Source organism: Microbacterium testaceum (assembly GCF_029761935.1).
GTDB classification, from domain to species: domain Bacteria; phylum Actinomycetota; class Actinomycetes; order Actinomycetales; family Microbacteriaceae; genus Microbacterium; species Microbacterium testaceum_A.
The window spans coordinates 3,058,376-3,116,046 of sequence record NZ_CP121699.1 but is presented as its reverse complement, the minus strand read 5'-3'; the positions used below and the strand labels follow the sequence as shown (position 1 = coordinate 3,116,046).

The window sequence follows — 57,671 nt, the reverse complement described above, 5'->3', positions numbered from 1 at the left end:
GCTTCTGCATGAGCAGCGGGGCCCACTGGTTGATGACGCGCGAATCCTCGCTGTACTCGATGCCGGCGAACAGCGGCTGCTGCTTGAGCACCTCGTAACGCTTGCGAAGGAAGGCGACGTCTTTCTCGCCGCGGACGAAGGTCATGTGCGGCGTGGCGTTGATGAACGTCGAGGGCTCGTCGAGCACGCCCTCGGCCACGAGCGAGGCCCACAGCTGACGGCTCTGCTGGAACTGCTCGTTGATCGTGACCGCCTTGGCGGGATCGATCGAGCCGTCCTTGCCCTCGGGCGTGTAGTTCAGCTCGCACAAGGCCGCGTGCCCCGTGCCCGCGTTGTTCCACGCGTTCGAGCTCTCTTGCGCGACGTCGCTCAGACGCTCGAGCACGGCGATCTTGAGATCGGGCTGGAGGTCTTTCAGCAGAGTTCCGAGAGTGGCGGACATGATGCCGCCACCGATGAGGAGAACGTCGACGTTTTCAGTCACCCGTCGATTCTAGGTGCGAGCCGAGAGGTGTCTCGACATCGAGAGAACCGTCGGTTCGATGTCGAGACACCTCGCACGCGGCATCCGGATGCCGTGTCTCAGGCGTTGGCGAGCCGCTTCTGCGCGACGATCTCGGCGATCTGCACGGCGTTGAGCGCGGCACCCTTGCGGAGATTGTCGTTGCTGATGAAGAGCGCGAGGCCCTTACCCTCGGGAGCAGACTGGTCGGCGCGGATGCGGCCGACGTAGCTGGGGTCGGTGCCCGCGGCCTGCAGAGGCGTCGGCACCTCTTCCAAGCGCACGCCGGGGGCGTCGGCGAGGAGCTCGCGCGCACGCTCGGGCGAGAGGTCGCGGGCGAACTCGGCGTTGATGCTCAGCGAGTGGCCCGTGAAGACGGGGACGCGCACGCACGTGCCGGCGACGCGAAGCTCGGGCAGCTCGAGGATCTTGCGGCTCTCGTTGCGCAGCTTCTTCTCTTCGTCGGTCTCGTTGAGGCCGTCGTCGACGAGATTGCCGGCGAACGGGATGACGTCGAAGGCGATGGGGGCCACGTACTTCTCGGGGGTCGGGAAGTCGAGGGCCGAACCATCGCGGACCAGACGCTCGACCTCTCCCTGGGCGAGGACGCCCTCGACCTGACCGAGCAGCTCCTGGGCGCCGGCGAGACCGGAGCCCGAGACGGCCTGGTACGTGCTGACGATCAGGCGCTCGAGGCCCGCCTCGGTGTCGAGGACTTTCAGCACCGGCATGGCGGCCATGGTCGTGCAGTTGGGGTTGGCGACGATGCCCTTGACGGCCTCGTCGATCGCGTGCGGGTTGACCTCGCTGACGACCAGGGGCACCTCGGGGTCCATGCGCCAGGCGCTGGAGTTGTCGATGACGAGCGCGCCCGCCTCGGCGAAGCGGGGGGCGTGGGCGCGCGAACCGGTGGCGCCGGCGGAGAAGAGCGCGACCTCGACCCCTGCCGGGTCGGCCGTGGCGACGTCTTCGACGACGACGGAGTGGCCACCGAAATCGATCGAGGTGCCGGCGGAGCGAGCGGTGGCGAACAGACGCAGCTCGCGAATGGGGAACGAACGCTCGGCGAGGATCTCGAGCATGACGGTGCCGACCTGGCCGGTGGCGCCGACGACTGCGAGGGAGATTCCGGAATCGGAGATGCGGGTCATGCGAGATACCTCTGGGATTCGGGTGATGGATGCCGCGACGGCGGTGTTCGGGTCAGGGTAGCGCGAGCGGTGGGATGGGTTCGTCGAGAGCGGTCCGAACTCCCGAGAATCCGTCGCGAATCCGCCGCACGATGGCGGAATCGCGTGGGTGTGGCGCGGCGTAGACGGCGAGATTCAGGAGTTTCGTGCGGCGCCGCCGGGCGCAAGCCCGGTCAGCGACCGGTGCCGGCGTGGACCGTGGCCTCGGCGTCGCCGTCGAGACCGTACGCGGTGTGCACGAGACGGGCGGCCTCGGCGAGGTCGACGCCGCGCACCACGACCGAGATGCGGATCTCGGACGTCGAGATCATCTCGATGTTGACGCCCGCCAGGCTCAGCGCTTCGAAGAGCGTCGCCGAGACGCCCGAGTGCGTGCGCATACCGGCGCCGACGACCGAGAGTTTCCCGATCTGGTCGTCGTGGACGAGGCTCTCGAAACCGACCTCGGCCTGTTCACCGGCGAGCGCCTTGAGCGCCGTGGTGGCGTCGGTCTTGGGCAGGGTGAACGAGATGTCGGTGCGGCTGGTGGCGGCCGCCGACACGTTCTGCACGATCATGTCGACGTTGGCACCGGACTTCGCGACGATCTTGAAGATGTCGGCGGCCTTGCCGGGCACGTCGGGCACGCCGATGACGGTGATCTTGGCCTGGCTGAGGTCGGTGGCGACGCCGGCGACGATGGGCTCTTCCATGGCTCCTCTTTCGGGGACGAGTGCGGAGGTCTTCGAAGCGTCGAGCACCCAGGTGCCCTCGTTCGAGCTGAACGTGGACCGCGCGTGGATCAGCACGCCGTGGCGCCGCGCGTACTCGACCGCGCGGATGTAGAGGACCTTCGCTCCGTTGGCGGCGAGCTCGAGCATCTCTTCGCTGCCGACGCGGTCGAGCTTGCGCGCGAGGGGGACGACGCGGGGGTCGGCGGTGAAGATGCCGTCGACGTCGCTGTAGATCTCGCAGACGTCGGCCTTGAGCGCCGCGGCGAGCGCGACGGCCGTGGTGTCGGATCCGCCGCGACCGAGCGTGGTGATGTCGCGGGTGTCGCGGTTGAAGCCCTGGAACCCGGCGACGATGACGATCGCCCCCTCGTCGAGCGCCTCGCGGAGTCGGACGGGCGTGACGTCGACGATGCGGGCGGCGCCGTGCGTGGCATCCGTGATCATCCCCGCCTGGCTGCCGGTGAACGAACGGGCCTCGAAGCCCATCGAGTGGATGGCCATGGCCAGCAGGGCCATCGAGATGCGCTCTCCGCTGGACAGCAACATGTCGAGCTCGCGCGGCGCGGGGATCGGGGCGACCTGGCCCGCGAGGTCGAGCAGCTCGTCGGTCGTGTCGCCCATGGCGCTGACCGCGACGACGACCTCGTGGCCGGCGCGACGCGTGTCGACGATGCGCTTGGCGACCCGCTTGATGCTCTCGGCGTCGGCGACGGACGAGCCGCCGTACTTCTGGACGATCAGAGCCATGAGGAGAACTCCCGGAGGGGTCGTGCGTCGGGGTGTCACGACGCCGGCGCTCGTGCCGCGCCCGAGGATCATCCTAGAGGCGGGTGCATACCGCCTCTGTCATGCGCCGACGCCCGGCGAAACCGCGGGGCCCGTCGATAGGATCGAGCGCTCCCACTCCCCCGTTCTCTGGAGGCTCGCGGTTGTCCCCCACCCCGCGGCGGCTGCTGTCGTCCCTGCGCCGTCTGGTGCACGTCGACGAGGCCTCGTCGCCCGACACGACGATGATCCCGGTCATCGACGAGGCGCTCTCGACGCGCATCCTCGACCTCGCCATCCGCATCGGCGAGACCATGCTCGTCGTCGGCGCTCCCGCCAACGAGGTGACCCTCACGATCGTGCGGGTGTGCGCGGCCTACGGGCTCGATCCGGTGCACGTCGACGTCACCTACAACTCGATCACGATCGCCCACAGCCGCCCCGGCGCGACCCACCCGATCACCCTGCTGCGGGTGGTGCGCGGTTCGGTGCCCGACCACGCGAAGCTGCAGCGTCTGCAGGCTCTGGTGCAGGAGATCACCGGCGGTCTCGGGCTCGACGACGCGGTCGTGCGCTGCCGCGCCATCCGCCGACTGCCCTTCCGCTACCGCCCCGCGATCGTGATCGCCTCGCAGGCGTCTCTCGCGGCCGGGGTCGCGATCATGTTCGGCGCGAACTGGCTTGCCCTGGTGCTGTCGTTCATCGCCGCGGCCCTCGCGGCGTCGACGCAGTACGTGATGGCGCGGGCACGCGTGCCGTACTTCTTCGCGCAGATCGCGGGCGGGTTCGTCCTGACCGTCTTCGCCGCCCTGTCCCCGTTGCTGCGCTACACGGGCCTCGACGCGGCCGCGGCGATCCGGCCGTCGGTGATCGTGGCATCCGGAATCGTCCTGATGCTCGCCGGACTCACCGTGGTGGGCGCGGCCCAGGATGCCATCGACGGCTTCGCCCTGACGGCGACCGGACGCATCCTCGAGCTCACGACGCAGACCCTCGGCGTCGTCCTCGGCATCCTCGCCGGGCTCGAGACGGTGCGCGTGATCGGCATGGGCATGTCTCCCCCGTCGAACGCCCTCCCCCTCGGCCCGGTCAGCGTGCAGTTCGTCGGCGCGGCCGTCATCGCGATCGCCGTCGCCGTGTACAACGGCGCCGGCGCGCGCATCGTCGTCGTCAGCGCCGCCCTCAGCCTCGTCGCGTGGGCGGGGTACGTCGCCGCCTCGGGCCTCGGCTTCGAAGTCGCCGCCGCCAGCGGCGTCGGCGCCTTTGTCGGAAGCTTCGCGGGCATCGTCGTCGCCTACCGGTTGCACGTACCCTCGGTCGCGATCACGACCGCCGCGATCCTGCCCCTCGTGCCCGGCGCGGCGGTGTTCCGCGGCCTGCTCGGGATCGTCGAGTCGGGCGACGACCCCACCGTGCTCATGACCGGGGTGACCACGCTCGCCGGGGCCGCGACCATCGGCATCGCCCTGGCGGTGGGCGCCTCGCTCGGCATCTACCTGGGCCAGCCGGTGCGCGCGACACTGTCGAGCGTCACACGCGTGCGGGCCCGAGCACGGCGGTAGTCACGGACGAGAGCCGGGATGCCACGGCCCCCGCATCGCGCGGGCACCGGGCCGTGGCATCCGGGGTTCTCAGGGACAGGAGCCGGGTTCGCTCCCCGTCTCGGTCTCGGCCGCGGGCAGGTCGACGTCGACGTCGATGCGGAACCTCTGGTCGGTGACGCCGACGTCGCGCACCCGGAGGAAGCGGGGCAGCGCCTCGGCAAGACACACGGGGGCGGGTTGCAGGGCGGCGAGATCGACGCCCGTCTTCGCACCCATCTCTGCGGCGGACATCGTTTCGCCACCCGCCGTGACCGAGGTGATCCCCATGCTGAACCTCCCCTTGTCGAAGTGCGGCGTCATCGCGAGGCTCGCCGATTGAGGAGTCGCGCCGCCCGGCACGGACATTCCGAAGACCATGTCACCGCCGGAGAAATCGATCCGCATCGCACCCTGCGCCTCGGGAGGGACCACGAGCGCTGTCGCCTGCGCGGCGGAGAGCGTCAACGCCCCGGAGAGGTGGTCGACCGTCCACGTGCCGTCGGCGTCCTCGAGTCCTTCGAGATTCATCATGAAGTCGGAGTTGGCCGGCCCGACGGCGAAGCTTCGGACCGTGACCCCGACACTGTCGAAGCGTCCGGCGAGTTCCTGAAGGAGCACGGAACCGGGGATGTCGACCTCGATGCGTTGACTCTCGGGAAGGGCGAACATGGTCCTCGCCTCGGCGACGATGGCCCGCTCCCGCTCGGAGCGAATGAGCCCCTCCGCCGTCGCGAAGGCGGTCGTCGCCAGGACGACGAGGACGACGGCGAGGACCGCCACACGAAGCCCCAAACCGGGACGAGCCTGTTCGGGAACCTCCGGCGTCCGCGCAGGAGGTAACACCTCGGTCCGCTCATCGAAAAGGGTCATGCGCCGCGTCCTATCCGAAGCGTCCGTTGACGTAGTCGTAGGTGCGCGGATCGATGGGCGAGTCGAACATCGCCGCGGTGTCGCCGTGCTCGACGATGTGACCGGGCTGCCCCTGGGATGCCAGGAAGAACGCGCACTGCTGCGAGACGCGCTGCGCCTGCTGCATGTTGTGCGTGACGATGACGATCGTCAGTTCCTTCTGCAGCTCGCCCATGGTCTCCTCGATCACGCGGGTCGAGGTGGGGTCGAGCGCCGAACAGGGCTCGTCCATGAGCAGGATCTTGGGGCGGATCGCGAGAGATCGAGCGATGCAGAGACGCTGCTGCTGCCCGCCGGACAGTCCCCCACCCGGTGCTCGCAGGCGGTCCTTGACCTCTTTCCACAGCCCCGCGCTCTGCAACGACGTCTCGACGAGGTGGTCCTTCTCGTCTCGCCCGGCGCGGCGACCCGTGAGCTTCAGACCCGCGATGACGTTGTCGTAGATGGACATCGCCGGGAAGGGGTTCGGCTTCTGGAAGACCATGCCGATGTGCTTGCGCGCGTCGATCAACCGATGACCGGGGTCGTAGATGTCGTCGCCGTCCAACAGCACCTCGCCGGCGAGGGCGGCCGAGGGCACCAGCTCGTGCATGCGGTTGAGGATGCGCAAGAAGGTCGACTTGCCGCAGCCCGAGGGACCGATGAGTGCGGTCACCTGCCCCGCGGGCATCGTGAGGGACACATCGAGGAGGACCTGATGATCGCCGAACCACGCCGAGATCGACCGCGCATCGAGCTCCGACAACGGGGGCCGCGCCGCCGCCTCGGCGACCAGGCGCTCCGCCTCGGCGAGGCGCTCCGGGGTCGCCGATGCGCCCCCGAGGAGCGAGACGGCGGAGGCTCGGACCGACGCGGACGACACGGTGTATCCCGCCGACGTGGTCGGAGCCGCGCCCACGGGGGCGGCAACGGGCGACATCGGCGGGGCGAACGAGGGGTACGCACCGGCGTCCGGCGAGATCACGTCGGTGACCTCGTCGGCGCCCGCGGCGACCGATCGACCGAACAGACGCGTCGTGCGTCGTGCGCGGCGGGCCTGCGAGGCGACCGAACCCTCGGGCGGGAGGACGACCGTGGTCGGCACCGCCCCCATAGTCGTCTGCGTGAGCAGGTCGAGCTCGTCCGCCGAGACCACGTCGGTCATGAACGGATCCGGCGTGTGGTGCTCGAGGCTCAGCACGTCTGTGCGGAAGGCGTCTTCGGCGCCCTCCGAGGCATCCGACGCGGAGGACGAGGGATCGTCTTCGGGACCGCGCTGGTCACGAGGCTCGGGATCGATGATGGGGCACATTCGGGTACTCCGGTCAGAGGAGGTTGGGAAGAAGACGGATGAGCTGGTCCGAGACGAAGACGCTCGCCAGCAGAAGGACGGGGGTGAAGACGACCCACGTCTTCTGCCAGCCCACACGCCGATACGCCCACACGGCGAGCAATTCGGCCACGACGAGGAACTGCAGCGCGAAGACCAGCGCCCACACCGTCGTCATGTCCGTCGCCATCGGCTTCGCCTGCGGCGCGAGAGCCATCGACGTGGTCTGACGAGCACCCGTGGGCTGCGCGTCGCCGGTGCTCCTGGCATCCACGTACGCGACTCCCGTCGGCAGGTAGGGCGCGCCGCGGGCGGCCATGAGGATGAGCCGGCTCTCGCCCCTCACGGGGGCGGGCGGGGTCGGATCCCCGGCGTATCGGACGCCGAGGACCTCGAACGTCTGCTCGCCCTGACCCGTACGGACCGTGAACGTCTCGCCCGGCTGCAGGGTCTGCAGGCGCGCGAAAGGCCCGCCGAACGCGGCGGTGCGCCCCATGATCACGCTGACGCCCGCCTGCCCGGGCAGCACCGTGTCGCGACGATGGCCGGGCCCCCGCGTGAGGACGCCGGACGTCGTGCCCTCGGAGACCACCTCGTCGATGCCGAGCTGAGGGATCGACAACAGCGCCACGGGCGCGCCGTCGACGAGCAGGTGATCCTCGAAGTCGCCCTCGCTCACGGGAGCGGTGCCCTCCGCCAGCTGAGCGCGATACGTGTCCCGCAACTGCTGCTGCGAGGCGAAGTGGCTTACGTGGCTGACCACGAGGAGGTTGATCAGGAAGACCAGGACGAGAACCGCGATCGAAGCCAGCGTCCCACGGACGAAGACCTGAACCGGAGACAACGGCGCGTACTCCGGTCGCCGACGCGGTGGACGGCGCGGCGGACGCGGGGGTGCCGGCTGAAACACGCGAGAGCCGCCCCCGTCCGTCGTGCGTCGTTCCTCGAAGAGGGTCATGACACGGCCGCCGCGGGGACCGGCGGAAGAGCCGCGCGGACGACCCGCACGATCGCGAGGGCCAGGGCGATCGCGACCGCGACGAGCACGATCAACCACGGGAACACCAGCACGAGCGCATCGCGCGTGACCGAGGTCGCGGCCGCTGCGTCCACGGTCTCGGGCGGGGTGAAGGTGACGTGGGCCGAGACGAGTGTCCACTGTCCCGCCCCGCTCAGGGTCGCCGCGACGACCCGCGTCTCCCCCGGCTGAAGAGCGGTGATGGGAACGCCGTCGCGGGCATCGAGACGGTTGGAGAAGACCGTGCCCTCCATCCAGAAATCGGCCGTGGCGTCGACCGGCTTCGTCGACGAGTTGCGCACCGTGAACCACATGTCCACGGTGCCGTCCGCGGGATTGACGGCCGGCATCCCGTTGCCGTTCAGACCACTGACGAAGAGCCCGCCGCCGACGCTCACCTCGTTCGCCGGGGTGGTCTGTCCGGCCGGCGTCGTCCCCGGATCCGAGGAAGTTCCTGCGCCCGTCGACCCGCCCACGCCAGTGGAGCCCCCCGTGCCGCGCGAGCCGCCCGTCGACGAGCCACCCGTCGACGATCCGCCGGACGACGTGCCCGTGCCGGGGCCGGAACCGGTCGTCGACGAGGAGGAGGGCGAAGGCGACGGCGTCGATCCGTCGGTGATGCTGACGGTCAGCGGCGTACCCGAATCGGTATCGGACGCGAAAGCGGGAACGGCGAGACCGACTGCCGCGACGGCCGCGAGCGCCAGAGAGACGACGAGTCGCCGCGACGCGCGTCGACGGGGCGTCACGGGGCGCCCACGCGCAGGTCTGCTGCGCGGTTCGCGTCGGACGCGGTGGCGTGCTCCATGTAATCGACCCACTGCTGCGCGAGCGCTTCGTCACGCCGGCGACGCCACCGCAGAAGCACGAAGACGATCGCGGCGAGCGCGAGAAGGAGCAGAAGCGTCCACGGCGGAGCGAACGTCACCGCATCGCGCGAGACCGGCGTGACCGAGAGCTGCTGCGTCATGTCCGGGGAATCGACGAACGGGCTCAGCACCGTTCGCGCGTCGAGATAGAACCACTGCCCGACACCGCCGATGGTCGTCTCGTAGGTCGAGGTGTTGCCGGGGAGCAGAACGGGGATGCTGCCACCCTGGAGGCCGGTGGCGGGAATGCCGAACCACGTGCTCACACCGTTCGTGAGGTTGGCCGCCAGCGCGACGTTGCCCGTGTTCGTGACGGTGTACCGCGCCTTCACCGCCCCGCCCACGGGATTCCACCAGTCGCCCTCGTGGGTCGCGTCGTAGCTGGTGATCGTGAGCTGCGGCTGAAGTTCCCCCGACACGCGCGCGAAGATCGACGTCGCCACGCGGCGGTCGATGTTGACCTGCTGCCCGTCTTCGACGACGGATGCCACGAGACCGCCGACGTGATCGCCGGGCGTCCCATCGGCGGGCACCGCGATGGTGAACGTGAGAAGACGCACTTCGTCGGGCGCGAGCGAGAACCGGACCCGGTCGCTGCCGTCATCGAAACGCAGCCAGGCGCCGACCGAGGTGGGGGCATCAGCGGAGGCGAGTAACGAAAAGCTGCCGTCTTCGCCGTTGAAGGCGTCGGTGGCGAAGACGGTGAAGTCCTGCCGCTGCGTGCCCGTGTTGCCGACGAGCACGCGATCGGTGATGCTCTGGCCGGGGTCGGCGGTGAAGGTGAACCGGGAGCGGCCGTCGGGGCGGCCATCCTCACCGGCGGGACGTGTCGCGACACCGACGGTGGCGGCGGACGTGGCATCGCCCTCGGCGGCCGTCGCGGGCGCCGAGGGGACGAGGAAGGCGATCGTCGCCGCAGCGACGAGAAGAGCGGCACCCAGAGCCGGGAAGCGGCGCCGCGAGGTCGTGGAGAGCACGGTATATCTCCGCAGATGGGGGCGACGTAGGCATGTCGCGGGGGTGAACGAGGCCTGATGGGGAACGAGCCGAGACATGTCACGGCGCGGGCGCCGACGCACCGTGCGGGGAGACCGGTGACGGCCTCCCCGCACGGCGTGCAGCGGGTCTCTCCGAGATCAGCTCACTTGGAGGTGAGCGTGAGTGTCAGCGTCGAGGTGTAGTCACCGGTCTGGGCGTCCTTGGGAGCCTTGAAGGTGAGGTCGGCGTCGAACAGCGCACCGGAGGTGAGCGTGGAGACCGCCGAGCTGGATGCGATCTTCGAGCCCGTGGTTCCGAGGGTCACGCCCGAGACGAGCGGCGTACCGGCGTAGGCCTTGGGAGCCAGCGTGAGAGCGGTAGCCGGGATCTCGTCACCCGCGGAGTTCTTGAAGGAGCTCCACGCGGCGTCGAGGTTCCAGCCCTTGAGGACGTTGCGGTCGTCGACCACGGTGACCTTGCCGAGGGAGGCCTGAGCGGTCTTGTCGCGCGCGACGCTGCCGAAGTCGACCTTCGTGGCCTCGGCGTTGAGCGACCACAGGTCGCTCGCGGTCACGGCGGCGGTCACGTCGACCGTGTCGGTGGTGGTGTCACCGGAGGCCGAGACCTTTGTGATCGTGTCCCACGCGAGGACCGCGAACGTCGCGTCACCGGGGGCGGTGAGCGCGATGGTGTGCTCACCGGCGGGCAGCGACGAGATGTCGACGGTCGCGTTGCCGTTGGCGTCGGTCGTGACCTGGCCGAGGTTGGTCGGGTCGGACCATGCCCAGGCGACGAGCGTCTTGTTCGCGTTGGCGGAACCGGCGGGAACCGTGACCGTCTTCGCACCCTTGGCGGGGTCGGCGATGTCGACCTTGTTCGTAGCCGAGCCCTCGGGCTTGGTCGGAGCGGTCGGAGCGGGAGCCGCCACCGTGCCCGAGAAGGCCTTCTCGTTCGAACCCGCGCTGTTGGTCGCGACGATCGTGACGCTGAACGCCCCCGCGGTCGTGGGCGTGCCCGAGACGACGCCGCTGGAGGCGTCGAGCGCGAGGCCGGCGGGCAGCGCGCCACCCGACTTGACCGACCAGGTGAGGGGTGCGGTGCCGTCGGCGGTGAGCGTCTGCGAGAACGCCGTACCCACCGTCGCGGCGTTGAGCGATGCCGTGGTGATGGAGGGGGCGGTGGCGGCCGCGACCGCCGTCGTGTTCTCGAACGTCCAGGTTCCACCCGCATTGACGTGGATCCACACGTAGTACGCGACGCCGCCCGCGATGCTGAGCCCGTTGTTGTTGAGGTTCGCGACACCGAGACTGAAGTCACCGCCGGTGGTCTTGAGACCGGCGAAGTCTCCCGCCGTGAGGTTTCCCAGCGTGACCTGGGGGCTCAGCAGCTCCTTCGTCGTGCCCTTGAATCCGGCGTCACCCCAAGCCTTCCAGCCCGAGACCGTGCGCTCAGAACCACGAGCGGCTGCGAAGAACTTCGCGCTCGTCGCCGAGGCGTCACCGGGGAACGTCTGCTTGATGTTGGCGGTAGTGGGAACGAGCAGAACGGGGTCCTCCCAGTTGAGGACGGTGCCCTCCGGGATGATCGATCCGTCGTCTCCGGAGATGGCGTAAGTCGCACCGGTCGAGCCGGTGGTGGTCGTGGTCTGGGCCGCGAAAGCGGTGCCCGCGCCACTCAGCGAGAGGGCAATCGCGGTGACGGCCGCGAGGCCCAGTTTGAACGAGTTCTTCATGATGGAAGTCCGGTCCTCAAGAGGTGTGCAGATCAGTACGGGAGGGTGGCGTACGCGTAGTGGATGACGTAGCTCGAGGGGGGCAGGAAGCCGAAGACCTGCTTGACGGCTCCGGGCTGGGTGGGGAGGTTCGTGCTGAAGCCCGCGAGGCTGGAGGCGACACCTGACGTTCCCGGCTTGACGAGATTGGTCAGAGCCGCGTCGTACTTAGCGTTGCCCTGGGTGATGCGGGCACGCTCGACGATGAGGTAGGTGTCACGACCGAAGGTGGCGTCGCTGTAGTAGGCGGCGTTGGGGACGAGCTTGCCGTCGGCCACGGTGAACGGGTCGGTCGAGCCCTGGGCACCGCCGAACGACACGTTGGCGGTGGTGTTCACACCCGTTGCCCCGTTGGACTGGGCGACCCAGTTGGCCACCGAGAACGGGATGATCTCTCCCGCCTGCAGGACGGTTCCATCGTTCTCGGCCGTGGAGGTGTTGCTGTACTGACCGCGTTCGGTTCCCGCCGACACGCCGGGCGCCGCACCCGTTTCGCTACCGGTGAGAGCCTTCAGGAAGAACTTGCGGGTACCCGACGAGTTCTGCGGAAGGATCGGCTTGATCGGGACGCCGTCGATCGAGGTGATGGTGCCGGCGTAGACGCCCTTGATCTGGTCGAGGGTGAGATGCGCCCAGGCCGAGGTGCCGCCCCTATAGGCGAAGCCGACCGCGTCGCGGCCGAAGGGGACGTAAGCGAGCTTGCCGTTGGCGGTGTCTTCGTTGCTGCCCCAGCCCGATGACGAACGAGCGATGTCGACCTGGCCCGTGATGTTCTTCTTCGGGATGGCGGCGTTGCCGGTGTAGGTGTTGCCGCTGATGGACGCCGAGAGGGCGTTTAGCCCCTGTCCCGAGCCCGACGGGCGACCGAAGAACTCTCCACCCGGCTTGGCCTGGATGGCGCTCGAACCGAACGCGTCGAACGAGCCGACGGTCTGGTTGTTGGCGGTCACGCGGACGCGTGCACCGGTGACGTCGGTACCGTTGGTGAGGGCGTTGACGACGTCCTGCAGGGTGTCCGAGCCGACCAGCGTGTAGCTGTTCGAGACCGGCTCGGCATTGGCCGGCGCCGCGATGGCCACGCCGGCCATCACGATACCCAGGGCCGCGGCGACCGCGGCGACCTTCTTGAACTTCATGTTCTTGTTTCTCCTTGAGTTGTTACTGCGTGGTGGTGCTACTAGGCAGAACTGCTATTCGGGTGACGCGGGAAGGAAAGTCAGAGGATCGACGCGGACCGGTCAGGTGAGCCGTCGTCGGAGGCGGGTGATGAGTGGGACGCCGAGGGCGCCGACCAGACCCGCGAGGGCGCTCGCCGGAACGGCTGCCGCCATGGCCCCGGTGTCGGGGTCGTCGGGCGTCTTCCCCCCGGCCAGGGGGGCGGCGCTCGCACCGGTGACCGCGCTCGATGCGGTGGCACCGGCCGGCGACGACGACGATCCCGCGGCGACCGCTTGCGCGGAGCCCGCCGCGCCGCCGGACGCCGACCCGGTGGTCGCGGCCGCAGGGACGTACGGGGTGGAGGTTGCCGGGGATGGTGCGCCGTTCTCGATCACGTCGGCAACTGCTCGAGCCCGGTTGCCCCAATCGGCGGGGATCGGCGCATATCCCGCGGGAAGTTGGCCGTCTTCGGACCCCGCTGTCTGCCCGTCGCCGACCACGAAACGGATGAAAGAGGCGTAGGCGGCGCGCGTCTGCTGATCAATCTTGTCGCGGTTCGTCGCGGCGTAAACCGGCAGGGCGAGGGGATACGCGTCGGTCGCCGACTTAGCCACTTCGGAGGTCGGGTCGAAGTGCACGACCCCGTCGACCTTGTCGGCGGAGGTCATAGCGGCGGCGGCGGCGGTCAGCGACCGTGCGTCTGCAGCCACGAAGGTGCCAGCCGGATTCTTCAGTGAGGCGGTGAGAACCTGGTAACGCTGCGCGGACGAAGTGTCCGTGAGACTGAGGACTTTCTGCGAGCCCGCGAGATCGCGCCCCGCCTTGGTGTACTTCGGCGGGAGGCTCAACGGATCCCACGAGCCCAGCTGCTGGTTGTCGCCGCGGAGAGTGAGGTACGCCCCGGACTCGAGGTCGTTCGTGTAGGGACGCCACGTGACGAGGTTGACCGGGGCCGCTCCGCCGGCCTCCCCCGGCGCCTCGATGGGATCAGCTTTCGGGAAATCCTCGCGCGGCAGGGTCAGCCCGAAGCCGCTGGGATTCTTCGCGGCGTCGGTCGCGTACCACGGGTTGACGATCATGCCCCAAGGATCGGCCTCGCCTGCGAGGAACGACCGGGCATCGGCGTCCGCTAGGACGTACTGCCAGACGGCCCGCGCAGCATCGCTGCGCCCTTGGGGGATGAGCAGGTCGGCCACGCCCGGGCTCCGGAACCCCTGATACTTCCAGGCGGAGTCGTTCACGGCGAGGAAATCGGGGTCCGTGGTCAGGTTCGCGGCGTTATGTCCAGCGTTCGCGGCGATCTTATAGCCGATGTGCGAGAGATCGGCTCCGTATGGGAGTGCGTCACGGTACGAGGCGGTGAGAAGCTTGGCGACCAGACGCGGCGTGAGCTTGAGAGACTCGAACGGGAGGGCGGCCCTGTTCTTCACGTCTGCGGGGACGGTATCCAGCGGCAGCGGATTCTGATCGATCGCAAATCCCACGGTCACGCCGGTCAATGCGATTGGCGCGTAAACCAGGCCTGCGCCCTGCTCGGCAGGAAGGGGCTCGGATGCCAGAGCCAAAGGCGCTGCGCTCGAAGTGTTCGCGGCCGTCAGCGCATCGGATTCGCTGCCGGTCAGGAGGGAGTAGATCGAGCCGCCCTTGGTGTTGCAGAGGGAGGGCTGCCACGAGCGAACCGCGATCGCAGCGAGCTCGCTGCCGGAGAGCTGACGTTCGGCCGCACCGAACGCGCACCGCACCCCGATCGGCTTGAAGTCGAGATGGACCGCCAGACGATGCTTCCACGCATCCCAGAACAGACCCGAGCTGGTGATGTGCGCCTGACCGACATCATTCTTCGGGCGAGGGACGATCACGAGCCAGCACCCGGCGCCCACCGTCTTTCCCGTCGAATCGGTGGTGGCTGTCCCGCAGCCGAGGCCGGTCGACTGCATGGCGGTTTGGAGCTCGAACTTCGCCACCCCCGAGCCGTCGGCGCCGCTCCCCGCCCACGAAATCTCGTTCGTGGTCTTCGCGGTGTAGAACTCGTTGCTGGCCAGGTTGCCGGCATCCGGAACTGCTTTTCCGTCGACGATGGGGGCGATGGTCTTGCCTGTCGCCGAACGGAACGGTACGGCGGTCACCGGCGCGGCGAATGGGTCGTCGCCGTCGGCGTTCGTCGACCAGGGGCGGTCCTCTTCCGCCACTGTGCCGGGTTCGCGCACACCGTCGCGGGCGGCACCGGGGGTGTTGAATCCGCCGTACTGGCACGTGGTGCGGTCGGGCTGTCGGTTTCCGGCATCATCGAGCACGGGCTTGCCGTCGGAGCCGAGGAGATCGCCCCAGCACTGGAAGATCTGGAGGAAGTTCTCGCCGCCGATCTGTCCGCTCGGTGGCGTTGACTTCTTCGCGCCCGTCCAACTGAGCTGGACGCCCTGGGCGCCGAGGTCCCGCGTCTGGGACACCGTCACCGACAGATCAGGCATCGGGGCGTCGGCGAGCGCAGGATGCTGCTGTTTCGACGTCACGGTCACCGTCGACGAGAGGACGTCGTCGGCCCGCGCCGACGACGGCGCAATGCCCGCTACCGACACCGTTGCGAAGACGGCGACGGCGCACAGTGTCCCCGAGAGCGCGGACAGCGCCCAGGACCGCAGACGGCGTCCGCGGCGCGCAGGTTCCGACGCGGCGCGACCGGGCCCGTGGTGGGCCTGGCCGTCGAGGTGGTTGTACACGAAAGATCCTTTTTGTTGTGCGCCTGCAGCGCCGTCGGGATTACTCAAAGGGCGAGGGATGACGACCGCGTGAACGCGGTGGTAACGAGGTGTCGCCGCGAACTAGTGGAGGTGAGAACGTCGGAAAATGCCTGATCAGGCTGACTTCAGCGCCGCGAACGACGGCCGATGACTGGTGGAATGAGCACAGCTGCGACCATCAGCAGTCCCGCCGCGAGCATCGCGGTCTGTGGCACGCCCCAGCCGTTGTCGTCGAGCGTGAAGGGTGAAGAGACAGCGGCATTCACGGCTGCTCCGCCTGCACCCGATACCAGGTTGCCGTTCGCGTCGTACACCGGCGCATCTCCGGCGCTGCCGGACGGAGAGCCTGCTGCCGTCGCCGAGGAACCGGCGGTGGCAGCACCCCCGGAACCCGCGGCGGCTGCTGCGCTGTTTGCACCGCCGCTGACGCCACCCGAACCCGTTGACGGAGTCGCTTCCTGTGCGCCTCCCGTTCCTTCGACGCACTGAGTTGCGCCCTGCTTGTCGCAGTCAGGTGGCTGCGGCGCCGTCGCCGCGAGCTGGTTGTTGGCGGGAGAGTCACCCGGCTTGAACGTGGGGTTGTTGCACGCGTTGAAGTCGACGCCTCCCTCGCTGCCCGGGATCGACTTCAGCACTTCGGAACCGGCCTGTACGAGATTCATGGGCAGGGGGGAATATCCCAGCGCGGCCGCCTGCTGCTGCCCTTCGCACAGCATGTAGTCGGCGAAGCGACTCAGGGTCTTGCCTTTCTCCGCCGTGAAGATCTTGTTCGTGGCGGTGGGGACGATCATGTACGAATAGCTCGACATGGGGTAAGTACGTGGGTCGTTGCTGTTGTACACACCGTCGAGGTTCTGGGTCAGGTCGGGATTGATGGCGGCGGACATCAGCGCGACCGCGACCGACTGGAATGTCGGCTCGACGTAGTAGCCGGCCTTGTTGAGCACCTTCACCACCGGGAACCCGGACTTCATGGCGTACGAGTACTCCACGTAGGTGATGGCCCCCTCGCCGTAGTCCTGGCTGACGTAGCCAGCGACACCGAGCGATCCGTTCTGACCCTTGAACGACGCATTGACTTGCGGGAACTGCGATCGCATCCCCTGCGTCCAGATGTTTCCGTACTGCTTCGACATCCACAGCGTGAACTGCGCGCTCGTACCCGAGCCGTCCGAGCGGTAGACGGGGGTGATCGGTCGATCGGGCATCGCGAGGGCCGGGTTGTCGGCTTGGATCGCCGCGTCGTTCCATTTGGAGATCTGCCCCGAGAAGATCTTCGCGATGACCTCGCCGGAGAGTCGCAGATTGGTGACCCGTTTACCCCCGATCTTCAGGTTGTACATGAGGGAGGTTCCACCCGCGACGATGGGCATGTAGGCGTACCCGGTCGTCGGCTTCTCGGGGGGTGAGCCGTCCTCGGGATTCGCTTGAAACGGAATCTCGCTGATGGCGAAGTCCACGGTCTCTTTGATGAAATCACTGCGCCCGGCGCTCGACCCCGTCCCCGAGTAGTTCACCGTCATGCCGTAGTTGCTGGCCACGTTCTTACGCCACTGATCGAGCGCGTTCTGCGACCAGGTCGAGCCGGATCCGGAGATCGGCACGTACCCGTCGGCCTGTGCGGGCGACGGGGCTAGCGCGACGAGAGAGACGACCGCGAGCACCGCGGCGAAGCGGGCCAGGCGGGGACGGACATTCACGACGGGTTCTCCTCGGTGGATCGGTGGAAGCGTGCGGTGAGCGCGCGCAGCGAGAGGCGACGCTCGAGGTCCTCGGGCGGACGGCCCGGCGGCATGGAGCGTCGTCCGGCACGCGAAGCGGCGGCAGCGGACTCCCCCTCGATGCGGACGAGATCCCGAGCCGACGCGGCGGACGCGGCACGACGCTGACGGTCCGAGAGCTGGCCGGGCCCTCGACCACCGATGAGGCGGGCGACGATGAACAGGGTCAGCACGAGCAGCACGAGGGTGGCGGCGGCGCCGAACCCGCGGGCGATCATGCTCGGCTCCGGGGACTTCACGAAGTCGAACACCTGCAGCGGGAGCGAGATCATCGGACCCGAGAAGGGGTTCAGGTTCATCTCCGCGGTGACGCCCGAGGTGAGCAGCACCGGAGAGGTCTCGCCGATTCCGCGGGCGGTGCCGAGGATCACGGCCGTGACGAGACCGGAGCGCGAGGTGGGCAGGACGACGCTCCACACCGTGCGCCACCGGCTCGTGCCGAGCGCGTACGACGCCTCGCGCAGGTTGTGAGGCACCAGGCGCAGCACCACGTCGGAGGCCCGGATGATGATCGGGAGCATCATCACGCTGATGGCGAGGGATGCCGCGAACCCCGAGCGCTGATTCGTGATGAGGGTCACGACGGCGGCGTAGACGAACAGTCCCGCGACGATCGAGGGCAGAGCGGTCATGGCATCCGAGATGGTCCGCACGAAGCGGGCGAAGCGCCCGCCGATCTCGTTCAGGAAGACGGCCGTGGTCACCCCGAGCGGGATCGTGATCGTCAGGGCGATGCTGATCTGGATGAGCGTTCCGACGATGGCGTGCGCGATGCCACCCATCGTCAGCGGGTCGAGGGGACCGGCGAGCTTCATCGTCTCGGTGAAGAAGTTCGGGTGGAACAGGGCCGACGAGCCGCGCACGAGGGTGAAGAACACCACGAAGGCCAGCGCCCCGAGCAGGAGCACGCCCGCGGAGTAAAACAACGCGGTCATGACCCGCTCGCTGATGGCGAGACGGTCGGCGCGCATCGCGGTCAGCACCGCGTAGATGCCGAGGAAGCCGATGAACGACAGCACCACCCACCCGACAACACCCGTCATGGGGGTGAGCCATCCGAACATCAGTGTCGAGACGGCGATGGCCGCCGCCCCACTGCCGATGAGGTCGAATCGGTCGCCGAAGGGAACCGTCCGCAGATCGCGTCGCTCCCCGACGGCGCCCGTGCGACGCGGAATCGACGTGCGCGAGGCGTGACGCGGAGACTCGTCTCGCGCCGTGGCCGTCGGGGCCTCGGGGGTGAGGATCGCCATCAGTTGCTCTCCGCCCCGGACCGGCTGCGCGCGACGATCGTCGACGCGGTGAAGTTGACGATCAACGTGATGATGAACAGCACGAGCCCCGCCGCCATGAGGGCGGACAGGCCGAACTGGCTCGCCTCCCCGTAACGGAGGGCGATGAGCGCGGACACCGAGTTGGTGCCGGTCTTCAGGAGCTCGGTGTTGATCGTGAAGATCGGCGAGATGATCATGACCACGGCGATGGTCTCGCCGAGGGCGCGTCCGAGGCCGAGCATGGTGCCGCCGATGATGCCGCCCCGACCGAAGGGGAGCACGACGGCGCGGATCATCCCCCATCGGGTCGAACCGAGCGCGAGGGCCCCCTCCCGCTCGCCGAGCGGCGCCTGCGAGAACGCCTCGCGCATCACCGAGGTCTGGGTCGGCACGACCATGAGCGCCACGACGATCCCCGCGATGAACGCCGAGGAGGTGTACGCACCGGCGTCCGTCAGCCGTGCGCCGGTCTCGTCGGCGACGCGGAAGATCGGGATCCACCCGAAGTAGGTCGAGATCCACTGGGCGACCGGGATGACGCCCGCCTGGAGGAAGAACACGCCCCACAGCCCGAACACGACACTGGGCACGGCCGCCATCAGGTCGACCATCGTGATGAGAAGGCCCCGCGCCCGTGGCGGCACGATCTCGCTGATGAGCAACGCCGTCCCCATCGCCAGCGGCACAGAGATGGCCATGGCCACCAGGGCGATGGTCACCGTCCCGAACAGCACGGCGGCGACACCGAACGTGCCGGTCTCGGGCGACCATTCCTGCGTCGTGAGAAACGACGGCCCCGCCACCGCGAGGGCATCGCCGGCGCGCGCCGTGAGGAAGATCCCGACGGCGAGCATCACCGCGACGGTGATGGTTCCCGCGGCATACGCGGTGGTGCGGAACACCCGATCGGCGATGACGGGAGCGCTCCTCAACGAGCGTGGTGTCGGCTTCGCCGCGTCCGTCGTCGGCGGCAGCACCGCCGTCGTGGTGTCCGTCATGCGCCCTCCATCGATCGCGCCGGGAGTCGGCCGCGCCTCACGTCGCTCATCCTCGAACGACGAGGGGAGGATCGCGGGGCGCCGGTCGACCGGCCGGTGTCGCGACTCGCTCGCTTCCCCTGGAACCGGCTCGGGTCGCCGGCATTGCGAGGCTAGGAGCCAGCCGTGAACGGCACCCGGTTCGACTGTCCACGTCGGCTGGCGGGGTGGTGAACGAGAGACGCTCGAAGGTGAACGAGGGACGACGCCGGTCGAGGCGTCATCGCGGTCCGCCCGTCGGCGAGGCGGTCGGGACCGGCGTCGGCGTGGACGACGGAGACGGCGGGGTCGGCGTCGGAGTGGCCCGGGCTGCGGCGACGAGGATCGTCACGGCGCTTCCGAGGCGGACGGCGCTTCCCGCCGCGGGTTCGACGCCGACGACGGTCCCGGTCGGTCGGTCGGAGGCGACGGTCGTCTGCGCCGGGACGAACCCCGCTGCGCGCATCGACGAGGCCGCTCCCGCGGCATCCATTCCGACGACGTCCGGGACGAGATTGGATCCGGATGCCACGACCAGGCGCACCGCGGAACCGCGCGCGACCGCCGTCCCGGGGGCCGGGTCGGAGGAGAGCACCGTCCCGCCGGACTGGGGCGCGTCGCGCTCGGTGATGTCACCGACGACGAACCCCGCCTCCGCGAGCGCGAGTCGCGTGTCGTCGAGGGAGCCGAAGGCGGGCACGAGCGCGGTGGCGATCGGTGCGGGCGTGCCGGGGTCCGACGCGGTCGGTTGCGGCGTCGAGGTCGTCGTCGCGGTGGGCACCGGAGCCGAGGCCGCCGCGGACGGCTCGGCCGCGGGCGCCGCACGACCAGCGTTCGCCATGAGGGGGACGGCGGCCGCCGTGCCCGCCAGCAGCAGCACGATGGCCGCGATCGCTCCCCACCGGGGTCCGTGTCGCGTCGACTCGTCCACCGGAGCGGGGGCCGGTGCCGAACCGGCACCGAGAGGGGCGGCCGTCAGGACCCGTGTCGACGACACCTCGTCATCGCCGGGGGCGGGCGCTCGCACGGGGGTGACCGCATCGAGGACCGCCGCGCGCATCTCGGCGGCGTCGGCGAAGCGGTCCGCCGGCTCCTTGAGCATCGATCGCACGACCACGCGATCGAGCGCACCGGGGACGGACCGAACGGCCACGGACGGGACGGGAGGCGGGGCGTGCAGGTGGGCCCGGATGACGGCGGTCCGATCACTCCCCGAGAACGGGGCGCGACCGGTGAGCGCGAAGTACAGCATCCCGCCGACCTGGTACAGGTCGCCACGCGGGCCGACGGGCTGCCCGCTCAGCTGCTCGGGCGAGGCGAACTCGGCGTTTCCGACCACCCCCGCAGTGACCGGCGACACGGAGCTGCGCAGAACGTCGTCGCCGTGGGCCGTCTCTCCCGCCGCATCGGCGAGGCCGAAATCGAGGAGCGTCGATCGGGGGCGGCCCTCGTCGTCGACGCGCACGAGCACGTTCGCGGGCGACACATCGCGGTGCACGAGACCGACCGCGTGAGCGGCACCCAGCGCATCGAGGATGTCCCCGGCGACCGCCCCGGCGTGGACCGCGGAGAGCGGACCGGTGGCACGGACGTGCTCCGCGAGGGTCACGCCTTCGACGATCTGCTGGGCGATCCAGGCGATGGGGATGCCGTGCTCGAGGAAGGTCCCCATGTCGACGATGGCGACGATCGACGGGTGGGAGACGTGCGCCGTCCGCCTGCCCTCGCGGAGGAAGGCCTCGCGGACGGTGTCGGTCTGAGAAAGGTGGGGATGCAGCAGTTTGACGGCGACGGTCTGACCGGTCACCTCATCCCGAGCGCGGAAGACGGATGCCGTTCCCCCGGTGCCGAGGAGACCCTCGACGCGGAAGCGCCCGGCGATGAGACCGGTGTCGTCGTCGACCATCAGTCGCCCCGCTCGCACGGCTCGAGCGGGTCCGAGGAGGCCACCGTCCGACGAGCGATCACGCGGGCTGCGCCGACACGCGCGAGCGTCGACCGGACGCGCTTCCGATGCTGACGCCTTCGCTCACATCGGCGCAGCGGAACACCGCGACGGCCGCGCGGCCGGCCGCCGACGCCTCGCCGGCGGACTCGTACCAGCGCGCGGCGGTCGCGATCGGCCGATCGCCGCGGCGCAGCACCCACGCGTGCTTGGTCGCCACGGGGCCGCGGACCGTCGACACCTGCATCTGGTCCGCGCGAGACTGTTCGACCCGGGCCGCGTCGACCGCGACGGCCGGGGAGGCGAACACCGTCGCGCAGCGGGCGAGCTCGCGGTTGTTCGTCGCGAGGAGCCGCCAGACCCCGAAGACCCCAATCGGGGCGAGAGCACCCGCGGCCGTGGGGCTCTCCATGAGGGCGAGTTGAGATGCCGCCAGCTCGGGGAGGAGGTACGAACGGAAGAGCAACCACGCGCTCAGGCGCGGGTCGCGCACCGAACGGAAAGTATCGAAGATCACGCGTCCGCGGCGCGCGCGTGATTCGGAGAGCGATTCGCTCACGGAAGGCCCCTGTCTGACGGACCTCTGCGTCGGGGCTTCGGGTCCCCCACGCTGTTCCGCAGAGAAGAACGTCCTCCGCCCGCATGGCCGTGGCGCGAGCAGAGGGTGAACGAGCGGTTCACCACCCCGCAACGATTCGTCGCGAACTCATAAGCACAGTTCACCAGCCGGTTCACCCGCCGTGGTGTCGTGCCGAGGGAGGTCGCGCGCAGACGGGCGCCCGAGGGGCGTCACGATGCACGCGCGCCGAGGACGTGCGTGCCACGGCGGTCGGCTCAGAGCGTGCGACGGCCCTCGAAGGCGCGACCGAGGGTCACTTCGTCGGCGTATTCGAGGTCGCCGCCGACGGGGAGACCGGATGCCAACCTCGTCACGCGGATCTCGAGGGTGTGCAGCAACCGGCTGAGGTAGGTCGCCGTCGCCTCGCCCTCGAGGTTGGGGTTGGTGGCGAGGATGACTTCTTGCACCGTGCCGTCGGCGAGGCGCTGCATGAGCTGGGTGACGCGCAGGTCGTCGGGGCCGATGCCCGCGATGGGGCTGATGGCGCCGCCGAGCACGTGGTACAGACCGCGGAACTCACGGGTGCGCTCGATGGCGGCGACGTCCTTGGCGTCTTCGACGACGCAGATGAGCGTCGCGTTGCGGCGGGGGTCGCGACAGATCGAGCAGCGATCCTGCTCGGAGACGTTGCCGCAGATCTCGCAGAACTTCACCTTGTCGCGGATCTCGCCGAGGAGCGTCGACAGGCGCGATACGTCGAAGGAGGGCGACTGGAGGATGTGGAACGCGATCCGCTGCGCCGACTTCGGGCCAATACCGGGGAGGCGTCCGAACTCGTCGATCAGGTCTTGGACGATGCCGTCGTACATCAGGTGAACCTCGTCGGGGGCTCGTAGGGTTCGTCGCGCACGTAGGTGGCGCCGAGCATCTGGCGGACCACGGCCTCACCGTACCGCTGGACTCCCCCGCTGAGCGGCGCCATCCGCGGGACGACCACGGGCGGGATGGGCGCCTCGACCTCGTCGACCGGGGGGATGACGTCGTCGTCGTCGACCTCGTCGGGGGCGGGCACCGAGGGGGTGACCTCGCGCGGCGGCAGGACGGCGCCCTCGTGCACCGCCGCAGGTGCGACGGCCGTGGCTTCATCGGGCTCGTCGTCCACCGCGAGCGCCGTAGACGGTGCCACGGGAGCCCGGAGGGCGGTCGGCGCGGAACCGTCGGATGCGGGAATCGGGGCGACGGCCCATTCCGTGACCGACGACGAGTACGGCGCGGAGGTCTGCGAGCCACGGGGACCGGACGCCGGGGCTCCAGAGGTGGGACTGTGCGTGGGCGCCGAGCCCGCCGGACCACGAGACGGCCCGCCGGGACCGGGGCCACCGGGCCCGCCCGAACCGTCCTGCTCGAGGCGCGCGAGGTATTTGACCCGGATGCCGAGGACGGCCTGGATGGCCTGGCGGAGGTCTTCGCTCGGACCACCCTCGGGAGTGCGCGTCTTGAAGGCCGTGAGGTCGCTGGCCGTGCGGAACGCCAGCGTGAGCACGTCGCCCTCGAACGCGGCGACCGCGGCGGTGGAGACGACGAGCCACGACGACCGGCTGGCGACCCCGAGCTGACCGAGCACTTCGGGCCACGCGTCGCGCACGTGGCCGAGCTCGATCGGACCGACCGGGGTGGCCGGCGGCGTGGGCGCGGTCGGTTCGAGAGGAGACGCGTCGTCGGCGGGAGGGGCGTCAGCGCTGGCGGCGTCGGCGGCCGGAGCCTCGGCGGGCGGGCCGTCGGCGCTCGGGGCCTCGACCGGCGAAGCATCAGCCGTCGGGCTGCCTACGGCCGACGCGACGGGCGGCGAGGACGCGGAAGACGGTGCATCGTCGGGAGACGACGCGCCCACCCCGGACTCCGCTGCGGTCGACGCCGACGTGGAGTCGGCGTCGCGCTCTGCGGCGGCGGTCTCGGGAGTGGGAGCCGTGTCGAAAGGATGGGCCTCGTCGGAGGAGACCGCGCGGGCACGACCAGCCGCGGAGGAACCGGTTCGCGCGGGAACAGCCGCCCCCGGCATCGACCCGCGGTCGGGCTGCTCCTGCCCCCGGCGATCTACGGCAGCGGCGGGCGCGGACATCGGCTCGTCGTCGTCGAACGGCGGAGGAGCGTCGTCGTCGGTGAACGGCGGCGGGGCGTCGTCATCGCTCGGCAGGGGCTCGGCGGACGTGTCGGGTCGGCCGGGAGCAGCGTCTCTCGAGGGCGCGACGGCGGCCGACACCGCTTCGGACGAGGCCGAGTCCGGCGACGCCGCCGCGGCGGGGGCGACGGAGGGGGATGCCACCTCGGGCGCCGCGGTCCGCCCCGGAGACGCCACGGTCGGCGATGCGACGGCGGCGGAACCCGAGCGAGGCGAAACGGCGGGGGAGGCGACCGTCGGCGACGCGATACCCGGGGACGCCACACCCGGCGAGGCGACACTCGGCGAGGCAACACCCGGGGACGACACACCCGGCGAAGCGACACCGGGGGATGCCACCGGCGCGGACGCCGCGCCCGGCGCCGCGATCCCCGGCGAAGCGAACCGAGAACCACCCGGGCTCGCGACCGCGGGGGCCGCCGGAGCCGCACCCGGGGTGGCGATGTCAGCGGAGGGCGATGCCGGACGCCCCGTGGCCGGGGCGGGGGCGGACGCTCCGCCGCGTGCCGCCTCGAGGTCGTGCGCCATGGCGGGCGATGTGCCCTGGGCGACCCCGGCGTGGGTGAGCACGCGCGCAACGAGAAGCTCGAGCTGCAATCGCGGGGACGTGGCCCCGGTCATCTCGTCGAGAGCCGCGACGACCAGGTCGGCCGTGCGCGAGAGGCGCGCGGCGCCGAAGGCTGTCGCCTGGCGCGACATGCGCTCGAGCTCGTCATCGGGCACCCCGCGCAGCACCGCCGAGGCGCCGGCACCGGTGGCGGCCACGACGATCAGGTCGCGAAGCCGCTCGAGCAGGTCATCGACGAAACGACGCGGATCTTGACCGGTCTGAACGACCCGGTCGACGGCGGCGAAAGCTCCTCCGCCGTCATTCGCGGCGAAGGCGTCGACGACCTCGTCGAGCAGCTCGGAGTGCGTGTAGCCGAGCAGAGCGACCGCGCGCTCGTAGCGCACCAGCACGTGCCCCTCGGCGTCGGCGTCGCTGCCGGCGATGAGCTGGTCGAGCAACGAGAGAGTGTCGCGCGGCGACCCTCCGCCAGCGCGGACGACGAGGGGCAGCACGCCGGCTTCGACGCCCACGCCCTCGGTCTCGCAGAGCTCTTGGACGTACTCGAGCATCGCGGCCGGCGGCACGAGTCGGAACGGGTAGTGGTGCGTACGCGAGCGAATGGTGCCGAGCACCTTCTCGGGCTCGGTCGTGGCGAAGATGAACTTCACGTGCGCGGGCGGCTCTTCGACCAGCTTGAGCAGGGCGTTGAAGCCCTGCTGCGTGACCATGTGCGCCTCGTCGAGGATGAAGATCTTGAAGCGATCGCGCGCCGGGGCGAAGATCGCGCGCTCGCGCAGGTCGCGGGCGTCGTCGACGCCGTTGTGGCTCGCCGCGTCGATCTCGACCACGTCGAGCGAGCCGCCGCCGCCGCGCCCCAGCTCGACGCAGCTGTCGCACGTTCCGCACGGGGTGTCGGTGGGGCCGGCTGCGCAGTTGAGGCAGCGGGCGAGGATGCGTGCCGACGTGGTCTTTCCGCAGCCGCGCGGACCGGAGAACAAGTACGCGTGACCCACGCGGTCGCTGCGCAGGGCGGTCATGAGCGGCTCGGTCACCTGCGACTGCCCGATCATCTCGCCGAACGCCTCGGGGCGGTAGCGGCGGTACAGGGCTGTGGTCACTCCCCCAGCCTACGGCGTACCTCCGACATCGCCTCCGCGGCCGCTCCCCCCGCGGCTCACCCTCCGCGTGGGGGGTGTATCGAGCACCGGATGCCGGATCCCCACGCCGCTCGGCGCTCGACCGACCCGCCCGCCGTCACCGGAGCAGGAAACGACCTCGGAACAGGCCGGTTCTTCTCTCGCTGCCCTGTTCTCGTCGCATCCGCCTGTTCTCATGCCATCCGCCGCGCCCCCGAAGCCGGCGCCGCACCGCTCCCCCGAAACGCCGAACGCGGCGACACCCCGGAGGATGCCGCCGCGTCACGGAGACTCAGAAGCCGCCGTCGAGTCCGACCGCGATCGGGCCGGTGTCGTCGCCGACGATCGGGATCGCCGTGGTGACGATCGGGACCGACGCCGACAGCAGCGTGCCGTCCTCGCGCACCGATCCCTCGAGCTGCCGGATCGACGGGCGTCCCGGACGCACCGGACCCTGACCGTGCAGCGCAACGCGCACCGTCTCGCCCGGGCTGACGGTGTAGTCCACTCCGCGCACCGCGAAGGTGACCGCTTCGCCCTCTCCCCCGGCGCGCAGAGTCAGCGCCGACGCGGTGAGGGTGATGTCGAGGCGCGTGCCGTGCCAGTGCAGCACGTACGACAGCTCGGGCCAGTCGGCGGGCAGACGCGGGTCGAAGGTGAGCAGACCGAAGTGGTCGCGCATGCCGCCGAAACCGCTCACGAGGGCCGTCCAGACGCCACCGGCCGAGGCGACGTGCACCCCGTCCGAGGCGTTGTGGTGCAGGTCGCCGAGGTCGACGAACGCCGCCTGACGGAAGTACTCCAGCGCGAGGTCCTGGTAGCCCACCTCGGCCGCGAGGATCGACTGCACGACCGCCGACAGCGTCGAATCGCCCGTGGTCAGCGGGTCGTAGTACTCGAAGTCGGCGAGCTTCTCGGCATCCGTGAAGTGGTTTCCCTGCAGGAACAACGCGAGCACCACATCGGCCTGCTTGAGCACCTGGTACCGGTAGATCACCAGCGGGTGGAAGTGCAGCAGCAGCGGGCGCTGATCGGGCGGGGTGTTCTCGAGATCCCAGATCTCGCGCTCGAGGAAGACGGCGTCCTGAGGATGGATGCCGAGGGCCTCGCTGAACGGGATGTGCATGGCCTCGGCGGCTTTGTCCCAGCGCTCGGGCTCGGAGGGGTCGAGGTTCATGCGGTCGGCCATCTGGGCGTACGACTCGGGGCTGTTCTCGGCGAGATCGCGCACGGTGCGCGCCGCGAAGCGCAGGTTGAAACGCGCCATGACGTTCGTGAAGAGGTTGTCGTTCACGACCGTTGTGTACTCGTCGGGCCCGGTGACGCCGTGGATGTGGAACGAGTCGTGCTCGCCCTCGTCGGCCGCGTCGCTCGAACGCCAGAACCCGAGCGTCGACCACAGGCGCGCGGTGTCGACGGCGATGTCCACGCCCTCGCGGGCGAGGAACTCCTCGTCTCCCGTCGCGCGGACGTACTTGGCCAGCGCGAAGGCGACGTCGGCGTTGATGTGGTACTGCGCGGTGCCGGCGGCGTAGTACGCGGAGGCCTCTTCGCCGTTGATGGTGCGCCAGGGGAACAGCGCCCCGGCCTCGTTGAGCTGGTGCGCGCGCTTGCGCGCGGCGGGGAGCATGAGGTAGCGCATCCGCAGCGCGTTGCGGGCCCAGAGCGGCGACGTGTACGCCAGGAACGGCAGGACGTAGACCTCGGTGTCCCAGAAGTAGTGGCCGCTGTAGCCGGATCCGGTGACGCCCTTGGCGGGAACGCCCTGTCCGTCGGCGCGCGCCGCGGCCTGCGCGAGCTGGAACAGGCACCAGCGGGTGGCCTGCTGCAGGTCGCCGTGACCGCCGATGCGCACGTCGGAGCGGTCCCAGAAATCGGCGTACCAGGCGATCTGCTTCTCGACGAGCTTGTCGACGCCCGTCTCGACCGCGCGGTCGAGCGTGCGACGGCAGCGGTCGAGGAGCTCACCCGTGGGGACACCCCGCGAGGTGTGGTAGCTCACGAGCTTCGTGATCGTGGTCGGAACGCCGGCCCGGGCGTGCACGCGATAGACGTTCTTGGCGATGTCGGGCTCGATGAGCTGACGCGAGGTGTACTCGTTCTCGGTCTCGACGAGGTGGTCGGCGATGACCGCGAGGGTCATGTTCGACTCGCTGACCTCGTAGCTGAGCGCCGATCGGTTGCCGTCCTGCCAATACTCGCGCGGCTGCAGCACGCGGTCGCTGAGCTTCTCGGTCTTCCGCGGGTCGAAACCGGACTGCTTGGATGCCATCGGCGAGCCGCCGTAGATGCCCTCGCCGTCCTGCCGGTTCAACAGCTGGCTGCTGACGGTGACGGGAGCGTCGGCGTCGAGCACCGTGACGGTCAAGCGGAGCACCGCGAGGTGCTTCTCGTCGAAGGACACGAAGCGTTCGTCCTCGATGCGGACGCGCTTGCCCGAGGGGGTGACCCACAGGATGTTGCGGCGCAGGATCCCCTGGCGCATATCGAGCACGCGCTCGTACTCGCGGACGTCGGCGACATCGAGCGAGAGCGGCTCGTCGTCGACGTAGACGCGCATGACCTTGGCATCCGGAGCGTTGATGATCGTCTGCCCGACCTCGGCGAAGCCGTAGGCCTGCTCGGCGTGACGGATGGGGAACGTCTCGTGGAAGCCGTTGATGAACGTGCCCTGCTCGAGGGCGAACCGCCCCTCGATCGGGTTGCCGCGCAGGCCGAGGTAGCCGTTGCCGACGGCGAAGAGGGTCTCGGTGACCCCCACGTCGTCGATCGAGTACTCGGTCTCGACGAGGCGCCATTCGTCGACGGGGAAGCGATCGCGATCGATCATCGGGGGCGTGCCTTCCGGTGGCAGGGTCGAACGTCGACGCGAGACGGCGGGGGGCCGCTCGCGCGGGTGGTGCGCGGTGTCGCCGTGCGGGACGGCGCGGGGGTGTCGCGGGTGGCGACGGCTCAGTCTACGAACGCGGCGAGGTCGTCGACGACCACGGTGGCCCCGGCGGAGCGGAGGTCATCGGCTCCGACGCCCCGGTCGACCCCCACGACGACGCCGTAGCCGGCGGCGACGGCGGATTGCACGCCGCTCAGCGCGTCTTCGACGGCCACGGACCGCGCGGGGTCGACCCCGAGCAGCCGAGCCGCTTCGGCGAAGACATCGGGGGCGGGCTTCGACGAGAGGTGATCGCGCTCGGCGATGACACCGTCCATCACGACGGGGAAGCGATCGCGGATGCCCGCGGCTTCGAGGACCTCGACGGCGTTCTTCGAGCTCGAGACCACTGCGATGGGGGTCCCCGCCGCCTGGAGCACGTCGAGGAGCGCGACCGACCCGGGGTAGGGGGCGATCCCCTCGCGACGGAGGATCTCGGAGAAGACGACATTCTTTCGGTTGCCGACCCCGCACACGGTGTCTTCGGACGGATCGTCGGAGGGGTCGCCCCACGGCACCTCGACGTCGCGGCTGCGCAGCAGACTCGCGACCCCGTCGTACCGCTTCTTGCCGTCGACGTACTCGAAGTAGTCGCGATCGGTGTAGGCCGGCTCGATCTTCCACGCCGCGAAGAGCTCGTCGAACATGGTCTTCCAGGCCCTCATGTGCACCTCGGCCGTGGGCGTGAGCACGCCGTCGAGATCGAAGAGCACACCCTCGAACGCGATGAGGTCAGGCAGGTCGGGGCTGTCGGTCACGGCGGGCTCCAGGTCGGGATGCGGTGCGTGGGCGGCGGGGCGCGGCGCTCTCAGGGTAGCGGGCGGGGCCCCACCGGCGCGGGTCGTGGCGTCGGTTCATTCAACCCGGTAGAGGGTCGGTGGGGGTCAGCTCGCGACGGACAGCGTCTGACGTGCGATCTCGAGCTCCTCATCGGTGGGCACGACGAGCACCTCGACGCGCGAGGCGTCGGTGGAGATGCGCCGGATGCCGCGACCGCGCGTCGCGTTGCGCTCGGCGTCGATCTCGACCCCGGCGAATCCGAGGGTCGCCATGGCCTCGGCCCGCACGGCGGCGGCGTTCTCGCCCACGCCCGCGGTGAACGAGATCACGTCGACCCCGTTCAACTGCGCGAGGTAGGCGCCCGCGTACGCGCGCAGGCGGTGGATGTAGACGTCGAAGGCGAGGCGCGCCGCGGGGTCCCCCGCCTCGCGTCGCTGCTGGATGTCGCGCATGTCGGACACCCCCGCGATGCCGAGCAGGCCCGAGCGCTTGTTGAGGAGCGTGTCGAGGTCGGCGGTCGACATGTCGGCGCGACGCGCCAACTGCAGCAGCACCGCGGGGTCGAGGTCGCCCGAGCGCGTGCCCATGACGAGGCCCTCGAGCGGGGTGAGACCCATCGACGTGTCGACCGATCGGCCGCCCTCGATCGCGGCGACCGAGGCCCCGTTGCCGAGGTGGAACACGATCTGCTTCAGCTCGGCGAGCGGGCGACCCACGAAGGCGGCCGCGGCCTCGCTGACGAACTTGTGGCTGGTGCCATGGAAGCCGTACCGACGGATGCGGTGGGCCTCGGCGACCTCGCGGTCGATGGCGTAGGTGTACGCCTCGGGTGCGAGCGACTGGTGGAAGGCCGTGTCGAACACGGCCACGTGCGGCACGTCGGGGAACGCCTTCTTCGCCGCGACGATCCCGGCGAGGTTCGCGGGGTTGTGGAGGGGTGCCAGCACGGAGAGCTCGTCGATGTTGATCTCGACGAGGGGGGTCACCACGGTGGGCGCGAAGAAGCGCGCACCTCCGTGCACGACGCGGTGCCCGACCGCGACCGGGGCGTGCTCGTCCAGCGAAGGCCCGTGCGCGGCGAAGGCGTCGAGCATGACGGCGAAGCCCGCGGTGTGATCGGGGATCTCGCGCTCGATCGTGTACGTGGCATCCGTCACCGTGGGTGCCGGAACGTCGGGGGCGGCGAGGGCGGCCGCCGTGAGCGTGTGGGTCGCAACGCCCGTGCCCTCGCCGATGCGCTCGACGAGACCGGATGCCAGCACGCGCTCGTGCGCCATGTCGAGCAACTGGTACTTGAACGACGACGAACCGCTGTTGACGACGAGGACGACGCTCACTGGGTGCCCCCCTGGGCCTGGATCGCCGTGATGGCGATGGTGTTGACGATGTCGTCGACGAGGGCGCCGCGCGAGAGGTCGTTGATGGGTTTGTTCAGGCCCTGCAGCACGGGGCCGATGGCCACCGCGCCGGCCGAGCGCTGCACGGCCTTGTAGGTGTTGTTGCCCGTGTTGAGGTCGGGGAAGACGAACACCGTCGCCCGACCGGCGACCTCGGAGTCGGGCATCTTGGCCCGCGCGACGGCGGCGTCTGCCGCGGCGTCGTACTGGATGGGCCCCTCGACGAGCAGTTCGGGCGCACGCTCGCGCACCAGGGCGGTCGCGGTGCGGACCTTCTCGACGTCTGCTCCGGTGCCCGACTCGCCCGTAGAGTACGACAGCATGGCCACGCGCGGCGCGATGCCGAACTGCTCGGCCGTGGCCGCCGACGACACCGCGATGTCGGCAAGCTGTTCACTCGTGGGGTCGGGGATGACGGCGCAGTCGCCGTAGACGAGCACGCGATCGGCGAGGGCCATGAGGAACACGCTCGAGACGACCGAGACGCCCGGGGCGGTCTTGATGATCTCGAAGGCGGGGCGGATCGTGTGCGCCGTGGTGTGCGCGGCCCCCGAGACCATGCCGTCGGCGAGGCCCAGGTGCACCATGAGCGTGCCGAAGTACGACACGTCGGTCACGGTGTCGGCGGCCTGGGCGTAGGTGACGCCCTTATGGGCGCGGAGCCGCGCGTACTCGGTGGCGAACTTGTCGACGTGCACGGCGTCGAAGGGGCTGAGCACCTCGGCGTCGCGGATGTCGATGCCGAGCTCGATCGCGCGCCCGCGCACCTCGATCGGTTCGCCGAGGATCGTGAGGTCGGCGATGCCGCGCGAGAGCACGGTGGCGGCGGCGCGCAGGACGCGGTCGTCGCCTCCCTCGGGCAGCACGATGCGGCGCTTGTCGCTGCGGGCGCGGTCGACGAGGCCGTACTCGAACATGAGCGGGGTGACGACGCTCGGGCGGGCGACGCCCAGCTCGCGCGTGAGCAGCTCGGTGTCGACGTGGCGCTCGAAGAGCGCGAGCGCGGTGTCGTACCGGTGCTGCGAGTCGGCGGCGAGGCGACCGCGCGTGTTCATGATGCGCACCGCGGTGTCGTAGGTGCCGAGGTCGGTCGCGATGATCGGCAGGGGCGAGCCGAGGCCGTCGATCAGGCGCACGATCGCGTCGGGTAGCTCGAACCCGCCGTTGAGCACGATGCCCGCGAGCGAGGGGAACGTGCCCGAGGCGTTGGCCAGCAGGGCGGCGATGAGCACCTCGCTGCGGTCGGCCGGGATGACCACGACCGCCGACTCCTTGAGTCGCGGCAGCACGTTGACCATCGACATGCCGGCGACGACGACATCGAGGACCTCGCGGGTCAACAGAGCCGGGTCGCCCTTGATGAGCTCGCCCTCGACCGAGCGCAGCACGCCGCGCACCGAAGGGGCGATGAGGAAGCGGTCTTCGGGGAGGGCCCACACGGGCACGCTGCGACGGTCGGCCGGAGCCCCGACCGGAAGCGCGTCGACGACCTGACGCACGGATGCCGTGATCTCGTCGAGGTGGTCGGGATCGGCGCGGTTGGCGATCACGGCGAAGAGCGCGGCCCGCTCGTGCTGCAGCTCGGAGACGGCGAGCGAGGCGATCTGCCCGACCTCGTTCGGGGTGCGCGCGACCGACATGCCCAGCGTCTCGCTATGACCCTGCTGCGCGCGACCGCCGAGCACGAGCAGCACGGGGGCGCCGAGGTTCGCCGCGATGCGGGCGTTGTAGGCGAGCTCTGCGGGGCTGCCGACGTCGGTGTAATCGCTACCGATGATGACGACCGCGTCGCACTGAGCCTCGACGGCCTTGTAGCGCTCGACGATGCGGGCCAGCGCGGCATCGGCGTCGTCGCGCACGTCGTCGTAGGTCACCCCCACGCAGTCGTCGTAGGCGAGGTCGACGCTGTCGTGGTCGAGCAGCATCTCGAGCACGTAGTCGCGTTCGGCGGTGGAGCGCGCGATGGGCCGGAACACCCCCGCGCGCGGGGTGACACGGCTGAGGGCGTCGAGCACGCCCAGAGCCACGGAGGACTTGCCCGAATGACCTTCGGCCGACGTGATGTAGATGCTCTGCGTCACGGAGCCAGCCTATTGCGGGCCTCCGACACCGCCGCGGGGTTGCTTCGGCGTCGAGTGATCAGGAGCGGTGCGCGGACAGGATGCGCGCACCGGCCGAGCGGAGGTCCCCGGCGAGCGCCGCGTCGGGGTCGAGGTCGGCGATGATCCCGGAAACCCCGTCGAGCGGGAGGATTCCGAAGCGCGACGCCGTCCCGAGCTTCTCTTCGCTCGCGAGGACGAACGTCTCGGCCGCGCGGACCGCGAGCGCGCGCTTCATGGCCGCCTCCTCGGCATCCCCCGTCGACAGTCCCGTTTCGGGGTGAACCCCCGTCACACCCAGGAAGAAGAGGTCGGCGCTGACGCTCTGCGCTGCTTCCATCGCCGCGGCTCCGCAGGCGACCGCCGAATGCTTGAAGAGGCGCCCACCGAGGACGATGACCTCGGCGTCGTGATCGAGGAGCGCGGCGGCGATCGTCGGCGAGTGCGTGATGATCGTGCCGCCGAAGGAGCGTGGCATCAGGTCGACCATCGCCAGGGTCGTCGTGCCCCCGTCGAGCAGGACGGTGCAGCCGGGCTCGATGAGGGCGACCGCGGCGGCGGCCACGCGCTCTTTGCTCCCCCGAGCGACCTCGCGACGGGCGGAGTAGTCGGCGACGGCCGGCGACGCCGGGAGCGCCCCGCCGTAGACGCGGACCGCGAGGCCCGCGGCATCCAATTCTCGAAGATCTCGGCGAATGCTGTCTTCGGAGAGTCCCCACTCGACGGCGATGTCCTTCACGACGAGACGCCCGTCGCGCCGGAGCCGGTCGAGCAGAGCGTGTCTGCGGGCGGCGGCGAGCATGGTTCACATTGTTGCACGTTTCTGCACTATCGTTCCGAATCATGAACGACGCTCGCCCCGGCACCACCGTCCCCGATCACCGCGGTCGCAGCGGGCTGCACCTCACGGGTCTCGCCCTCGACCGCAACCCGCGGGTGGAGGTCACCGACGTCGACCTCCTCGCGGCCGGCTGGCACGTGCTGCGGGCGACGACGTTCCGCTACCGCGGAGACGACGGCGAATGGACGACCCTCACGCGCGAGACCTACGACCGCGGCAACGGGGCGACGATCCTGCTCTACGACCCCGACCGGCGCACCGTTCTGCTCACCCGGCAGTTCCGCTACCCCGCCTACGTCAACGACCACCGCGACGGCATGCTCATCGAGACCGCCGCAGGCCTGCTCGACGACGACGATCCGATCACCGCGATCCGCCGCGAGGCCGAGGAGGAGACGCGGGTGCGGGTCGACGAGGTGCAGCACGTGTTCGACGTCTACATGAGCCCGGGATCGGTCACCGAACGCCTGCACTTCTTCGCCGCGGCCTACGACGGCGCCCAGCGCGAGGGCGATCGCGGGGGCCTTGCCGAGGAGGACGAAGAGATCGAGATCGTCGAGTACGACATCGACGTCGCGCTGGCGAAGATCCGCGACGGATCGATCCAGGATGCCAAGACCATCATGCTGCTGCAGTGGGCGGTGCTCGACGGGCCCTTCGCACGGAACTGAGGCACGGCATCCGAGATCGGGCTCCGGTTTCCGGGCAAAGAAAAGACCCTCCGCGCACCCGGTAGAGCCTGGTTACCCTTGCTACGTTTCCGTCCTGGGGGAGTTGGCCGGGATACCGCCACGCGGAGAGCCGTGTACAGCCTACCCGACCGGAGGAGCACCCCCCACCCGCGCTCATCGCACGCACGACGAAGCGGCCGAGATGCATCGCACCCCGGCCGCCTGTTCGCCGAAGGTCAGCGCGACAGACGCAGCGTCACCAGGTGGAACGGGCGCAGCTCCAGATCCACGACCCCGCCCTGCACGGCGGTCACCGCCGCGGCCTCCAGGTCGCGCTCCAGGAGATCGGTCTCGCTCACGCGGGCGACGTCGAAGCCGGCCTCGAGCCGGGCCTGCGTGCGTTCCCCCAGCGCTTCGTAGAGACGTACGACGACGTCTCCCGACCCGTCCTGCGCGAGCTTGACGGCCTCGACGACGACACCGGGGGCATCGATTGACACCAGGGGCGCCACGCTCTCGCGCGCGGCATCCGTCACGACCCGCAGGGGAAGGTTCGTGCGGTAACCCTCCGCGACAGCGTCGAGCACGTCGGCCCCCACGACGATGCCCACCTCGAGGTGATGCGCGCCCTGGTCCTGCCCGGGGTCGGGGAAGATCGCCGAGCGGATGAGAGAGAGGCGCACGAGCGAGAAAGTGCCCCCGCCGTCCCGCTCGTGACGGGTGATGTCGTGTCCGTAGGTCGAATCGTTGGTCACGGCGACACCGAAGTCCGGTTCGGCGACGCGCACCCAGCGGTGCGCGGCGGTCTCGAAGCGGGCGGCGTCCCACGAGGTGTTCGTGTGCGTCGGGCGCGTGATGTGACCGAACTGGATCTCGGATGCTGCGCGGTCGGTGTGGACGTCCACGGGGATGCCGAGCTTGAGCAGCTTCTGCTGTTCGTGCCAGTCGATGTCGAGCGAGAGACGCACCGTGCGGGAGCCCGCGGCGAGCGCGATGCGCTCCACGATCGTCGAGTCGCCGACCGTACGCTCCACGACGACCGCGTCACCGTCGGCGCGCACCGCGTCGGCGCCGTCGAGGGCGGTGGCGTGCCGGCGGTAGGTCTCGTCGATGTCCCACGCGTCCCACTGCGTGGGGGTGTCGCGGAAGATCTCGAACAGCCCCGCGACCTGGCCCGCGGGAACGACCTCGCGGCCGGTCACCACGTCGACGAGCGAGATGAGCAGCCCCCGGGCATCGATCACGGCGTGGATGATGCCGTTGTCGAGCACGAATCCGTCACCCTCGGCGCGCGGGGTCACGTCGCGAAGGCTCGGCGCCGCTGCGATGCCCAGGGCCGGGGAGCCCGCTCGGGAATGAGGCGTGGCGTTGGCGAGCAGGGTACGGTCGCCCTCGCCGACGAGCGCCCGCAGGCTGTCGGCGATGATCTGCTCGAGCTCGGTCGAGATGGCCGCGTAGTTGCGCTCGGCGTCGCGGTGCACCCAGGCGATCGAGGTGCCGGGCAGGATGTCGTGGAACTGCTGCAGCAGCACCAGGCGCCACAGGCGCTGGAACGCCTCGGCGGGGTATTCCGCCCCGGTGCGGACGGTCGCGGTGGCCGCCCACAGCTCCGCCTCGCGCAGCAGGTGCTCGCTGCGGCGGTTGCCCTGCTTGGTGCGCAGCTGGCTGGTGTAGGTGCCGCGGTGGAACTCGAGGTACAGCTCCCCCGCCCACACGGCCGGGTCGGCGTACTCGGCCTCGGCCGTCTCGAAGAACTCCCGCGGGGTCGAGTGCTTCACGATCGGGGCGCCCTCCAGCGAGCCCGTGCGCGCGATCGTCGCGGTCATCTCGCGGGTGGGGCCGCCGCCGCCGTCGCCGAAGCCGTAGGGAAGGAGCGAGGTGCGCGCCCGGCCCTTGTCGGCGAAATTGCGCTCGGCGTGCGCGAGGTCGGCCGCCGTGACCTCGGAGTTGTACTTGTCCACCGGCGGGAAGTGGGTGAAGATGCGCGACCCGTCGATTCCCTCCCACCGGAAGGTGTGGTGCGGGATGCGGTTCGTCTCGTTCCACGAGATCTTCTGCGTGAGGAACCAGCGGGCTCCCGCGGCCTTCATGATCTGCGGCAGGGCGCCGCTGTATCCGAAGGAGTCGGGCAGCCACACCTCTTCGGTGTCGATGCCGAACTCCTCGAGGAAGAAGGTCTTGCCCTCCAAGAACTGGCGGGCCATCGCCTCGCCGCCGACCATGTTGGTGTCGGACTCGACCCACATGCCGCCCACCGGCACGAAGCGTCCCTCGGCGACGCGCGCCTTGAGTCGCTCCCACAGCGCCGGGTAATGCTCCTTCATCCACGCGAACTGCTGCGCCGACGAACTGGCGAAGACGAACTCGGGGTCTTCGTCCATCAGCGAGAGCACGTTGCTGAAGGTGCGCGACACCTTGCGGGCGGTCTCGCGCACCGGCCAGAGCCACGCCGAGTCGATGTGGGCGTGGCCCACCGCGTGAAGGACATGGGCGCTGGATGCCGCGGGCGCGGCGAGCAGCGGAGCGAGCACGTCACGACCGGCCTGTGCGGTCCCGGCGACGTCGTGGGGATCGACCGCGTCGATCGCGGCATCCATCCCCTCGAGGAGGGTCGCGCGGCGCGCCGAGGTCGCGTCGAGCTCGGCCAGCAGACCGTGGAGCAGGCGAAAGTCCTGCAGGAGTTCCCACACCGCGATATCGCGGAGTCCGATCGACATCTCGCGCAAGACGTAGAGGGGGGCGTCGCCCGCCGTCGCGGGGTCGCCGACCGGGGTCGGCTCGAACGTGAAGAGGCTCCCCACGTCGGGGTTCGACGCGGCCTCGACGAGGACGTCGATCCGACCGTCGGCGTCGATCGCGGCGGCGGTGGCGTTGTTGAACGGCGAGATGCCCTTGATCGGGGCCCCGTCGCGGTTCCAGATCAGCGCTTCGCACTGGAAACCGCTCTGCCCGGCCGTGAACCCGAGGTCGACGACGAACTCGGCGACGGTGCCCGCGGGAAGGACTCCCGAGTCGTCGCGCCACGCGGCGGGGATCTCCCCCGACACGGCGAACCAGGTCGTCCCCCACGCCCGGCCCCACGGCGTTCCGATCGCGAAGGGGCGGTATTCGGCATCCCGAGCCTCGTCGAAGGTGACCGGCTCGCCGGGGGCCTCCCACGCCGAGATCTCGAGGGGCTGACGGTCGCGGTAGACGGCGGGGGCGAGACGCTCGCGGACGAAGCGTTCGATACGCATCTCGATGAGCGCGGTGCGGTCGTGCATGAGGTGGGTTCCTTGTCTGGGGGGACGGGTCAGCCCTTGACCGCGCCGGCGAGAGCCGACGGGCCGCCGAGTCCGCGCTGCACGAGGACGTACAGGCCGAGCACCGGGAGGGAGTAGACGATCGAGTAGGCCGCGAGCTGGCCGTAGGCCACGGCTCCGAACGACCCGAAGAAGTTGAAGATGCTGACGGCGGCCGGCTGGTAGTCGGGGCTGAGCAGCAGCACGAAGGGGACGAAGAAGTTCCCCCACGCCTGGATGAAGGTGAAGATGAACACCACCGCGATGCCCGGGCGCATGAGGGGCAGCACGATCTGCACGAGCGTGCGCATCGACCCCGCCCCGTCCATCCAGGCCGCGTGCTCGAGCTCGACGGGCACGCCGTCCATGAAGTTCTTCATCATCCAGATCGCGATCGGCAGGGCGCTCGCGGTGAGGAAGAGGATCGTGCCGCCGATCGAGTCGATCAGGTTGAGCTGGACGAACAGGCTGTAGACGGGCACCATGATCGCCGTGATCGGAAGGCACGTGCCGAACAGCACCGCGTACAGGAAGGGCTTGCCGACGCGCATCTTGTACCGCGAGAGCGGGTAGGCCGCCAGCGAGGCGAGCACGACCGTGGCGATCGAGGTGCCCCCGGCCAGCAGCACGCTGTTCCACAGGGGCTGGAAAAGCAGGTCGGGCTTCATCACGGCCGCGAAGTTGTCGAGGGTGACGACCTCGGGCATCTTGATCGCCAGCGTGGGCTGCGCGTCGAGCGAGGCCGTCACGAGCCACACGAGCGGGACCACGAACAAGATGCCGACCACGATCAGCAGCGTGTTGGCGACGACGCGGAGGGTGCGCGTGTGCGGCGACGACAGCGACGCCTTCTTGCGCGCGGGAGCGCGGCGGGCCGATCGGACGCGCGCTCCGGTCACCTCGGGGAGGGTGGCGGTGGTCATGACGAGACCTCCTCGCGCAGAGCGCGGACGTAGAAGAACGAGAAGATCGCGCCGATGAGCAGCATGATCGTGGCGATCGCGGTGCCGTAGCCGAGCTCGCCGAACTTGAGACCCTGCTGGTAGGCGAGGATCGGCAGCGTCGTGCTCTTGGTGCCGGGGCCACCGCCGGTCATGACGAAGATCAGCGTGAAGACCGACAGGGTCTGCAGCGTCACGATCATCGAGTTCGTGCCGATGGTCGAGCGAATCATGGGGATGGTGATGAGGAAGAGGCGCTTGATGCCGCTCGCCCCGTCTACCTCGGCCGCCTCGGTGATCTCGGGCGGCACGTCGGCGAGGGCCGCCGAGTAGACCATCATCGAGAACGCCGTCCCGCGCCAGATGTTGGCGAAGATGACCATGAGCACCGGCATCGTGAAGAGCCAGCTGACGGGGTCGAGACCGAAGAAGCCGAGGATCACGTTCAGGGTTCCGTTGTCGCGGAAGAACGCGTACGCGGCGAAGGCCGCGACGATCTCGGGCAGAACCCACGCGGTGACGACGATCGTGCCGACGACCGCGGTGACGACGCGGTTGCCCGAGCGCATCATGAGAGCCAGGGCCAGCCCCAGGATGTTCTGACCGATCACGGCCGAGAAGAACACGAACACGATCGTGTTGACGACCGCCACGGGGAAGTCGGGGGCCTTGAAGAGCTGGGTGTAGTTGTCGAGGCCGATGAACTGGCTCGCGACGGCGGTCGAGCCCGACAGGGTCGCATTGGTGAGCGAGCCCCACAGCGACACAAGGATCGGTCCGAGCAGGAACACCGCGAGCAACAGCGCTGCGGGAAGGAGCGGGAGCGCCCGGGCCGAGGACCGGAGGCCGCGCGTGGTGGCGCGCGACCTCCGGTCGGTTCCGGTCGCCCCGGTCTGAGCCAGGGCGGTCACGATCAGCCCTGCTGGGTGTTGTCTTCGCCGACGATGCCGATGACGGCCTGGTCGTAGGCTGCGGCGGCGTCGTCGACGCTGGACTGCCCGGTCATGACCGCTTCCATCGCGACCTGGATCTGGTTCGAGATCTTGTCGTAGTCCTCCGTCGCCGGGCGGAAGTGCGTCGTGTCGACGAAGCTCGAGAAGGTCTTGAAGCTCGGGTTCGCGTCGAGGTACTCGGTGGACTGCGCCACGTCGGCGCGGACGGCGATCTGGCTGTTGTTGATGTCGTAGGACGTGGCGTTGTCCTTGTTCACCGCGGTGGAGAGGAAGTCCCAGGCGGCGTCGGCGTTCTTGGTGTTCTTGCCGATGGCGAGCGTCCACCCGCCCGACATGCTCGTGGTGCCGGGCGCCTGGCCGTTCTGGGTGGGCATCGCGGCGATGCCGAGCGTGTCGCTCCACGCGGGCCACGGGGCGGTGCCGCCATCGACCCACGCTGCCGACTGCCACGAGCCGTCGAGGGCGATCGCGAGCTTGCCCTTCGGCAGCCAGTCGGCGGTCACGCTGGTGAAGATGTTGGGGTCGAGCGCCTGCTGGAGCGAGGGTCCGAGGCCGCCCTGGTAGACGTCGGAGACGAACGTCAGCGAGTCCTTGAAGCCTTGACTGCCGACGACCCACTTCTTCGAGGAGGTGTCGTAGAGGGTGTCCTCGGTGCCGTAGAGGAGCATTTCCAGCCCCTGCATGGATGCCGCTTCACCGGCCGTCTTGCCCGAGTACACGTTCATCGGGATGACGTCGGGATCGGCCGCCTTGACCTTCTCGGCCGCCGACAGCACGTCGGCCCAGGTCTTGGGCTGCCACGGGACGGAGATGCCCGCCTTGGCGAAGATCTCCTTGTTGTACCAGAGGCCGCGGGTGTCGGTTCCGAGCGAGACGCCGTAGGTCTTGCCGTCCGGGCCGAGGCCGGCCTGCTTGGCGCCGTCGGCGAACTGCGACCAGTCGCTCCACTTCGCGAGGTAGTCGTCGAGGGGCAGCAGGTACCCCGCCGCTGCGTCGGACTGGATCTTGAAGGTGTCTTCGTACTGGACGTCGGGGGCGGTGCTGGCCGACTTGTTCATCAGCGCGAGCTTCGTGTAGTAGTCGGCGCCCTCGGCCTGGATCGGCACGAGCTCGACGGTCATGCCGGGGTGCGCGGCCTCGTACTGCGACTTCGCGGTCTCCATCAGCGTCTGCATCTGGTTGAAGGTCGCGGTGGTCTGGTACGCGACGCGGATGGTCTTCGCGTCCCCGGCGTCTCCGCTGCCCGCGGAACAACCGGCCAGGGCCGCGGTCAGGGCGGTGGCGGTCAGAAGACCGGTCACCATCGTCAGTTTCTTCATGAAAGCTCCCTTGCTCGGGTGGAGACACCACGTCGCCAGAACCTTTTATAAATCAAATGGACTAACTCGGCAAGTCCGAACGGCGCAGTCCACGTAACGATCGGGAAACGCGCAGCTCCGCGCGCCAGGGGTCGGGCTCAGAGGGCGATCATCATGCGAGCCGGCCGCGCCGCGAAGGCGCCGTCGAGCATGAGGCAGGCGGCCCCCACGGCCGCGACGTCGGTTCCGACCCGCGAGCGACGCACGACGATCTCGCGCGTCGCGGTCGAGGCCGCGTCGACGGCGACGCGCTCGGCGACGACATCGCCCAGCACCCCCGCCAGGCGCTCCCACACGGGGCCACCGAGGACGACCTCGTCGACGTCGATCAGGTTGTTGGTCACGACCAGGGCGCGCGCGATCCGCTCCCCCGCCCGCCGCAGCACCGCGGCCGGCCCCTCCTCGCCCTCACGGGCGTCGCGCACGAGCCGGTCCAGGTCGGGGCGCGTGTCGCCGGCCGCCGCGGGAGCGTACCCGGCCTCGGCCAGCAGCACGCGCGGCTCGATCGACACCCCGAGGCACCCGCGAGCGCCGCACGCGCAGGGCGGACCATCGGGATCGACGATCACGTGGGCGATGCCACCGGCGTTGCCGGTGCGTCCGCGCACCGGAGCACCCGCGATCGCGAGTCCCACACCGACACCCGCGCCGTAGTACAGGAACATCGCGTCCCCGAGGGCGTCGGAGCGGTCGAACCACATCTCACCCACCATCGCGGCCGTCACGTCCTTCTCGACGATCACCGGCAAGCCCGTGACGGCGCCGAGATCTTCGCGCACGTTCACGTTGTGCCACTCCGGCAGCAGGGGCGGATCGAGAAGGCGACCGCCGCGCGCGTCGAAAGGCCCCGGGGCTGCCACACCGACCCCGAGGACGAGCTCGCGGGGGATGCCGGCGCGCTCGACGATCGCGTCGACAGCGGCACCCACGGCATCCACCAGTCCGGCGGGAGTCGACACCGCCGGGCGGGCGATCTCGTCGTGCGCGATGACCTCACCCGCCATGTCGACCACCACGACCGTGTCGACCACCGGGTCGAGGTGCACCCCGACCGCGAACCGCGAGCGCGGCTCGAGCTTGAGCAGCGTGCGGGGTTTGCCCGGACCCGAGATGACCTTGCCGGCCTCGACGATCAGCCCTTCGTCGGCCAGGCGACGGGTCACGTTGCTGAGCGTCTGGGCACTGAGACCCGTGCGCGCCGATAATTCGACCCGGCTGAGCCCCTCGGGCGAGCGGCGGATGTGATCCAGCACGAGAGCCTGGTTGTACTCCCCGACGGCGGGCAGGTTGGATCCCGTACGCATGACCCCTGCCCTCGTTCGCCGGTCCGCGGCGCGGGCCCTGGCCTCCAGATTACGCCCGCCCACCAGCGGGCCACCCCCTGCGGAATCCGTCAGGACTGCAGCGCCAACGCCGCCGCCCCGAGCAGCGGACCGTCCCCGTCGAGGCCCGAGCCGACGATGCGGCAGCGCCGCGCGTACGCGTGCAGCGAGGCGGCCTGAGCGGCCGCACGCACCTGGTCGACGTAGTCGGGCGCGACCTGCGAGAAGCCCCCGGCGATGGCCACGGCCTCGAGATCGCACAGGGTGGCCGCCGCGGCGATGGCCTGTCCCACCGCGGTCGCCGACCGGGTCACGGCGGCGATCGCGGCGGCATCCCCCTCCGCGTGGGAGGCGGCGAGATCGAGACCGGTCTCGCCCTGCCAGCCCTGCGTCTTCGCCCAGGCGACGGTGCCCGGCCCCGCGGCCACGGCTTCGAGGGTGGCCGCAACGACCTCGTCGCCCTCGATGGTGCGGACGAAGGTCTGTCCCAGATGACCCGCGTTGCCGCTGGCGCCGCTGACGGGGCGACCGCCCAGCACGAGGCCGCCGCCCACTCCCGTCGACACGACGATCGCCATCGCATCGTCGCAGCCGACCAGGGCACCGCGCCAGTGCTCGGCGAGGGCGATGCACGTGCCGTCGAGGGCGAGGTGGATCGGGCCGTCGACGAGTCCCGCGAGCACCTCGTCGATCGGCAGACCCGCCGCGAGGGGCAGATTGAGGGGCGACACCGACCGCGAGGGCAGGTCGACCGGGCCCGCGCTACCGACGCCGATCGCGGTCACCGTGACCCCGGGCACGGCGGCCAGCGCCGCGGCGGCGGCCTCGCGCACGTGGCGGGCGATCGTGTCGCGGTCGTTCTCGCGACCGGTGGGGCGTCGGGTGACGCTCGCGCGGACCACCTCGCCCGAGGCCGAGACCAGGGCCGCGTCGACCTTCGTTCCGCCGATGTCGACGGCGAGCACGTGGGGGTCGGCGGGAAGGGACGGGGTGGTGTGCGACATGCGCGGGCTCCTCGGGTGGACCAACGCTCCCCGATCCTAGGGGCGCTCCGCTCTCGCCGAGTGCCGCCTGTGCACCCGCGGTATTCCGACCCCCGCCGCCGCGACGCGGGTTACGATCGGGTCACGGCGGCGACGACGCGCCTCCGCCTCCGCGACACAAGGGATGCCATGGACGAGACGGTCACGCCCGAGGCGACCACGCGGCTGCGCCGCGCCGACACCGCCGGCGGCCCCGCCCGCCCCGGGGTCGACACCGCTCTCGACGCGGAGTCTTTCGCCCGCCTGACCGGGGAGATCCTGGCGTCCGTCTCGAAGGTGATCGACGGTAAGCCCGAGGCCGTCCGCAGCGCCCTGATCGCGTTGCTGGCCGAGGGGCACCTGCTCATCGAAGACGTCCCGGGCGTCGGCAAGACGATGCTCGCCCGGGCGCTCGCCGCCACGGTTGACGCCGACGTCCGTCGCATCCAGTTCACCCCCGATCTTCTGCCCGGCGACATCACCGGCGTGTCGGTGTTCAATCCGGTGCAGCGGCAGTTCGAGTTCACCCCCGGCGCGGTGTTCGCCCACATCGTCATCGCCGACGAGATCAACCGCTCCTCCCCCAAGACGCAGTCGTCGCTGCTCGAGGCCATGGAGGAACGCCAGGTCACCGTCGACGGTCGCACGCATGTCCTGCCCTCGCCGTTCCTCGTGGTGGCCACGCAGAACCCGTTCGAGATGGAGGGCACATACGTCCTCCCCGAGGCGCAGCGCGATCGCTTCCTGCTGCGGATCTCGATGGGATATCCGGATGCCGCGGCCGAGGCGCTCATGCTCCGTCAGCGCGACGCGGTGAACCCCCTCGACGGGTTGACACCGGTCGTGACCGCGCGCCAAGTGACCGCGATGATCTCCTGGGCCCGGGGCGTCCACGTGGCCCCCGCGCTCGAGGAGTACGTCGTCGCCCTCGCGCAGGCGACCCGCAGCCATCCCGACATCCGCCTGGGCGCGAGCCCCCGAGCGACCCTGCAGCTCGTTCGCGCCGCGAAGGTCCGCGCCGCTCTCGACGGCCGCGCCTACGTGATCCCCGACGACATCACCGCTCTGCTGTCGCCGGTGTTCGCCCATCGCCTGATCGCCAACCGGTCCGCCGCGGGCGGCCGCGCCGGAGCCGCGGTCGTCGCCGACGCCCTGGACCGGATCGCGACGAGCGTGCGCGTCCCTCTCGCCCCGCGGCCGTGAGCGCCGGCGTGAAGCGCCTGTGGCCCTTCACCCTCCGGGGCACGGGGGCGGTCCTCCTCGCCGTCGCGGGGTTCGTCATCGCGCAACGCGCCGGAATCCCGGAACTGATGTACTTCGCGACCCTGCTCGTCGCGCTCCTGGCGGTATCCGCCATCGCTCTGCTGCTGGCGCGCGGGACGGGGTCGGTGTCGCGCGTCGTGACTCCCGAGACCCCCGAGGTCGGGGGCTCGGCGACGGTCGTGGTCCGCGCGGGCCTCTCGAGCGCCCTCCCCACCGGTCCGGGCCGGTGGAGCGACACTCTTCCCGCGGGCCTGACCGGACGCGCCGAGGGGGCCTCGGCTCCCCTCGGCTCCACGTTGGCGGGCGGTGCCGGCACGGTCGAGGTGCGCTACGACGTGGTCGGTGCGTCGCGCGGCATCCATTCGATCGGTCCGCTCGAGGTGACCATGACCGACCCGTTCGGTCTGGTGCGTCGGCGACTCGCCGTCGGCCGCATGACCGCGGTGACGGTGGCCCCGGCGATCGTGGATCTCACGCCCCTGCCCTCCGCCTCGGGTGAGGCCGGCGGCACGCGACAGACCGCGGCGCTGCAGCTCGGCCAGGGCGCCGACAACCTCGTCGCGCGCCCCTACGCTCCGGGCGATTCGATGCGGCGCATCCACTGGCGGGCGACCGCGCATCGGGACACCCTCATGGTGCGTCAGGAGGAGCAGGAATCCTCTCCCGCCGCCACCGTCGTCATCGACCGTGCGCTCTCGCGGTGGTCGCCGCAGGCCGCGCACGCCCCCGGGAGCGCCCCCGCGTTCGAGACGGCAGTGACCGCGTGCGTGTCGGCCATCGCCCATCTCGTGCACGAGGGCTACACGGTCGACGTCCTCGACAGCGACGGCACGCTCCTCACCGACCCCGTCGAGGGCGGGGACGACGTCGAGGCGCGAGCAGCCGCCGCCGGGTTCGCGAGCCTGCGCGCCCGCGCCGACGACCCCTCCCCCCGCGTCGTGCCGGCGACCGTGTCCGCCCTGCTCGGTCCGGTCGTGGTGATCACCGGAAGCCTGTCGCCCGAGGACCGCGCGACGCTGGGCGCGGCGGGCCTGCACTCGGCTCTTCCCGTCCTGGTCGTCGTCGCCGAGCACGCGGACCTCGACGCCCTCCAGCTCGCCGGCTGGCGCGCGACGCACCTGCCCCCCGCCGGGGACGTGGCCCTGGCGTGGGACGACGCGATGGAACAGGGGTACGCCCGTGTCGGCCGCTGATCTGACCGTGCTGCGCTCCCCCCGTCGGCGCCGCGACGCCACCCTGCTGACCGTCGGCCTGTTCGCCGCGATCGCCGCGGCGATGCTGCCGGTCTTCTCGGTCATCGCCCCGGGCGCGTGGGTCGCGGGGGCGGTCCTCGTGGCCGGGGGCACTCTCGGCGCGGGGCTGATCGTGCGCCTCTCGCGCCTGCCCGCGGTGCTCGCCAGCGTGGCCGAGCTCGTCGTCTGGATCGTCCTGCTCACGGCGATCTTCGGGCGCACGACGGCGATTCTGCTGGTGATCCCCACTCCGTCGACCTTCGCGGCGGTCCCGGGTCTGATCGCTCAGGCCTCGGCCGAGATCCGCGACGGCGTCGCCCCCGTGCCCCCGGACGAGGGCCTGGCGTTCCTGCTGGTCGCGGCGATCGGCGCGCTCGCGATCGTGCTCGACCACGTCGTCCTGACGGCCCGGATGCCGTTGCTCGCCGGGGTCGGATTGGTCGCCGTCTCGCTCATCCCGACGATCGCGATCCCCTCCGACGTCGACATCGCGAGCTTCGTGCTGCTGGCGGCGGCACTGTTGTTCCTACTGCGGATCGATACGCGCGCGCGAACCGCGGCCCCGCCCCGACGCGACGGACGCTCGCCCGATCCGTCGCCCCGCCGCCTGTTCGGGGTGTCGGCGACGGCCCTCGGCGTCGCGGCGGTGGCCGTGATCGTCGCCGTGGTGGCCACTCCCCTGCTGCCCCAACCGGGCCTGCGGTTCGCCAGCGGCGGCACGGGCGGGCTGGGGACCACCATCAACCCCAACCTCGAACTCGGAAACGACCTGCGCCAGCCCCGCGACGTCGAGGTGCTCACGGTCCGCACCACGGGTCCGACGGCCCCGTACCTGCGCGCGGTGACGCTCTCGCGCTTCGACGGCGCCGTGTGGCAGCCCGACAGCTTCGACACCGTCGCGGTCCCCCCGAGCGGCGCCGTGTTCGACCGGGTCGGCGTCGACGGCGATATCACCCTCGCCGACTGGACGACGACGGTCACCGTCGATCAGCTCGACAGCCCGTGGCTGCCGGTGCCCTATCCGGCCTCGACGGTCACGGGCCTCAACGGCGACTGGCTGGGCATGCCGCAGAACCGCACGGTCGTCACGCGCGCGGGGTCGACGCGAGAGCAGGTCTACGAGGTGCAGGCGAACGTTCCGCGCCCCACCCTCGAGCAGATCCGTTCTAAGACGGCGGGCGGCACGGATCTCGATCCCGCCCTGACCGCTCTTCCCGCCGACGTGCCGGCCGTCATCGGCGACACCGCCCGCGAGGTCACCGCCAACGCTCAGACGCCATACGACAAGCTCGTGACACTGCAGAACTGGTTCCGCAGCAGTCAGTTCCGCTACTCCCTCGACGCCCCGGTCGACGCCGGCTTCGACGGGGCGGGCCTCGACGCGGTGGCGCAGTTCCTGCAGGTGCGCGCCGGATACTGCGTGCACTACGCCTCGGCCTTCGCGGTCATGGCGCGAACCCTCGGCATCCCGGCGCGCATCGTCATCGGATATCTCCCCGGCACCGCCTCGAGCATCCCCCAGCAGGGCGGCACGGAATACACGGTCACCTCGAGCCAGCTGCACTCATGGCCCGAGGTGTACTTCGAGGGCATCGGGTGGGTGCCGTTCGAGCCGACGAACAGCCTCGGCGTTCCGACGAACTTCGCCTCGGGCTCTGCGGGCGGCAACAACACGGCCCCGAACACCCCGAGCCAGGATGCCGAGACCCCGGCCGACCAGCCGTCGACGGCCCCCTCGACGGCGGCCGAGAACGACCCCGGGGCGCAGACCACCGGCGGCGGCTCCGTGACCGCGCGTCAGAGCACGGCGTGGGTCGCCCCGGTCCTCGGAGTCCTCGCGCTGCTGCTGCTCGCCGGGGTCCCGGCCGCGGCCCGGATGGTGCTGCGTCGTCGACGCCTCGCCGCCACGCGCGCGGGCGACCCGGTGGCGGCGTGGACGGCGATGAGGGAGGACGCGGTGGATCTCGGCATCCCGGTCTCGTCCGCTCTGTCTCCGCGCGCCTTCGCGGCACTGCTCGTCGAGGAGCAGGGCGCGCCGACCGACGACGTCGATCTGCTGCGTGACGCGGTCGAACGGGTGAGCTACGCGGGCGACAGTCTCGACCCCGCTCAGGGCCCCGCCCTCGTCTCCGCCGTCGCGGGCGTGCGCGCGGCTCTCGACGCGAGAGCGACGCCGCTGCGGCGGGTGCTCGCGCGGGCGTACCCTCGCTCGCTCGTCGTGCGGCCCGGGGCCGTCGGCGCGGCCGGGCGCGAGAGCGTGTCGCGGTAGTCGCCGCGTGACATGCGAAGAGCGCCACCCTCTCGGGTGACGCTCTTCATGTGGCGGAAGTGACAGGATTTGAACCTGCGAGGCGAGTTACCCCGCCTACATGGATTCCAGCCATGCTCCTTAGGCCGCTCGGACACACTTCCAAGGGACGATCTTACACGGCGCTCACCCTCGCCCGAATCGCCGCCGGGTTCGGACGGTCATCGGACTGTCCTCGGCTCTCCACGACATCGCGCGGACGCCGGTGTCTCGCGAGAGCCGGGTCGTCACGGCATCCAGGAACTCGGGCGCGTCGCCCTCGATGAGCAACTCGGCCTCGAGAACGACGCCGTCCGACTCGTCACCGGAGCCCTCGTCTTCGTGGCTCGACATCGCGAGGACCAGGACGTCGGGCGACTCCAGAACGTCGGACAGCAGCTCGCGCACCTCTTCCTCGCGTTCATCCATCGCGCGCACGGTCAACACGAACGCGCCGATCGTTTCGGCGTTGGCGTCGGGGGCACGGTCGACCAGACGGCCGAGCGGGCGCAGCAGAAGGTGCACCAGGAGCACGAGCGTTGTCATCGCGAGCGCGGGAACGACCAGACCTCCGGCAGCCAGGCACCCGACGGCCGCCGAACACCAGAGCGTCGCGGCCGTGTTCAGACCCTGCACGGAGAGCCCTTGACGAAGAATCACCCCGCCGCCGAGGAAGCCCACCCCCGACACGACGTAGGCCGCGATCTGCAGCGATCCCTGACCGACCCCCAGCTCGCTGCCGAACAGCACGAACGCGGCGGCTCCCATCGCCACGAGGGCCTGCGTGCGAAGACCCGCCGTGCGGGACCGGTACTGCCGTTCCAGGCCGATCAGCATGCCGCAGCCGGCCGCGAGAAGAAGTCGGAGCACGAAGTCGAGATCAGCCATGCAAGGCACTCCCCTCGACGGGCTTGAGAGTGGAGATCACCGGCGCAGTATGTCAGAGCACGCTTTTGGGCAACCGGTGAAGGGTCACCGCCCCCACGGCGCGGAACGGATGCAGCGGGTCAGGCGCCTCCGAGCCCGTCGGGCCGCCCAGTTCGCTGTGCACGAGGGCGCTCATGACCGCGTACGCGTCCATCCGGTCCCACCCGCGCACGTCCACGAGATCGTCGAAGACGTCTTCGTAGCCGCGTCGGACGCTCTCCTGCACCGGGTCGCCGAGGCCGACGAAGATCCACTCCTCGTCGGTCTCGACGCGGGGCGCGCGCAGATCGGCATCCGGGATCACCTCGATCGAGACCACGGCGACCCCCGCCGCCTCGATCGCGACGAACGACGACTCGCCCCGGGCCATGACGGCGTGGATGTCGCCGATCGACAGGAGGGCTCCCTCGACCTCGACAGGCAGGTAGACGGTGGCCCCCGGGGCGACCTCGGTGAGGTCCATGTTGCCGCCGAGGGCGGTGGTCGGCATGACCGTCGAGTTCGTTCCGGCGGCGGGCGCCGTGCCGATGCAGCCGATCATCGGGCGCGCGGGCACCACGTGACGCTCGGTCAGGTGAACGCCCGCCGCGTCGATCGGGATGCGCCGGCTGACGACGTGGTCGGGCATGCGGTGCTGCAGGGCGCCTGCGCCGGGAAGGCTCTGCGACCATCCGTACGCGCCGAGACGGATCTCGTGCACGTTCACCACGAGGGCGTCGCCGGGCTTCGCCCCCTCGACGTACACGGGGCCCGTCACGGGGTTGATCGGCGCCTGGAGGGCAGCGAGATCGCCGTGGTCGTGCAGTTCGGCGTAGACCGCGTCGTCGGTCTCGAACGCGATCCTCTCCCCTGTTCCAGGGCGGATGCGCAGCACCGGGGGCACCGACGCGTCGTACCCCGGGCGACCGTGCTCCTTGCCGAGCCAGTGCTCCTCGGTCACCGGGAGGCCACCTCTCCGCCGCCTTCGCCGGCGGTGGCCGTGGCGTGCTCGGGCAGGGGGCCGGTGGCCCCGCCGTTCTTGCGGGCGAAGATCAGGTAGACGATCCCGCCGACGACCAGCCACAGGATGCCGCCGATCTTGGCGGTCATGTCGGCGTTGAGCAGCACGTAGCCGATGATCAGGAAGCCGACGAGCGGCACGACGAGGTGCAGGAGGTAGTTCTTCGACTTCTTCTTGCCGAGGTAGTACGCCGCAACCGACACGTGCAGCAGCATGAAGCCGAGCAGGGCACCGAAGTTGACCAACGACGAGATCACCGCGATCTGCCCGACGAAGAACAGCACCAGCACGAGCGAGATCGCGCTCACGAGCAGAATCGCCGCCATCGGCACCTGGCGCGAGGTGACCTTCGAGAGGAAGGCGGGAAGGCGCCGGTCGCGGCTCATCGAGTAGAGCAGGCGCGAGGTCGCCGCCTGGGCCGCGACCGCGTTGGCGATACCCACCGCGATGACGTTGACCGCGAGGAAGGCGGTCGCCCACCCGCTGCCGGCGGCCTTGGCGACGAGCAGGAAGAACGCGTTGTTGACCTCGTCGTCACCGAAGGCGACCGTGCCGGCGGCCAGGGCGCTGGCGAACCAGGTCTGCGCGATGAAGAGCACCGCGACTACGAGCAGGGCGATGATCATGGCGCGGCCGCCCGATCTCCGGTCACCGGTGGACTCCTCGGCCATCGTGGAGATGCCGTCGAAGCCGAGGAAGCTCAGCACCGCGATCGAGAGGGCGGTGGCGATGAGCGCGGGGTTGACCTTCTCGGCATCCCACAGCGGAGCCATCGTAAACTCGGCGCCCGGGATCGTGCCGGACGACAGGGCGGCCATGGCGATCACGACGAAGATCACCACGAAGGCGAGCTGGATGGCGAGCATGACGCGGTTGGCGATCTTGATCGAGCCGATGCCGAGCACGTTGATGACGGTGTTGATGACGACGAAGGCCACGGCCCAGATCCACTGCGGCACGTCGGGGAAGATGCCCGCCATCGACGAGGCGGCGAAGACGTAGAGCAACGTGGGGACGAGCAGGTAGTCGAGCAGGATCGCCCAGCCGGCGAAGAAGCCGACCGTGGGGTGCAGGCCGCGACCGACGTACGAGAACACGGAGCCGGCGATCGGGAACGCCTTCGACATCTGCGCGTAGGCGAGGGCGGTGAAGATCATCGCGATCACGCCGGTGAGGTACACCAGCGGAACCATGCCGCTCGCGGCGTTGAACACGACGCCGAAGATCGCCCACGGGGCGATGGGCACCATGAAGACGAGACCGTAGACCACGAGGTCGAAGGTGGACATGGAGCGCTTGAGCTCCTGCTTGTAGCCGAACGACTCCAGCGACTGCTGGGCCTCGGGGGCGGGGTGCGACATCGGGTCTCCTGGTTCGGGTGGGGTAGGGGCGGGTGTCAGGGAAGGGGCGCGAGGAAGTCGGCGATGACCGCGCGGAAGGCGTCGGGCATCTCGAGGTGGGTGCAGTGGCTCGCTCCGGCGAACACGTGCGAGCGGGCGCCGGGGATGTGCGCGACGAAGGGCTCCCACGTCTCGGGGGTGGCCTCGTCGAACTCGCCGGCGACGACGAGCGTCGGAACGGCGACCTGGGGCAGGCGGTCGATGATCGTCCAGTCACGGCCCGTCCCGACGACGTGGAACTCGTTCGGGCCGTTCATCGTGAAGTAGACCGTGGGGTCAGCGAGCATCTGCTGCTCGCTGTCGACAAAGTCCTGCGGCATCGGCGTGACGCGGCACACGTGACGCTCGTAGAACACGCGCGTGGCCTCGGCGTACTCGGGGTCGTCGAGGGTGCCGGCGGCCTCGTGCCGGTCAAGGGCCTCGCGGGCATCGTCGGGGAGTTCGGCGCGCAGTCGCGCCGCTCCCGCGAGCCAGAGGGCCATGGATGCCGGGGAGTTGCAGATCTCGAGGCTCCGCAGCCCCGCGGGCTGACGCACGGCGATCTCGGCGCCGAGCATGCCACCCCACGACTGACCGAGCACGTGGTATTCGTCGAAGCCGAGGGCCTCGCGCAGGTTGTGGAACTCGTCGACGAAGAGCTGGGGCACCCACTGCGAGGCCGGGGCGTCGGGGTGGTGCGAGCTCTTGCCGCACCCGATCTGGTCGTAGTGCACCACGGTGCGCCCGGTCAGATCGGCGAGGGCGTCGAGGTTCGAGACGTAGTTGTGCGCCATCCCCGGGCCGCCGTGCAGCACGAACAGGGGCGCTGCGCCGGTGGGCTCGGCCGGTTCGGTCAGACGGGCCCAGGTGTAGCCGTCGCGGAAGGGGACGGTGATCTCGCGTTGCATGGAGTCATCGTGGACCCCTTAAAGGTGCGTTGGCAAACCTTTTCTGCGGAATTAACATGGGAGAAACGACGGGAGCCCATGGCCGACACCGACGACGCCTCCCTGGTGGAGCGCGTGACCGAGCGACTGATCACCGCCGTGGCGGTGGGAGAGTTCCTTCCGGGCACCCGTCTTCCCGCCGAGCGCGACCTCTCGCCCCTCCTGGGTGTCGGGCGGACGACGGTGCGCGCGGCCCTCGACGACCTGTCGACCCGGGGCCTGATCGAGCGCCGTCGCGGCCGGGGCGGCGGCACCTTCGTCGCCGAGGACTGGCCGGCATCGATCGTGGTCGGCGTCGACCGGTGGTTCGAGGAGCGCTGGAGCGACCTCGTCGACGCGTGCACGGCGAGCTCGATGCTGCACTCCTCGCTCGCGCGCCTGGCCGCCGAGCGGCGCACCGACGCCGACATCACCGCGATGCGGGGCCGCCTCGACGACTTCCACGCCGCGGAGTCGGGCGACCCGAAGCAGCGCGCCGACAGCCTGCTGCACCTCGCCATCATCGACGCCGCGCACAACACCGCGCTTCGCGACATCCTCCTCGAGCACGAGCGGCACCTCTCGCTCTCGGCCCCGGCCCACCCGTGGGGCGATCGCGGGAGCCACCGCCGCATGGAGACCCGCGCCGCGCGCGAGCACGACGCGATCGTCGACGCGATCGTGCAGGCCACCCCCGACGAGGCCGCCGAACTCGCCCGCCGACACGTGCAGATCGACCTCGAACTGTTCACCGAGGCGCGGGAGTTCGCCCGCCGCCGTGCGGCCGAGGCCTCGACCGGCTGAGCCTCAGCCGCGCAGGCGCTCCTCGAGACCCGCGCGCACGGCGGGCCATTCGTCACGCAGGATCGAGAAGTACAGCGTGTCCGAGACGCTCCCGTCGGGGGCGATGCGGTGCTGCCGCAGGCGCCCCTCGCGCGTGGCGCCGAGGCGCTCGATGGCGCGAGCACTGCGCTCGTTGCGCGCGTCGCAGCGCAGCGCCACGCGATTGACCCCCCACCCCTCGAACGCGTGCGCGAGCAGCAGCAGCTTCGCGGCGGGGTTGGTGCGACCGCCCTGGAAGGCGCGGCCGTACCAGGTCGTCCCGATCTCGACCCGCCCCTGCGCGGGCATGTACTCGTAGAACGTCGTCGCGCCGCGGACCTGGCCGGTCTCGGCATCCCGCACCGTGAAGGCGTACAGACCCGGGGTCGCGTTCTGCTGCTCGACGCGAGCGGCGTAGGCCTCGACCGAGTCCGCCCAGGGCGTGGTCATGCGACTCCACAGCTCGGCGTCGGTCAGCGGCCAGGCCTCGGCCGCGTCGGCGGCTCGAGCGGAAGACAGCCGGATGCCGTGACCCTCGAGCGTGATCTCGTGCGCGGTCACCGTGCCTCCAACTGGGCGATGAATTCGTCGGCCGCGGCGACCTTGCGGCGGAGGTCTTCTCGCCGCTGGTGCGCTTCGTCGCGGATGTCGGCGAGCTGCGCGCGGAGTGCGTCGTCGGAGGGGTCGACCTCGAGACCGTCGACCACGGCCAGCAGCTCACCCATCTGCTCGAGGGAGTAGCCGAGCGGTTTCATGCGGCGAATGAGGAGCAGTCGCGACTCGTCGTCGGCCGTGTAGAGACGGAAGCCGCCCTCGCTGCGGGCCGAGGGACGCAGCAGACCGATCTCGTCGTAGTGACGGAGCGTCCGAATCGACAGCGCCGTCCGCTCGGCGAGCTCGCCGATCTGCATCGGTCGCACCTCGGTCATCGCATCCCCGATCCCGCAACCCTCTCGTTACGGTAGAGTCTCCTTCGTCGCGATCGCGACCCCCCTATTCTTCCCCGCGCCGACGCGGGTCCCCTCCCCTACCTCCTGGAGACTCTCCATGACCTCTGCCATCGCGCGCCCGCGCACCGAGCCCACCGTCCTGCAGGCCCTGCGCTCCCCCCGCCTGCTGACCCGCGAAGTGCTCGCCGGCCTCGTCGTCGCCATCGCCCTCATCCCCGAGGCGATCGCGTTCTCGATCATCGCCGGCGTCGACCCGCGCCTCGGCCTGTTCTCGTCCTTCGTCATGGCGGTCGCCATCGCGTTCCTCGGCGGACGCCCCGCGATGATCTCGGCCGCGACCGGCGCGATCGCTCTCGTCATCGCCCCCGTCGCCCGCGAGCACGGGGTCGACTACCTGCTCGCGACGGTGATCCTCGGCGGCATCCTGCAGGTGATCCTCGGCCTGCTCGGGGTGGCCAAGCTCATGCGCTTCATTCCGCGCAGCGTCATGGTGGGCTTCGTCAACGCGCTCGCGATCCTCATCTTCACGGCGCAGGTGCCGCAGCTGATCGGCGTGCCGTGGGCCGTCTACCCGATCGCCGCGGCGGGCCTCGCGATCATGTACCTCCTGCCGCGCATCACCAAGGTCGTGCCCGCCCCGCTCGTGGCGATCGTGCTGCTGACCGGCGCCGCGGTCGTCTTCGGCATCTCGGTCCCCACGGTCGGCGACCAGGGCGCGCTGCCCGAGAGCCTGCCCGCCCTTCTGTTGCCGAACGTCCCGCTGACCGGCGAGACGCTCGCCATCATCCTGCCCTTCGCCGTCGCCATGGCGATCGTCGGCCTGCTCGAATCGCTCATGACCGCCGCCCTCGTGGACGACATCACCGACACCCCCTCGTCGAAGACGCGCGAGTCGCTCGGACAGGGCGCCGCGAACGTGCTGTCGGGTCTGTTCGGCGGAATGGGCGGCTGCGCGATGATCGGCCAGACGATGATCAACGTGAAGGCGTCGGGGGCGCGCACCCGTATCTCGACCTTCCTGGCCGGCGTCTTCCTGCTCGTGCTCGTGCTCGCCTTCGGCGACGTCGTCGCCGTCATCCCGATGGCGGTGCTGGTGGCCGTGATGATCGTGGTGTCGATCGCGACCTTCGACTGGCACAGCATCCGCCCCTCGACTCTTCGTCGGATGCCGCTGAGCGAGACGGTCGTGATGATCCTCACGGTCGCGATCACGGTGTGGACGCACAACCTCGCGATCGGCGTGGGCGTGGGCGTGGTCGCCGCCGCCGTCCTGTTCGCCCGCCGAGTCGCCAGCGTCACCTCCGTGACGCGCGAGGTGGAGGGCGACACCGCCCGCTATACCGTGGAGGGCGAGCTGTTCTTCGCCTCGAGCAACGACCTGACGACGAAGTTCGCGTACCACGACGACCCGCGACACGTGGTCATCGACCTCTCGCGCTCGCACGTGTGGGATGCCTCGACGGTCGCCGCTCTCGACGCGGTGCAGACGAAGTACGCCCACCTCGGCACGACGGTCGAGATCGCGGGGATGAACGCCACTGCCGCCCGGTTGCACGCGCGCCTGAGCGGAGGGCTCGGCGCCGGGCACTGACCGCGGGAGCCGCCCAAACTCTCGGCTCTACGACCTCAGCGTGGTCGACGGCGTCTCGCCGAATTCTCCGCGGTACATCGCGGCGAAGCGTCCCAGGTTCGAGAAGCCCCAGCGCGCGGCGATCGCCGCCACCGTCTCGACGGAGGGATCCGCGCTGCGCAGCTCCGCGCGCGCCGCATCGAGCCGGACGCGGCGCAGGTACTGCATCGGCGTACGGCCGGTGGCCGCGCGAAAGGCGTACTGCAGGCCGCGCGGAGACAGGCGAGCTGCCTGGGCGATGTCCGACAGCACGACCGGCTCGGCCGCGTGGGCCTCGACGTAGGCCTTGGCCCGACGCACCGGCGCGGGCAGGGGACGCGACGGGCGGCCGGCGGCCAGCGCCTCGGTGAAGGTCGTGGGGAACGCCAGCAGAGACGCCTCCAAGAGCAGGGTGCGCGCCTGCTGCTCGATGATCGGGGTGCGCTCGGGCGAGCGCAGCAGGATGTCGCGCGCGTACTCCCAGGTGCGCGACCAGTACCGCAGACGCTGCTCGCTCACCGGCGCGTAACCGGTGGGCCGGACCCTCAGGGTGTCATCGCCGGACAGGCGGCGCGCGGCCTCGTCGAACTCGGTCCGCGCGAACGAGACGGCGGTGCCCGCGATACGCCCCGTGAACGCGATCTCGAGAGGGCGATCCACCACCATGAACGGCACCGCCGTGTCGATGCGTTCGCGGCGGTAGGTGCCCGACACCCGCGGTCCGGCGATACGACCGACCACGACCTGATCGAGGGGGTCGGACTCGACCAGCATCGTCGAACCGATCGTGTAGTCGCAGAAAGCGAAACCGGGCTCGGATGCCGCGTGCCAGGCGAGTGCCGGCTGGATCACCTCGGCGCGCGAGATGCGCGCTCCGGGAACCACGGTCTGCCACAGGTGCTCCACCGTCTCGGCGTCACGGGTTTCGATGTTGGTGTGCTCCACGCCTTTTTCCTAAACAGTCCGAGAATGTGCGGCAAGGCCATTGCGCTCCATCGCGGAGGCCACTATGGGAACGCTCTCACGCCGTGCAGCTCTCAGGACCGCGGTGTCGTGGATGCCCCCCATCCGCATTCACGCTATCGCTCATAGGAAAAACAATGCGCAATTCGGCACTTTCGGCCCCAAGGCGCGAAACGACGTCCTCGATGCGAAAAGTGGACCGCGTCCACATTGACCGGAAAGCGGAACACCGGCGAGCATTCCACCGCGGCATCCCTGCCGCACGACGATCGCTCCTCGTTCCCCGGCGTGTGGTCGTCTGACGCCTCGGAGCGGAACTCGTGACCCGCTCCGAGGCGCGATTCCTCGCGCATAATGGGAGGGGTCGCCGCGGGGCGTCCGGCCGTCGAAAGGACCCTCATGCCGTTTCGGACGATGACCACGCTGCAGGCCTGGGTCGATGATTTCCGGGCCCTCGGCTACGACGACGCGTCGATCCTGCGCGTGATTCCCCAGGACAGCGAGGACGGCGCCGACGCCGGACTCATCGCCGCCCAGCTGAAGAGCGTGTCGACGACGTTCTTTGTCGCGCCGGGGCCGGAGCAGAACTCGACCGAGTGGGCGGTCACCTTCGAACCGCGCGAAGATGCCGCGCCGCTGCCCGCGGGCCGCGTCATGGCCCTGTCCGGCGAACTAGCGACGCTCTCGGCCCTCTGCTCGTTCCTGCAGGCTCGTTCGGAAGCGTTCCTCGCGGACATCTGAGGACGACTCACGCCGCGACCGACCCCGCCGAGGAC

44 protein-coding genes, 1 tRNA gene and 1 other RNA gene (1 of these 46 cut by a window edge) are annotated in these 57,671 nt (G+C 70.2%); 8 read left to right on the top strand and 38 right to left on the bottom strand.

What is annotated here, in order from left to right; translation table 11 throughout:
- The 3 genes from QBE02_RS14895 to QBE02_RS14885 all read right to left on the bottom strand — a co-directional run.
- Positions 1–484, bottom strand: the 5' end (the start) of a protein-coding gene (locus QBE02_RS14895; RefSeq protein ID WP_074695713.1) for a malate:quinone oxidoreductase. The gene continues 989 nt to the left of window position 1, outside the view; the window shows 484 of its 1,473 coding nt (coding positions 1–484); it begins with the start codon at positions 482–484; the stop codon falls past the left edge of the window.
- 98 nt (positions 485–582) lie between these two features.
- Complete coding sequence (locus tag QBE02_RS14890; protein ID WP_074695712.1) at positions 583–1,653, bottom strand: aspartate-semialdehyde dehydrogenase; 1,071 nt, start codon at positions 1,651–1,653, stop codon at positions 583–585.
- Positions 1,654–1,865: 212 nt separating this feature from the next.
- On the bottom strand, positions 1,866–3,152 hold the full coding sequence (locus QBE02_RS14885) for an aspartate kinase (RefSeq protein WP_074695711.1): 1,287 nt from the start codon (positions 3,150–3,152) through the stop codon (positions 1,866–1,868).
- 182 nt (positions 3,153–3,334) lie between these two features.
- Between QBE02_RS14885 and QBE02_RS14880 the strand changes: the two genes are divergently transcribed.
- Positions 3,335–4,732: a threonine/serine ThrE exporter family protein gene (locus QBE02_RS14880; protein WP_056229506.1), complete on the top strand. Its 1,398-nt coding sequence runs from the start codon at positions 3,335–3,337 to the stop codon at positions 4,730–4,732.
- A 69-nt stretch (positions 4,733–4,801) separates the two neighbouring features.
- On the opposite strand, the gene QBE02_RS14875 is transcribed toward QBE02_RS14880, so the two are convergent.
- The 20 genes from QBE02_RS14875 to QBE02_RS14780 form a co-directional block, all read right to left on the bottom strand.
- Positions 4,802–5,533: an LmeA family phospholipid-binding protein gene (locus tag QBE02_RS14875; RefSeq protein ID WP_279366424.1), complete on the bottom strand. Its 732-nt coding sequence runs from the start codon at positions 5,531–5,533 to the stop codon at positions 4,802–4,804.
- A gap of 100 nt (positions 5,534–5,633) precedes the next feature.
- Positions 5,634–6,407, bottom strand: coding sequence for a phosphate ABC transporter ATP-binding protein (locus tag QBE02_RS14870; RefSeq protein WP_225310381.1), 774 nt, complete (start codon positions 6,405–6,407; stop codon positions 5,634–5,636).
- 559 nt (positions 6,408–6,966) lie between these two features.
- Entirely contained in the window at positions 6,967–7,815 is an 849-nt protein-coding gene (locus tag QBE02_RS14865; RefSeq protein ID WP_279366423.1) for a sortase, read from the bottom strand.
- A gap of 110 nt (positions 7,816–7,925) precedes the next feature.
- Positions 7,926–8,738 (bottom strand): hypothetical protein, encoded by an 813-nt coding sequence (locus QBE02_RS14860; RefSeq protein WP_279366422.1) that lies wholly within the window; start codon positions 8,736–8,738, stop codon positions 7,926–7,928.
- Positions 8,735–9,835, bottom strand: coding sequence for a hypothetical protein (locus tag QBE02_RS14855; protein ID WP_279366420.1), 1,101 nt, complete (start codon positions 9,833–9,835; stop codon positions 8,735–8,737). Before QBE02_RS14855 ends, QBE02_RS14860 begins: the two co-directional genes overlap by 4 nt.
- 164 nt (positions 9,836–9,999) lie before the next feature.
- Entirely contained in the window at positions 10,000–11,568 is a 1,569-nt protein-coding gene (locus QBE02_RS14850) for an Ig domain-containing protein (protein ID WP_279366419.1), read from the bottom strand.
- 32 nt (positions 11,569–11,600) lie between these two features.
- A complete protein-coding gene (locus QBE02_RS14845; RefSeq protein WP_279366418.1) occupies positions 11,601–12,743 on the bottom strand; it encodes a substrate-binding domain-containing protein in 1,143 nt (380 codons plus the stop codon).
- Between the two features lie 102 nt (positions 12,744–12,845).
- Positions 12,846–15,482: a hypothetical protein gene (locus QBE02_RS14840; protein WP_279366417.1), complete on the bottom strand. Its 2,637-nt coding sequence runs from the start codon at positions 15,480–15,482 to the stop codon at positions 12,846–12,848.
- A gap of 146 nt (positions 15,483–15,628) precedes the next feature.
- Positions 15,629–17,203, bottom strand: a complete 1,575-nt coding sequence (gene pstS / locus QBE02_RS14835; protein WP_279366416.1) for a phosphate ABC transporter substrate-binding protein PstS — start codon at positions 17,201–17,203, stop codon at positions 15,629–15,631.
- The gene (pstA, locus tag QBE02_RS14830; protein ID WP_279366415.1) at positions 17,200–18,537 is read right to left on the bottom strand and encodes a phosphate ABC transporter permease PstA; all 1,338 of its coding nucleotides are present in this window, start codon (positions 18,535–18,537) and stop codon (positions 17,200–17,202) included. The genes pstS and pstA overlap by 4 nt, the downstream gene beginning before the upstream one ends.
- Complete coding sequence (gene pstC / locus QBE02_RS14825) at positions 18,537–19,556, bottom strand: phosphate ABC transporter permease subunit PstC (protein WP_279366414.1); 1,020 nt, start codon at positions 19,554–19,556, stop codon at positions 18,537–18,539. Before pstC ends, pstA begins: the two co-directional genes overlap by 1 nt.
- A 259-nt stretch (positions 19,557–19,815) precedes the next feature.
- Positions 19,816–21,480 carry a protein kinase domain-containing protein gene (locus tag QBE02_RS14820; RefSeq protein ID WP_279366412.1) on the bottom strand — a complete coding sequence of 555 codons (1,665 nt, stop codon included), beginning with the start codon at positions 21,478–21,480 and terminating at the stop codon, positions 19,816–19,818.
- A gap of 58 nt (positions 21,481–21,538) precedes the next feature.
- Positions 21,539–22,078: a hypothetical protein gene (locus QBE02_RS14815; RefSeq protein WP_279366411.1), complete on the bottom strand. Its 540-nt coding sequence runs from the start codon at positions 22,076–22,078 to the stop codon at positions 21,539–21,541.
- Between the two features lie 275 nt (positions 22,079–22,353).
- Positions 22,354–22,947, bottom strand: a complete 594-nt coding sequence (gene recR / locus QBE02_RS14810) for a recombination mediator RecR (protein ID WP_056229546.1) — start codon at positions 22,945–22,947, stop codon at positions 22,354–22,356.
- Positions 22,947–25,925, bottom strand: coding sequence for a DNA polymerase III subunit gamma and tau (locus QBE02_RS14805; protein WP_279366410.1), 2,979 nt, complete (start codon positions 25,923–25,925; stop codon positions 22,947–22,949). Before QBE02_RS14805 ends, recR begins: the two co-directional genes overlap by 1 nt.
- 310 nt (positions 25,926–26,235) lie before the next feature.
- The gene (locus QBE02_RS14800) at positions 26,236–28,773 is read right to left on the bottom strand and encodes a glycoside hydrolase family 65 protein (RefSeq protein ID WP_279366408.1); all 2,538 of its coding nucleotides are present in this window, start codon (positions 28,771–28,773) and stop codon (positions 26,236–26,238) included.
- A 122-nt stretch (positions 28,774–28,895) separates the two neighbouring features.
- Positions 28,896–29,630: an HAD family hydrolase gene (locus QBE02_RS14795; protein ID WP_279366407.1), complete on the bottom strand. Its 735-nt coding sequence runs from the start codon at positions 29,628–29,630 to the stop codon at positions 28,896–28,898.
- Positions 29,631–29,756: 126 nt separating this feature from the next.
- Positions 29,757–30,989, bottom strand: coding sequence for an acetate/propionate family kinase (locus QBE02_RS14790; RefSeq protein WP_279366405.1), 1,233 nt, complete (start codon positions 30,987–30,989; stop codon positions 29,757–29,759).
- On the bottom strand, positions 30,986–33,130 hold the full coding sequence (pta, locus tag QBE02_RS14785) for a phosphate acetyltransferase (RefSeq protein ID WP_279366404.1): 2,145 nt from the start codon (positions 33,128–33,130) through the stop codon (positions 30,986–30,988). The genes QBE02_RS14790 and pta overlap by 4 nt, the downstream gene beginning before the upstream one ends.
- 58 nt (positions 33,131–33,188) lie before the next feature.
- The gene (locus tag QBE02_RS14780; protein ID WP_279366403.1) at positions 33,189–33,950 is read right to left on the bottom strand and encodes a DeoR/GlpR family DNA-binding transcription regulator; all 762 of its coding nucleotides are present in this window, start codon (positions 33,948–33,950) and stop codon (positions 33,189–33,191) included.
- A 41-nt stretch (positions 33,951–33,991) separates the two neighbouring features.
- Between QBE02_RS14780 and QBE02_RS14775 the strand changes: the two genes are divergently transcribed.
- Entirely contained in the window at positions 33,992–34,660 is a 669-nt protein-coding gene (locus QBE02_RS14775; protein WP_279366401.1) for an NUDIX domain-containing protein, read from the top strand.
- Between the two features lie 38 nt (positions 34,661–34,698).
- Here the strand turns inward: QBE02_RS14775 and ffs are convergent.
- From ffs to QBE02_RS14740, 7 genes are all read right to left on the bottom strand, one after another.
- An RNA gene (ffs, locus tag QBE02_RS14770) (signal recognition particle sRNA small type) lies at positions 34,699–34,795 on the bottom strand.
- Positions 34,796–34,896: 101 nt separating this feature from the next.
- Positions 34,897–37,923: an alpha-mannosidase gene (locus QBE02_RS14765; protein ID WP_279366399.1), complete on the bottom strand. Its 3,027-nt coding sequence runs from the start codon at positions 37,921–37,923 to the stop codon at positions 34,897–34,899.
- Between the two features lie 29 nt (positions 37,924–37,952).
- Positions 37,953–38,864, bottom strand: coding sequence for a carbohydrate ABC transporter permease (locus QBE02_RS14760; protein ID WP_279366397.1), 912 nt, complete (start codon positions 38,862–38,864; stop codon positions 37,953–37,955).
- Positions 38,861–39,793, bottom strand: a complete 933-nt coding sequence (locus tag QBE02_RS14755) for a carbohydrate ABC transporter permease (protein WP_056229602.1) — start codon at positions 39,791–39,793, stop codon at positions 38,861–38,863. The genes QBE02_RS14760 and QBE02_RS14755 overlap by 4 nt, the downstream gene beginning before the upstream one ends.
- A gap of 2 nt (positions 39,794–39,795) precedes the next feature.
- Positions 39,796–41,154 (bottom strand): extracellular solute-binding protein, encoded by a 1,359-nt coding sequence (locus QBE02_RS14750; protein WP_279366396.1) that lies wholly within the window; start codon positions 41,152–41,154, stop codon positions 39,796–39,798.
- A 137-nt stretch (positions 41,155–41,291) separates the two neighbouring features.
- Positions 41,292–42,497, bottom strand: coding sequence for an ROK family transcriptional regulator (locus QBE02_RS14745; protein ID WP_144785767.1), 1,206 nt, complete (start codon positions 42,495–42,497; stop codon positions 41,292–41,294).
- An 89-nt stretch (positions 42,498–42,586) separates the two neighbouring features.
- Positions 42,587–43,519, bottom strand: a complete 933-nt coding sequence (locus QBE02_RS14740) for an ROK family protein (RefSeq protein WP_279366393.1) — start codon at positions 43,517–43,519, stop codon at positions 42,587–42,589.
- Between the two features lie 168 nt (positions 43,520–43,687).
- Between QBE02_RS14740 and QBE02_RS14735 the strand changes: the two genes are divergently transcribed.
- The 3 genes from QBE02_RS14735 to QBE02_RS14725 are packed head-to-tail and all read left to right on the top strand — an operon-like array spanning position 43,688 to position 48,301.
- The gene (locus QBE02_RS14735; protein ID WP_279366391.1) at positions 43,688–44,740 is read left to right on the top strand and encodes an AAA family ATPase; all 1,053 of its coding nucleotides are present in this window, start codon (positions 43,688–43,690) and stop codon (positions 44,738–44,740) included.
- Positions 44,737–45,993 (top strand): DUF58 domain-containing protein, encoded by a 1,257-nt coding sequence (locus tag QBE02_RS14730; RefSeq protein WP_279366390.1) that lies wholly within the window; start codon positions 44,737–44,739, stop codon positions 45,991–45,993. Before QBE02_RS14735 ends, QBE02_RS14730 begins: the two co-directional genes overlap by 4 nt.
- On the top strand, positions 45,980–48,301 hold the full coding sequence (locus QBE02_RS14725) for a DUF3488 and transglutaminase-like domain-containing protein (protein ID WP_279366389.1): 2,322 nt from the start codon (positions 45,980–45,982) through the stop codon (positions 48,299–48,301). Before QBE02_RS14730 ends, QBE02_RS14725 begins: the two co-directional genes overlap by 14 nt.
- Positions 48,302–48,352: 51 nt before the next feature.
- Here QBE02_RS14725 and QBE02_RS14720 read toward each other — a convergent pair.
- From QBE02_RS14720 to QBE02_RS14700, 5 genes are all read right to left on the bottom strand, one after another.
- Positions 48,353–48,444: transfer RNA gene (locus QBE02_RS14720), tRNA-Ser, on the bottom strand.
- Positions 48,445–48,466: 22 nt separating this feature from the next.
- Complete coding sequence (locus QBE02_RS14715; RefSeq protein WP_279366388.1) at positions 48,467–49,207, bottom strand: MgtC/SapB family protein; 741 nt, start codon at positions 49,205–49,207, stop codon at positions 48,467–48,469.
- A 52-nt stretch (positions 49,208–49,259) separates the two neighbouring features.
- Positions 49,260–50,186 carry an acetamidase/formamidase family protein gene (locus tag QBE02_RS14710; RefSeq protein WP_279366387.1) on the bottom strand — a complete coding sequence of 309 codons (927 nt, stop codon included), beginning with the start codon at positions 50,184–50,186 and terminating at the stop codon, positions 49,260–49,262.
- Positions 50,183–51,607, bottom strand: a complete 1,425-nt coding sequence (locus QBE02_RS14705) for an APC family permease (protein WP_279366385.1) — start codon at positions 51,605–51,607, stop codon at positions 50,183–50,185. The genes QBE02_RS14710 and QBE02_RS14705 overlap by 4 nt, the downstream gene beginning before the upstream one ends.
- 35 nt (positions 51,608–51,642) lie before the next feature.
- Positions 51,643–52,533 carry a proline iminopeptidase-family hydrolase gene (locus tag QBE02_RS14700; protein WP_279366384.1) on the bottom strand — a complete coding sequence of 297 codons (891 nt, stop codon included), beginning with the start codon at positions 52,531–52,533 and terminating at the stop codon, positions 51,643–51,645.
- 78 nt (positions 52,534–52,611) lie between these two features.
- On the opposite strand from QBE02_RS14700, the gene QBE02_RS14695 reads away from it, so the two are divergent.
- Complete coding sequence (locus tag QBE02_RS14695; RefSeq protein ID WP_279366383.1) at positions 52,612–53,355, top strand: FadR/GntR family transcriptional regulator; 744 nt, start codon at positions 52,612–52,614, stop codon at positions 53,353–53,355.
- A gap of 3 nt (positions 53,356–53,358) precedes the next feature.
- Here the strand turns inward: QBE02_RS14695 and QBE02_RS14690 are convergent, their stop codons facing one another.
- Positions 53,359–53,934, bottom strand: a complete 576-nt coding sequence (locus QBE02_RS14690) for a GNAT family N-acetyltransferase (RefSeq protein ID WP_279366382.1) — start codon at positions 53,932–53,934, stop codon at positions 53,359–53,361.
- Positions 53,931–54,302, bottom strand: coding sequence for a MerR family transcriptional regulator (locus tag QBE02_RS14685; protein ID WP_279366381.1), 372 nt, complete (start codon positions 54,300–54,302; stop codon positions 53,931–53,933). Before QBE02_RS14685 ends, QBE02_RS14690 begins: the two co-directional genes overlap by 4 nt.
- Before the next feature lie 118 nt (positions 54,303–54,420).
- On the opposite strand from QBE02_RS14685, the gene QBE02_RS14680 reads away from it, so the two are divergent.
- Positions 54,421–55,914 (top strand): SulP family inorganic anion transporter, encoded by a 1,494-nt coding sequence (locus tag QBE02_RS14680; RefSeq protein ID WP_279366380.1) that lies wholly within the window; start codon positions 54,421–54,423, stop codon positions 55,912–55,914.
- A 27-nt stretch (positions 55,915–55,941) separates the two neighbouring features.
- On the opposite strand, the gene QBE02_RS14675 is transcribed toward QBE02_RS14680, so the two are convergent.
- Positions 55,942–56,877 carry an AraC family transcriptional regulator gene (locus QBE02_RS14675; protein WP_279366379.1) on the bottom strand — a complete coding sequence of 312 codons (936 nt, stop codon included), beginning with the start codon at positions 56,875–56,877 and terminating at the stop codon, positions 55,942–55,944.
- 417 nt (positions 56,878–57,294) lie between these two features.
- Here QBE02_RS14675 and QBE02_RS14670 point away from each other — a divergent pair, with 417 nt between their 5' ends.
- Positions 57,295–57,636, top strand: coding sequence for a hypothetical protein (locus QBE02_RS14670; RefSeq protein WP_279366378.1), 342 nt, complete (start codon positions 57,295–57,297; stop codon positions 57,634–57,636).
- Positions 57,637–57,671 lie beyond the last annotated feature (35 nt).

Coding starts and splice junctions, on each gene's coding strand:
- QBE02_RS14850 (WP_279366419.1), bottom strand. CDS start 11,568: ATGAAGAACTCGTTCAAACTGGGCCTCGCGGCCGTCACCGCGATTGCC.
- pstC (WP_279366414.1), bottom strand. CDS start 19,556: ATGACGGACACCACGACGGCGGTGCTGCCGCCGACGACGGACGCGGCG.
- recR (WP_056229546.1), bottom strand. CDS start 22,947: ATGTACGACGGCATCGTCCAAGACCTGATCGACGAGTTCGGACGCCTC.
- QBE02_RS14845 (WP_279366418.1), bottom strand. CDS start 12,743: ATGAAGTTCAAGAAGGTCGCCGCGGTCGCCGCGGCCCTGGGTATCGTG.
- QBE02_RS14745 (WP_144785767.1), bottom strand. CDS start 42,497: ATGCGTACGGGATCCAACCTGCCCGCCGTCGGGGAGTACAACCAGGCT.
- QBE02_RS14670 (WP_279366378.1), top strand. CDS start 57,295: ATGCCGTTTCGGACGATGACCACGCTGCAGGCCTGGGTCGATGATTTC.
- QBE02_RS14700 (WP_279366384.1), bottom strand. CDS start 52,533: ATGCAACGCGAGATCACCGTCCCCTTCCGCGACGGCTACACCTGGGCC.
- QBE02_RS14715 (WP_279366388.1), bottom strand. CDS start 49,207: ATGGCTGATCTCGACTTCGTGCTCCGACTTCTTCTCGCGGCCGGCTGC.
- QBE02_RS14750 (WP_279366396.1), bottom strand. CDS start 41,154: ATGAAGAAACTGACGATGGTGACCGGTCTTCTGACCGCCACCGCCCTG.
- QBE02_RS14820 (WP_279366412.1), bottom strand. CDS start 21,480: ATGGTCGACGACGACACCGGTCTCATCGCCGGGCGCTTCCGCGTCGAG.
- QBE02_RS14695 (WP_279366383.1), top strand. CDS start 52,612: ATGGCCGACACCGACGACGCCTCCCTGGTGGAGCGCGTGACCGAGCGA.
- QBE02_RS14740 (WP_279366393.1), bottom strand. CDS start 43,519: ATGTCGCACACCACCCCGTCCCTTCCCGCCGACCCCCACGTGCTCGCC.
- QBE02_RS14885 (WP_074695711.1), bottom strand. CDS start 3,152: ATGGCTCTGATCGTCCAGAAGTACGGCGGCTCGTCCGTCGCCGACGCC.
- QBE02_RS14705 (WP_279366385.1), bottom strand. CDS start 51,607: ATGTCGCACCCCGCCCCCGAGGCCCAGCAGTCGCTGGAGTCGTTCGGC.
- QBE02_RS14680 (WP_279366380.1), top strand. CDS start 54,421: ATGACCTCTGCCATCGCGCGCCCGCGCACCGAGCCCACCGTCCTGCAG.
- pstA (WP_279366415.1), bottom strand. CDS start 18,537: ATGGCGATCCTCACCCCCGAGGCCCCGACGGCCACGGCGCGAGACGAG.
- QBE02_RS14775 (WP_279366401.1), top strand. CDS start 33,992: ATGAACGACGCTCGCCCCGGCACCACCGTCCCCGATCACCGCGGTCGC.
- QBE02_RS14685 (WP_279366381.1), bottom strand. CDS start 54,302: ATGACCGAGGTGCGACCGATGCAGATCGGCGAGCTCGCCGAGCGGACG.
- QBE02_RS14735 (WP_279366391.1), top strand. CDS start 43,688: ATGGACGAGACGGTCACGCCCGAGGCGACCACGCGGCTGCGCCGCGCC.
- QBE02_RS14760 (WP_279366397.1), bottom strand. CDS start 38,864: ATGACCACCGCCACCCTCCCCGAGGTGACCGGAGCGCGCGTCCGATCG.
- QBE02_RS14800 (WP_279366408.1), bottom strand. CDS start 28,773: ATGATCGATCGCGATCGCTTCCCCGTCGACGAATGGCGCCTCGTCGAG.
- QBE02_RS14780 (WP_279366403.1), bottom strand. CDS start 33,950: ATGCTCGCCGCCGCCCGCAGACACGCTCTGCTCGACCGGCTCCGGCGC.
- QBE02_RS14890 (WP_074695712.1), bottom strand. CDS start 1,653: ATGACCCGCATCTCCGATTCCGGAATCTCCCTCGCAGTCGTCGGCGCC.
- QBE02_RS14765 (WP_279366399.1), bottom strand. CDS start 37,923: ATGCACGACCGCACCGCGCTCATCGAGATGCGTATCGAACGCTTCGTC.